Raw genomic sequence first — 55039 nt, 5'->3', positions numbered from 1 at the left:
GATGCGCACGCAGGCCTCGGTGCACACCTTGCCGATCTGCTCGCGCTGTTCGGCGCTGATGCCCGGCGCCGGGGCTTCCTCGACCACCTTCTGGTGGCGGCGCTGCATCGAGCAGTCGCGCTCACCCAGGTGGATGGCGTTGCCCTGGCCGTCGGCCAGCACCTGGATCTCCACGTGGCGCGGATTCTCCAGGAACTTCTCCATGTAGACCTCGCCATTGCCGAACGCGGCCTTGGCCTCGCTCTTGGTGGTTTCGATCGAGGTCTTCAGCGAGGCTTCGGCATGCACCACGCGCATGCCGCGGCCACCACCGCCACCGGCCGCCTTGATGATGACCGGGTAGCCGATCTCACGGGCGATCTTGGTGTTGGCGACGATATCGTCGCCCAGCGGGCCGCCCGAGCCGGGCACGCACGGCACGCCGGCGGCCTTCATCGCGCGGATGGCTTCGACCTTGTCGCCCATCATCCGGATGGTGTCGGCCTTGGGCCCGATGAAGATGAAACCGGACTCTTCCACGCGCTCGGCGAAGTCGGCGTTCTCCGACAGGAAGCCGTAGCCCGGGTGGATGGCCTGGGCGTCGGTGACTTCCGCCGCGGCGATCAGCGCCGGGATGTTGAGGTAGCTCTGCGGCGAAGGTGCCGGGCCGATGCAGACCGACTCGTCGGCCATGGCCACGTGCTTGAGGTTGCGGTCGACCGTGGAATGCACGGCCACCGTGCGGATGCCCAGGGTGTGGCACGCGCGCAGGATGCGCAGCGCGATTTCCCCCCGGTTGGCGATGACGACTTTGTCGAGCATGGCGTGCCCCTCAGCCGATCACGAACAGCGGCTGGTCGAACTCCACCGGCTGGCCGTTCTCGCCGAGGATGGCGACGATGGTGCCGGACGTGTCGGCTTCGATCGGGTTGAACATCTTCATCGCTTCGATGATGGCCAGGGTCTCGCCTTCCTTGACCTGCTGGCCCACGCTGACGAAGGCCGGCTTGTCCGGAGCCGACGAGGCGTAGAAGGTGCCGACCATCGGCGAGCGCAGCACGTGGCCTTCCGGCAGCGCCGGGCCCGGCTTGGCGGTGCCGCCGGTGGAGGCTTCGGTCGGCGACTGCATCGGCATCGCCTGCGGGGCGGGGGCGGCCGGGGCGGCGTACACCGGTGCCGGCGCCGGCGCGGCATAGCCGGCCACCGGAGCGCGCGACAGGCGCACCGACTCTTCGCCTTCCTTGATTTCGATTTCGGCCAGGTTCGACTCTTCCAGCAGGTCGATCAGCTTCTTGATTTTGCGGAGATCCATGGTGGCCTCTTTGCTCTTGATGTCAGTGTGGTGGGAAGCGCGTTGCGCTCGGGTCAACGAAGTTCGTAGAACTCGCGCAGCTGCCGGGTGCGGTCGCGCGTCTGGGTGATCAGGCAGTGCATCTTCGCGGGATTGCGCGAGGTGCCGTCCGCATTGAAGGCGTATACCGCCTCGCAGTCTGCATCGCGCAGGGTGATCCAGATGCGCTGCGCGTTGACCAGGTGCTGTCCGGCCGCCGCGCAGCGGCTGCAGCTGCCATCGGCCGCCTGCGCCTCGAGTTCGCCGCGCGCCTGCGCGTAGACGGCGTTCAGTTCGCTGTCGGCGTCATCCAGGCGATCGGAATCGCACATGTCGCGCTCATGGCCGCCGGTGGCCTGCGCACAGTCGATACCTGCGGCCGCGCGCTCGGCGGCGACGCTGGCGCCGCACACGCCGGCCCACAGCACGATGCTGGCAAGTACGCGCGGCAGCCTCATCAGGCACCCGCCGCCTGCAGGCGCGTCAGCGCCGCGTCCATCGCATAGCGATAGCTGTCGGCGCCGAAGCCGCAGACCACACCGACCGCCTTGTCGCTGAAATAGCTGTGCTGGCGGAACGGTTCGCGGGCATGCGGATTGGACAGGTGGATCTCGATGAATGGCAGCGCCACCGCGGCCAGCGCGTCACGCAGCGCGACCGAGGTATGGGTGAAGGCGGCAGGGTTGATCAGGATGAACGCAGTGCCGTCGCTGCGTGCCGCCTGCACCCGGTCCACCAGCACATGCTCGGCATTGGACTGCAGGCTCTCCACGGCGTGCCCGGCGGCCGATGCCTGCGCGGCCAGGGCCTGGTCGATGTCGGCCAGCGTGGTGTGGCCGTAGACCTCCGGCTCGCGGGTGCCGAGCAGGTTGAGGTTGGGGCCATGCAGGACCAGCAGCTTCGCCATGGGATCCGATTGACGGGAAAGGGCGGCAGTCTGGCGGAACCGGCGGATGCTGTCCAGTTCGGCGAAGTTTGCCGTGTTTCAATCGATTGTTTGAAATCTGCCAAAGTGCCTGCGGCCGTATGCGGGGCGGCGCATCACCGCGCGCTGAACGCGGTAGCGGCGGCGAATGCATGCACGTAGGCCGACGATGGCGGCAGAGGCGGCTGCCAGCGCCCGGCCCGACGGGCGGCGGGTGTCCCGCAAGCGCGCGCCCTGTGCTCACGGCCGCCGCGCCGCGCTTGAGACGCCGGGCACAGCGGGCTACGGTGAGCGATCCGGGTGGCCGCCCGCCTGCGCAGGACGACGTGATGCTCCCGCCCGATGCCGATGACATTCAATCCAGGCGTGCGCGCTTCCGCCAGTTGCATGCGCGCGGCTGTTTCGTGCTGCCCAATCCCTGGGACGTGGGCAGCGCCCGCTACCTGCAGCGGCAGGGCTTCCAGGCCCTGGCGACGACCAGTGCAGGCTGCGCCTGGAGTGAGGGACGCCCGGACGGGGCGGTCTCGCTGCAGGCGACGCTGGAACACCTGCGGCTGATGGTCGGCGCCACCACGCTGCCCCTGAACGCCGACTTCGGTGATGGCTTCGGTGATACGCCGGCGGACGTCGCGGTGGCGGTGACGGCGGCGCTGGAGACCGGCGTCGCCGCGTTGTCGATCGAAGATGCCAGTGGTGATCCCGGGGCGCCGCTGCGCCCGCTCGACGAGGCGGTGCAGCGACTGCGTGCGGCCCGAGAGGCCATCGACCGCAGCGGTGCCGATGTACTGCTGGTGGGGCGGGCCGAGAATTTCTTCGTCGGCGTGCCGGACCTGGACGACACCCTGCTGCGCCTGCGTGCCTATGCGCAGGCCGGTGCCGATGTGCTGTACGCACCGGGCATCAGCACGCGCGAGCAGATCCGTGCGGTGGTCGCAGTGGCGGGATCGAAGCCGGTGAATCTGCTGGTCGGCGGGCCGACGCCGCTGCGCCTGCAGGACATCGCCGCGCTCGGCGTGCGCCGTGTGAGCCTGGGCGGCGCGCTGGCCCGTGCGGCGTGGGGTGGCCTGATCCAGGCGACCCAGCCGATCGTGCAGGACGGATGCTTCGATGGCCTGCAGCAGGCGGCTTCAGGCGCCGCATTGAACGCGCTGTTCCAGTAGGCCCCACTCCCGGCGCGGGCGGATCAGCCGGCGCCTACAACGCTTCGATATGCCGCTTGGGCAGGGCGACACCCGGCTCGAGCGCGGGCAGCAGCTGGCGCAGCAGGCCCGGGTTGTCCTGCAGTCCGGAACCGTCCAGATAGGTCCAGCCCTGTTCGCCAACGCGGCGCACGGCCACCATGAAGGTGGTACTGCGGACTGCGGTGCCGCGCACCCGCATCAGTGACTGCCGCGGCACGAAACACACTTCCTCCTCGCCGGCGGCATAGGTCCGGCCGGGGATGCCGACATCTTCGCTGACGATCTCCACGCCGGTGCTGCGCAGCTGGGCCGTCGCATCCCCGACGATCCGCGCGAACGCTTCGTCGCCGCCCGCCAGCTGCTTCAGGCTGGGATGGGTGCGCGCGATGAGGAACGCCGCGTCGCCTCGGCTGAACGCCGCCACCATCGCGCGCACCTCCGCGCGCAGGGCGGCCGCATCATCGGCGCTGAGCTCTCCTGCGATGGCGGGCGCGCCCATGCACAGCAACGCGGCCAGCAACGGGGCAAACAGGCATCGGCGCATCGTCGAAGCTCTCCACGGGACCGGGCGCACTATACGGCGAACACAAAAACAGCGTCCTACCGATGGCGCTGGTGCCGCCGGAATCCATACTTACCATTGGTAGGTAATGATTCCTGGAGGCACACCCATGCACACCCTCATCGTCACCACCCATCCCGAACCCGGCTCGCTCACCCATGCCATCGCCAGGTGCATCGGCGATGCCATCATCGCAACGGATGCCACCCATACCGTGGCCCACGCCGACCTGGTGGCTGAGGGCTTCGATCCCCGCTTCAACCGGCAGGACCAGGCGCTGTTCCGGGGCACCGCCGCGGCGCCGGCCGACGTCGCCGCCGAGCAGGCGCGGCTGGATGCCGCCGACACGCTGGTGCTGGTCTACCCGCTGTACTGGTGGTCGTTCCCCGCGCTGCTGAAGGGATGGATCGATCGGGTGTTCACCCAGGGCTGGGCCTACCAGGACGGTACCGACGGCAAGGTGCAGAAAAAACTGCAGCGGTTGCGCGTGCACCTGGTCGGGATCGGCGGAGCGGGCGCGGACATGATCGAACGGCGCGGCTATGGCGCAGCAATGAAGACCCAGATCGACATGGGCATCTTCGACTACTGCGGCGCGCGCGTGCTGTCGTCGGACCTGCTGCTGGATGCCGATTCCGGTGCGGCCGAAGCGCATCTGCAGTCGGCCGGGAACATCGGCCGTAGAATCGGCACTTCGATGCACTGACCGCCGTACCCTGCCGATGCCTGACAACGCTGCTCCCACGCGCCGCCGGCTGACCCGCGAGCAACGCGCCCGCCAGTTGCTGGACGTGGCCTGGGCGCTGGTCGGGGCCGAAGGCACCGACGCGCTGACGCTGGGACGGCTGGCCGAGGCCGCGGGCGTGACCAAGCCGGTCGCCTACGATCACTTCGTGACCCGCAACGGGCTGCTGGCTGCGCTCTACGAAGACTACGACGGCCGCCAGACGGAGGTCTTCAACGAGCGCATCGGGCGCGCCAGGGCGCAGCTGGCCGATCGTGCGGCGGCCATCGCCTCCGGCTACATCGACTGCATCCTCAGCCAGGGCAGCGACGTGCAGGGCATCCTTGCCGCGCTGGTCGGCGCGCCGGAACTGCATGAGGTACGGCGGCGCTACCAGCAGGATTTCATCGACAACTGTGGCGTCTGGCTGGGCCCGTTCGCGGCCGACGGCATCGTGCCGCTGGCGGGCCGCTGGGCGATTCTCGGTGCGGCCGAAGCCCTGTCCGAAGCCGTGGCCGCGGGCGCACTCGACAAGGCCGGCGCCGAAGCCGAGCTGCAACGGTTGATCGTGGCGACGGTCAAGCGACGCTGAGCCCTTCAGGCATCGGCGGTGCTGTCGGCCAGTGCGGCGAAACCGGCGGCCAGCTGTCCGCGTACCCAGGCATCGCGTGCGTCGCGGCTGTCCGCGCCCAGCACCACGGTGATCAGCCGCACCGGATGCGCACGTCCCTGCACCGGCTGGCACGCGGTGGCCGCCAGGCAGAAGCCTGCGGCCTGGGTGTAGCCGGTCTTCAAGCCATCCACGCCGTCATCGCCGAGCAGGGCGTTCTGGTTGCTGCGGCTGAAGCTGCCATGCACGAACGCGCGCTGCGCGGTGATCGCCAGTATCTGCGGATGGTCATCCAGCAGGCGGGCAGCAAGCAGCGCCATGTCGCGCGCGCTGGAGGCATGGTCCGCGGTGGTGATGCCGGACACGCTGGTGAAGCCGCTGCTGTGCAGGCCGAGCTGGCGCGCATGCCGGTTCATGCGCTCCAGGAACGCCGCCTGTGATCCGTCCAGGTGGCGCGCGATCGCCAGCGCGGCATCATTGCCGGAGACGATCATCAAGCCTTCCAGCAGGCGGGCCAGGCGGACCGTTTCGCCGGGCACCAGACCCATGCGCGTTTCATCATCGGCCACCGCGTGCACATCGTCGGCGGCAATGGTGACCGCCTCGTCCCACGCGCCTGCGTTGTCCTTGAGGCATTCGTAAGCCGCATACGCGGTCATCAGCTTGGTCAGCGAGGCCGGCTGCCGCGCGATGTCCGCGTTGTGCTGGTGGATCACCGCGAAGGTTGCGGCGTCGAGGGTGATCGAGGACAGCGGCGCGCGTGCAGGGGCAGGAGACAGCATGGAGACGGCGAAGGCGGAGGAGGCCAGCAGGATAGTCCGCGGCGGCTGCATCAATCTGCAATAATGCAATGATATAACGTATCTTTATCGCGGGCGCCACTGGCCCGGGGGGATCACCGATGACTGCACGCATGCCACGCCGCTGGCTCCATTGCCCGTTGCTGCTCGCACTGGCCGCGCTGGCCGGGTGCCAGCCGAACCTGCGCGGCGACGCCGTCGCTTCCGGCGACGCGCGCCCGCACAACGTGATCGTGATGATCAACGACGGTGCCGGGTGGGGGACCTGGGATGCCGCCGCGTACTGGCAGTACGGCAGCCGCGAAGGGGCGCCGTACGCGGCCTTCCCGCAGCGCCTGGCGGTGACCACCTTCCCGTTGAACGCCAGCAGCCAGCCGACCCGCGACAACGCACAGACCCTGGGCTACGACCCGGCCAGGGCCTGGGACAGCGAGCCGGTGCCGGCGCCGGACCTGCCGTTCGCCGGCTACCAGTATCTGGCCGCGGTGGCGACCGACAGCGCTGCAGCGGGCACCGCATTGTCCTCGGGCATCAAGACCTACAACAACGCCATCAACGTCAACAACGATGGCCAGCCGGTCGAGTTCAACACGCTGCGCGCCAAGCGCCTGGGCATGGCCACCGGGGTGGTCACCTCGGTACCGTTCGCGCACGCCACGCCCGCTGCGTTCGCGGCGCAGAACGCCTCGCGCAACGACTACCACGCCATCGCGCACCAGATGCTGGCGCAGGGCCACCTGGACCTGGTGATGGGCACCGGCGGTCCTGGCTACAGCGTGGATGGACGCGCCTGTGGCCAGGGCACGGATGCCGCGCCGGCCGAAGGCTGCGCGAATCCGTGGCAGTGGGTCTCGCAGCAGGACTGGCAGCAGCTGGAAGCGGGCGGCACCCTCGGTGGCAATCCGGCCGGACCGTGGCGCCTGATCCGCAGCAAGGAGGACTTCCTCGCGCTGGCGCAGGGCCAGCTGCCCGCCGACCGGCCGCTGATCGGCGTGCCGCGCGTGGCCAACACGCTGCAGCAGGCGCGCCAGCTGCAGGTGCTGGGCAGGGACGCGGCAACGCCTTCCGGTGTGAGGAAGATCGACAGCGTGCCGGACCTTGCGACCATGACCCGCGGTGCGCTGTGGTTCCTGCAGCAGCGCTCGGCCCACGGCCTGTTCCTGATGGTGGAGGGCGGTGCCACCGACTGGGCCGCGCATACCAGCGCCTGCGCTACCGGATGGCAGTACGGTCCATGCAGCGACCAGCCGCAGTACGGCCGGCTGATCGAGGAGACCGTGGGGTTCAACGATGCGGTGGCGGCGGTGGTCGACTGGATCGAGCGCAACGGCGGGTGGGAACGCAACCTGCTGATCGTCACCACCGACCACGACAACAGCCTGCCGATGGGCCCGGATGCACAGCGCATCGCCTTCGAGCCGGTCCGCAACAACGGCCGCGGGCGCATGCCGGGCATGAGTTTCCGCCCCACCGGCAACCATTCCAATGCACTGGTGCCGTTGTGGGCCAAGGGTGCGGGATCGCAGTTGCTGGGCCAGCGCGTGCGGGGTGTCGATGCGGGCTACCGCCAGCATGTGCGCTGGAACGACGGCAGCTACATCGACAACACCGACGTGGCCGCGGCGGTGCAGGACGCGCTGCAGCGCCCGCGCTGACGCCCGCTTGCGCGGGGGCCGCCACCGAGGCAGCCTGCCTCCATGCAATCGGACATCCGCATCGATGGTCGGGTCTTCGCCTACGTCTTCCCCTGCGCGTGGGAAGACTACGCGAAGATCGGCTTCTCCCGTGATCCGCTCGGACGCATCAGCGCACTGCACCGGCGCTGGTTCGAGTTCTTCGATCTGGAGGCGGGCGCACTGGTGGAGGCGGAAAGCGAGCGCGATGCGCGTGACCTGGAACTGCAGCTGCGCGCGCCATTCAAGGCGCACCGCGCACCGGCACCGATGACGGTGCAGGACAAGGCCGGAGGGCGCACCGAATGGGTCCGTGGTGCCAACCAGGCGCTGGCGGTGGCGATCGACGGCCTGGGCGAACAGGGCTATCGCTGCTACCCGCTGAAGCCATGGCTGCGGGCCGCGCTGCAGCTGCGCATGGACCGGCTGCATGACTGGGCGGCGGCGCAGCTGCCGCAGGAAGAAGGCCTGCGGATGCCCGGTGGCCCCGGCGAGGTTGCCCTGCGCGACACCCTCGATGGCTATCGGGCGCTGGAGATCGATCCGTTGCCGTGGCTGCCCGACCATGTCCAGCGCTGGTATGCAGGTTGAGCCGCGCTCAGCGGGGCCGCGGTTGCTGGACCGGCACGGCCGGCTGCGGCGCGCACCGCGGCGGGGCCGGAGACGGGCTGGCCAGCTGCCGCGCCAGCTCGGCGCTGGCCACGTGGCCATGCAGGAACAGCAGTCCGCTGAAGATGTTCATGATCGTTGCTCCACTTGAGTGGATTGAACGATACGGGCAGCATGAGCGAGCAAAAAGCGACATTTCCGCAAGCGTGCCTTGAGAGGAATTCAAGCCTCATGTCCCGTCCACCGCTGCATGCCCTGCAGGGATTCGTTGCCGCCGCACGGCTGGGCAATCTGTCCCGTGCCGCCGCCCTGATGAATGTGACGGTCAGCGCGCTCAGCCACCAGGTGCGGCAGCTGGAGGAGCGCCTGGGCCAGCCGCTGCTGATCCGCCAGGCACGCGGCGTGGCCCTGACCCTGGAAGGGCAGCGCCTGCTGGACCGCGTGGGTCCGCACCTGGATGCGATCAGCGAAGCGTTCCAGCCGTACGCCGCGCGCCCCGAGCATGTACTCACCCTCAGTGCCGTGCCCTCGATGGCCAGTGCGTGGCTGGTGCCGCGGCTGGGCGACTTCGTGGCCGCGCACCCGCAGATCGAGATCAACCTGCAATCGAGCGAACGTCTGATCGACTTCGATCGGCAGCTGCAGTTCGATGCTGCGCTGCGGCTGGGCGCCGGGCAGTGGCCGGGACTGGTGGTGGAACCGCTGTTCGATGAATGGCTGCTGCCGATGGCCAGCCCCGCGCTGATCGAGCGGATGGGCGGCATCGACCGCGTGCCGCTGGTGCAGTGGCCGTTGCTGGGCGACCCGGACGGCGCATGGGGCGCGTGGTTCGCGCTGAGTGGACAACAACCGCCTTCGCGGTTCGTGGCGGTGCTGGACGACTCCGAGGCCCACCATCGCGCGGCCCTGGATGGCGTCGGCGTCGCGCTGGGACGGGTGACCCGGGCACGCCTGCTGCTCGATTCAGGCCAGCTGGTCGCCCTGTCGACGCAGCGCCTGAAGACCGCGTGGCCGCACTGGCTGGTCTATCCGCAGCGCTCTTCACGGCACCGTGGCTTCCTTGCGTTCCGCGACTGGCTGCACGCCCAGGCGGCCGAGCACGTGCGGCACACGGCGGCGCAGGGCGCGCCCGGCTAGACAGGTGCACGTGCCTGTCCGGGCGCTGTCATCAGGGCGTGGCCGGCCGCGGCGATGCTGGGCACCTCCGCTCAACGCCGCCCACCGCCATGCGCTACCGCCTCGCCGTTCTTGATATCGCTGGAACCACCGTTGCCGACCCGGGCCTGGTCGCCCATGCCTTCGCTGAAGCGATGGCTGCCGCGGGCCAGCCCATCGAGGTGGAGGATGTGCGCCCGTTGATGGGCTATCCCAAGCCGCAGGCGATTGCCCGCCTGTTGGGAGCGGCGCAGGAAGACCCGCGCGTGGCGCCGATCCACGCCGACTTCGTGGCGCGCATGCTCGCGTGCTACCGCCATGCGCCGGGCATCGCACAGTTGCCCGGTGCCGAGGCCCTGTTTGAAACGCTGCGCGCGCACGACATCCGCATCGGCCTGGATACCGGCTTCTCGCGTGACATTGCCGAGGTGATCATCGAACGGCTCGGCTGGCAGCACCGCATCGACGCGCTGGTGGCCAGCGACGAGGTGCCCGCCGGGCGCCCGGCCCCGTACATGATCCAGGCGCTGATGCAGCGCACCGGCGTGGATGATCCGGCCAGTGTGGTGAAGGTGGGCGACACCGAGGTCGACATCAACGAAGGCCGCAACGCCGGCGTCGGCCTGAACGTGGCCGTCACCACCGGCGCGTTCACCCGCGCCGAACTGCTGCCGCATGGCCCGGACCACATCATCGACCACCTGGATCGCCTGCCGGCGCTGCTCGGCCTGGCACGCGCCGGCACGGTCGCCGCTGCATGAGCCGGGCCCCGCTGCGGACACGCCTGCAGGGGCACCCGTGGGCGCTGACCGTGTTCGCCGGCAGTGCCGCGTTGTCCACCTATGCGTGCATGTATGCCTTCCGCAAGCCGTTCGCTGCCGCGTCCTTCGATGGCCAGCACCTGTTCGGTGCCGACTACAAGGTCTGGCTGGTGGTGGCGCAGGTGCTGGGCTACATGTGCAGCAAATTCATCGGCGTGCGGGTGATCGGCGAACTGCGCGCCGAGCGCCGCGCCAGCCTGCTGCTCGGCCTGATCGGCATCTCCTGGCTGGCCCTGCTTGGCTTCGCGCTGGTGCCGGCGCCCTGGAACATCCCGTTCCTGTTCCTCAACGGCCTGCCGCTGGGCATGGTCTGGGGCCTGGTGTTCAGCTACCTGGAAGGACGGCGCACCACCGAGGCGATGGGCGCGATCCTCGCGTCCAGTTTCATCATGGCCTCCGGCGTGGTGAAGTCGGTCGGCAAGTGGCTGCTGCTGCAGGGCGTGAGCGAGTTCTGGATGCCGTTCCTGTGCGGCCTGCTGTTCCTGCCGCTGCTTCTGGTGTCGGTGCGCATGCTGGAACGCCTTCCTGCGCCGGATGCCGCCGATCTGCGCGAGCGATCGCCGCGCCTGCCGATGGACCGCGCGCAGCGTCGTGCGTTCGTGCGCCGCTTCCTGCCAGGTCTGGCGCTGATGATCCTGTGCTACGTGTGCCTGACCGTGGTCCGCGATTTCCGCGACAGCTTCGAGGCCGAACTGTTCCGCGAGCTGGGTTATGGCGGCAGCGCCGGCGTGTTCGCCGCCATCGAAACGCCGGTGGCGTTCGCGGTGCTGGCGCTGACCGCCGGCCTGACCTGGTTCCGCAACAACCTCAACGGCCTGATCGCCCTGCACGCGCTGATGTTCATCGGCCTGGCCACCGCCGGGCTGAGCACGCTGGCGTTCCGCGAAGGCATGCTGCATCCGCTGGCGTGGCTGGGCCTGGTGGGTTTCGGCCTGTACCTGGCCTACGTGCCCTTCAACTGCGTGTTCTTCGAACGCCTGATCGCCACGTTCCGGGTGGCCGGCAATGTCGGCTTCGTCATGTACCTGGCCGATGCGTTCGGCTATCTCGGCAGTGTGCTGGTCCTGCTCGGCCATGAGTTCTCCGGCCTGCAGCTGTCCTGGGTGCGCTTCTTCTCCAGTGCGGTCATCCACCTGTCGCTGCTGGGCGGTGCCTGCCTGCTGTTGTCCCTGCTGTACTTCCACCACAAGGCGCTGCGCCTGGCCCGCGTGCCGGCACTTGCCTCCGTCTGAGTCCATCCCCCATGAACAACCCAACCGCCCTCGTGGTCGGTGCCGGCATCGTCGGCCTGGCCGTGGCCCGCGCGCTGGCCGTACGTGGCTGCAAGGTCACCGTGCTGGAGCGCCATGAGCGCGCTGTCGGCGCCTCCATCCGCAACTTCGGCATGGTCTGGCCGATCGGCGTGCCCAATGGTCCGCTGTACGAGCGTGCGCTGCGCTCGCGGCAGGTCTGGCAGGAACTGATCGACGTTGCCGGCCTCTGGCACGACCCCAGCGGCTCGCTGCACGTCGCCCATGCCGACGACGAATGGGCCGTGCTGCAGCAGTACGCGGCGGCCAACGCGCAGTTGCGCCCCTGCCACCTGCTGGACCGTGACGCCGCACTGGCGATGTCGCCGGCGCTGGTCGCGCGCGAGCTGCGCGGCGCGCTGTTCAATGCCGATGAGCTGGTGGTCGATCCGCGCCAGGCCATCCGTGCATTGCCGGATGTCCTGCGCGAGTGCCACGGTGTGCAGTTCCATTGGCGCACGCCGGTGACGGCCGTGGAAACGGGACGCGCGTGGTCGGGCAGCCGCCTGTTCGAGGCCGACCAGGTGTTCGTGTGCAGCGGCCCGGAGTTCGAGCAGCTGTATCCGGAACTGTACGCGGCCGCGCCGCTGACCCGCTGCAAGCTGCAGATGCTGCGCCTGGCCGCGCAGCCCTCCGGGTTCCGGCTGGGTGCTGCCCTGTGCGGTGGCCTGTCACTGGTGCACTACGCCGGCTTCCGTGAGGCCGCCGACGTCGCCCCGCTGCAGGCACGCTACCAGGCCGAGCACGCCGACCTGATCGAGCTCGGCATCCACGTGATGGCGGCGCAGAACGGCCTGGGTGAAGTCACCATCGGCGATTCGCATGCCTATGCACATACCCATGACCCGTTCGACGAGCACGCCATCAACCAGAAGGTGCTCGATTACCTGTCCCGCTTCATGCAGGTGCCCGACGCACGCATCGCGCAGACCTGGCACGGAATCTACCCCAAGCTGCTGGACGGCAGCAGCGAGTTCGTCGCCGAGCCGGCGCCGGGCGTGACCATCGTCAACGCCATCGGCGGTGGCGGGCTGGGCATGACGCTCAGTTTCGGCCTGGCCGAAGAACTGGTGGACGGTCGCTACACGGCGCTGCGCCGCGCGGCCTGAGGGCCGGCACGCGGCGGGTGCAATGCCCGCTGCGTGCCCGCTAGGGATCGCTGCTGACCATCAGCTGTACCCAGTCACCGGCAAAGCAGGTGATGCCGAACTGCACCGGCAGGCCCTGCGGATCGACATTCAGCGAATGCACGCACAGCACCGGCCGCCGCGTCGACTGCCCGAGCACGCGCGCGACCTCGGCATCCGGCAGCCGTGCCATCACCGTGGTGTGCCGGCGCAGGTAGTCGGTCACCCCGAACGCAGCGAGGGTGCGGGTCACCGACGGCGTGCGCGCGAACACCTCGCCCAGGCCCGGGAAGCGGGTGGCCGGGAAATAGGCTTCGCTGTGGTCCACCGTGCGGCCTTCCACCTGGCTGGAGTACACCACCCGGTGCACGCGCTCGCCTGCAACCAGGCCCAGCGCACGCGCCACCTGCCGGCTCGGCACCTGCACGCGGGCGTCGAGCAGGGTGTAGTGGCTTTCCACGCTCAGGTCATGCATGGCCCGGCCGAAGCGCGTGCGGCGGCTGATCGGGTAATGGTACGGATGCTCCTGCACGAAGCTGCCGCGGCCGGTCTCGGTGCGCACGTAGCCGCGGTCCTCCAGCGCCTCGATCGCGCGCCGCACGGTGTGGCGGTTGACGGCGAAGCGCTTGGCCAGCACCTGCGCCGAGGGCAGCTGGTCGCCTTCCACCAGCTGGCGTTCGCGGATCTGCCGCAGCAGCGCCTGTTCGATCTGCTGCCACAGCGGCAGCGCCGAATCGCGCGGCGTCGGCGCCGGATCGGTCATCGTCATCAAACCTCCATCTGCGGCTGCTGGACTAGACAGGTGCACTGCACGTGCTGGCATATCAACGCGTTGCGGTTGCAACGGCATGACACGGACGGCGGAATCGATGGGCGAACGCATTCTCGACAACCTGAAGCTGGTGCTGGCCGACGAGGTCGTGCAGGGCCACGTGGTGCTGCACGGGCCACGCATCCGCGCCGTGGGCCAGGGCCGGGTGGGCCTGCCGCGCGCGGAGGACTGCGGCGGCGACTGGTTGCTGCCGGGGTTTGTCGAACTGCATACCGACAATCTGGAGAAACATCTGGTGCCACGTCCCGGCGTTGCGTTCCCCGCGGCTGCGGCGGTACAGGCGCACGATGCCCAGCTGCTGGCGGCGGGCATCACCACCGCCTGCGATGCCCTGTCGGTGGGCGACGTGGAAGCCGACAGCGTGCGCGTGCGCACGCTGCAGGCGGCGCATGCGGCGCTGGCCGGGGCGCGCCAACAGGGCGGGCTGCGCAGCAATCACTACCTGCACCTGCGCGCCGAACTGCCCTATCCCGGCCTGTTGCCGTTGCTGGAGCCGCTGCTGGATGACCCGGCGGTGCGCCTGCTGTCGTTGACCGATCACACGCCGGGACAGCGCCAGTTCCGTGATCTGCGGCGCTATGCGGCCTACTACGGGCTGGCGCCTGCTGCCAACCGCGATTGGCTGGACGAGCTGCTGCAGGCGCGGCGCGAGCAGCAGGCGCGCCACCGCCCGGCGCACCTGGAGCAGGTGCTGCGCTGGGTGCGCGAGCGCGGCCTGTGCCTGGCCAGCCACGATGACACGGTGGCGGCCGACGTCGACGAAGCCGTGGCCTGCGGCGCGCGCATCTGCGAGTTCCCGACCACGCTCGAGGCCGCGGCGGTCGCACGCACGGCCGGCATGACGATCGTCGCCGGCGCGCCCAACCTGGTGCTGGGGGGCTCGCATTCCGGCAATGTCGCCGCGCTGGATCTGGCCCGCGCCGGCTGCCTCGACGTGCTCTCCTCCGACTATGTGCCGGCCAGCCTGCTGCCGGCGCTGGGCGTGCTGTGCACCCGCCTGGGCTGGGGCCTGCCACGCGCGGTGGCCACGGTCAGCCATGCGCCGGCACGGGCGCTGGGCCTGCACGATCGCGGCCGCATCGGCGAGGGCCTGCGCGCCGACCTGCTGCGGGTGTGTGGCGCCACGCCGGACTATGTGGCCGAGGTCTGGGTGGGCGGCCGCCGCCTGCTGGCCCAGTGACCGCGATCGCGCGAATACCTAGACAGCTGCCCCGACCTGCCTAGTGGATGCCGCCGGCGCTTCACCGCGCGGGTCGAAAGTGGCCGCCATCGCCGCTCCCGCTGGAGCGGTCCACTTTCCCTTGCCGCCGCCATCGCCATGTCCACTCTGCCTACGCGCCATCCGCTCACCCTGGGCCTGCTCGCCCTGCTGCATGCCCCGCTGGCCGCCCAGGCCGCGTCCCCGGTCGCGACCGATACCGCACCCACGCCCTCTGCCGTCGATCTGGATACCGTGACCGTGGTCGGCAGCATCGTCAGCGGCGAGAAACAGGCGCTGGATGCACAGCGCGAAGCCAGCCACCTGATGAACGTGGTCAGCGCCGATGGCATCGGCAAGCTGCCCGACCACAACGCGGCCGAAGCCGTGCAGCGGGTACCCGGGGTGTCGATCGAACGCGACCAGGGCGAAGGCCGTTTCGTCGCCGTGCGTGGCCTGCCCGCACAGTGGAACTCGACCACCCTCAACGGCGACCGCCTGCCGACCGCCGAGGAGGAAACCACCAGCCGTGCCACCGCATTCGATTTCTTCCCGACCGAGCTGATCGAGCGCATCGAAGTCAGCAAGACGCTGACGCCGGACCGCGAGGGCGATGCCATCGGCGGCCAGGTCAACTTCGTCACCCGCACGGCACCGACGCGCCGTACCTTCGCTGCCAGCGTGGCCGGCAACTACAACGACAAGGCAGTCGACACCGGTACCAGTGCCAACGTGCTGTACGGCGACCGCAGTGCCGATGGCCGCTTCGGCTTCCTGGTCAACGGCACCTACTGGAAGCGCCCGTGGGCGACCGACAACTTCGAGCCGCGCCGCAGTGCCGACAGCCTCGGCACCTACCGGCTGGAACTGCGTGACTACACGGGCGAGCGCACCACCCGCGGCGTCAACGGTGGCATCGAATTCCTGCCGGCCGACGGCCACCGTCTGTATGCACGTGGCCAGTACGGCGAGCTGAGCGACGATGAGACCCACTACAAGCACCGCTACCGGTTCGACAAGGACCGCGTCGAACTGCAGAACATCCACAACCAGCTGATCACCGAGTTCAAGACCTTCGAACTGGGAGGCCAGCACACCTTCGGTCGCGGCCAGGTGGACTGGAAGCTGGCCAGCGCCGAGAACGACTTCCGCTACGGCTGCATTCCCACCTGCGCCGACAACGCCTACTTCGTGGTCCAGTTCAACCAGGGCAGGGTGGGTTACCAGGGCCTGCAGGACCGCGGCGCAGGGCGCAATTCGTACAACATCGTCGATGGTGGCAGTGTCGCCGCCGATACCCCGGAGACCCATCTGCCGCCCGGCTTCTCGATGGACCCGCGGAAGATGTCGCTGAGCGCGGTGGAGCTGTACCGGGTGGCGGTCAACGAGAAGGACAAGGCGGTTGCGCAACTGGACTTCAGCTTCGATGCCAGCGACACGCTGACCTGGAAGACCGGCGCCAAGTACCGTGACAAGCAGCGCCGCGCGCGGTTCTCCGACGAGTTCTATGCCTGGAACACCGCCACCGGTGGCCCGGTGCCGACCCTGGCCGACTTCCCGTTGATGGACCAGCCCGGCCGCAGTGGCTATGACATCGGCAACGGCCGCGACTATGCAGGTGATTTCTCGCAGGTGGTGCCGATGCAGGCACTGGCCGAGTGGTACCGGCAGAACAGGCAGCACCTGGTGCTGGTGCCCGGCGATTCGGCGCTGGTGGCCAACGGCGCGGCGCTGGGCCGCAACTTCGACGTGGCCGAGAAGCAGTACGCGGCCTATGCGATGGCCACCTGGACGCCGGACGAACGCTGGGACGTGGTCGGCGGTGTGCGCCTGGAGCGGACCGCCACCGATGTGCGCGGGCTGGTGCTGGAGCGCGATGCCGATGGCAGCAGCGCGCTGGTGCCCAACCTGGGCCGCAAGCGCTACACCTCGGTGTTGCCGCAGCTCAACGTGCGCTTCTCGCCACGCAGCGATCTCAACCTGCGGCTGGGCCTGACCCGCAGTTTCGCCCGCCCGAACTTCGGTGACATCAACCCGGGTGGCTCGTTCATGGAAGCCGATGGCACCTTCACCTCCGGCAATGCCAATCTGGACCCGACCTATTCGGACAACCTGGACCTGATGGCCGAGTGGTATGCCGGTCCGCTGGGCCTGCTGTCCGGCGGCGTGTTCTACAAGAACATCAGCAATCCCGTATTCCAGAGCAGCAGCACCGGCAGCTTCAACGGCAATGCCAACGTCACCTTCTACCGGCCCGAGAACGGCGACGACGCCAAGCTGTGGGGCGCCGAGTTCGCTTTCGTACGCCGCTTCGATTTCCTGCCGGGCCTGTGGAGCAACTTCGGCATCAACGCCAACCTGACCGTGATGGACTCGCGCATGCACATCCCGGGACGCAGCGGCAGCGTGCCGATCACCGGGCAGGCCGACCGCCTGTACAACGTCACGCTGTATTACGACGATGGCGCGTTCGCCGCCCGGCTGGCGACCAATCACAAGGGCGCCTACATCGAATCGCACGGCGGCAGCAGCGTGACCGACGCCTGGTATGGCGCCAACACGTCGGTCGACTTCAGCGCGTCCTACACCTTCGATCGCTGGACGGTGTTCGCCGAGCTGAGCAATCTCACCGATGAGCCGCTGAAGTACTACCAGGGCAGCCCGCAGCGTCCGCTGCAGGTGGAGTACTACGGCCGGCGTGCGCAGATCGGCCTGAAGTACCTGTTCCAGTAGTCCGCACGGCAGGTGCCGGCACGCGTCGCGCCCGATCGGTGGCGGGCGGTCAACGCAGCAGCGTGACCGCCTGCCCGGCACGGGCAAGGGCGTCGCGCAGCAGCGGGCCGGCCTTGATCGCGTCCACCTCGGCGAACAGTGCCCGCAATGCCTCATCCGGGCGCGAGGCGGGTGCCGCCACCGCCTGCTGGATCGCGGTGAAGCGGTCAGCCAGCACACGGTGGCCGCGATGCGCCTGCGCCCAGGCCAGCAGCGGCTGGCGTACGCCGGCCGCCGCGTCCAGCCGCTGCTGGTCGAACAGTGCGATGGCGGCGGCCGAGGTCGGCGCGCGTTCGATGCTGGCCTGGCGCAGTTCCCGGCTCAGGAACAGGTCGTAGGCCGCGCCGCGTCCGACGGCGATGCGCAGGCCGGGCTGGTCCAGATCGGCAACCGATCGCGCCGGGCTGTCTTCGCGCACCAGATAGGTTCCTTCGATTTCAACGTAGGGCGCGCTGAAGGCAATGCGCTCGGCGCGCGCCGGATCGATCGCCAGGAATGCCAGATCCCAGGCATCGCTGGCCGCAGCGGCCACCACCGACGCAGCGCCATCGTGGCAGGTGAAGCGCGCCTGCACGCCCAGCCGCTGCGCCAGCGCGACGGCCAGCTCCACCGACGGACCACGCGGCGAGTGGGCATCGCCCTGTGCCAGTACCGGGTTGCCAAGATTGATCGCCACGCGCAGGAATCCCTGCGGTGCCAGTGCATTTCGATGATCGGCCAGGGACATCGCGGGCCTGCGCTGCGGGTGGGGGCTTCAGCATGCCACCGCCCGTGTGCTTTCATGTGACTCCGTGAAGGGGAGCAGAGGCAGGAATGGACAGGGCGCTGGCAGCAGACGGGTTCCACCCGGCAGCGGTTGCGCCGTAAATTCCGAGGCATCATGAATCCCATCCTGCACGTTGAAATTCCGGTCATCGATCTCGCCCGCGCCATCGCGTTCTACCAGCGCTGGTTGCGGTTGGAGGTCGACGAACCCATCGTGCTGCATGCCTGCACGATGGCCTACCTGCCGTTTGCCGATGCTGCCGCCGGCGCCAGCGTGGCGCTGGTCAGCGGCGCCGACTATCGGCCCAGCGAGCAGGGCGCGCGCGTCTACTTCGCTGTGGATGACCTTGACGCCAGCCTGGACCGCGCGCTGAAGGCCGGCGCGGTGCTGCGTTTCGGCCCGGCGCTGGCCGGCCAATGGCGCGTGGCCGAGATCCGTGACAGCGAAGGCAACCGCATCGCCCTGCAGGCCCTGGCGAACCGGTAGTGCCGCGCCAGGGCCGGCGCCCCCGGCCGCGCCAGGGCCGCCGAGCGTGGGGGCGGCGCTACGCGGTGCGCGAGCGCTGCAGCCAGTCGTCGATGGCCGGATCCAGGCGGGCGTCGTCCGGCAAGCGGATGCCGAACTGCTGCTGCAGCACCTCGCGCACGTCCTGTACATCGCGCAGCGGGCGGCGGATTGCTGCCTGGCCCGGCCGGTATTCGGTGTAGCGGCCGCTGCCGATGGTGCGTCGCCACGCAGGGCCGGTCAGTGACGCGCGCAGCTGGCCGGGAAAGCCCGACTGCGGATGCGTGCACACGTACCAGTTGCCGACCTCGTTGTCGATCGGCGCAGGCGGCTGCAGGTCGAAACGGTACAGCGGCCGCCACCCCTCGCCGCCGTCTGCCGCCAGCACGAAGTCACCGCCGTCCAGCTGCTGCACGCGGTAGCGTTCATGCGGTGTGTCCTGCGGTGCGCTGTGCAGCAGCCGCAGTGGCACGGTCGGGGTCAGGCTGCCGAAGCCGGTGTCGACCAGCCAGTCCTCGCCGTCCAGCTGCACGCGCACCAGCAGGTGGGTGCGCGCGGTCAGCTCGCCGTCGCCGGCCGACAGCAGTACCCGTGCGCTGAGTGGCTGTGCATCGAAGCCCAGCGCCCTGAGCAGCGCCAGGAAGGCGCCGTTGAGTTCGAAGCAGTAGCCGCCACGCTGCGCGTGCAGCAGTTTGTGCTGGACGCTGTCCAGGTCGATCGGCACCGCATCGCGGAGCAGGCAGGTGAGTGTCTCGAACGGCAGCACGGCGTTGTGGCGCTGCTGCAGCCGGCGCAGGCCGTCCAGCGTGGGCGCTGGCGGCGCATCCAGCTGCAGGCGCTGCAGGTAGCGCGGAACATCGATGGGCATGGCCGGTATCGCAGGCGGGGGGCTCCACTGTGCTACCGCAACCGGGGTTGAGGTCAAGCCCGGCCCGCCGGTGTCATCGCGCGGTCGCCTGGTGCCGGTACAACAGGGGCGTCCGCCAGGGGCCGGCGGTCGATCGCAGATCCGGCCTAAAGTTCATCGGCAGACGGCCGATAGAGGTGCGTCCTTCCGCCTGGAGTCTGTCATGTCGGCCGTCGTCCCCCACCTTCGGTCCCTGCGCGCCCGCCTTGCCGGGCTGCGCGTTGCTTCCCCCGGCCTGTTGCGCTGGCTGCTGCCGCACCGGCTCAGCGTGGCCGACAAGCTCAAGGCTACCCTGCTGGTATGTGGCCTGGGCCTGGTGGCCATTGCCGCGGTCCACGCCTGGACCAGCCATGCCAGCGCCCAGGCGGCCCGCGACCAGGCCCGCTACCAGCAGGGCAGTGACCGGGTCGCCGCGCTGGCGGCCCGCGTGGCCGAGGCCCGGCGCCTGCAGACCCAGTATGCCCGCAGTTTCGACGACGCCGACCGCAGCCAGCTGCTGGCATCGCAACAGGCCCTGCAGCACGACCTGCAGGCGCTGCGCGCGCTGCCGATGGAAGCGGGCCGGCGCAAGGTCCTGCAGACCTTGGCAGATGCGGTGGATGCGTTCTCGCAGGGCATCGCCGCGCTGTTCGAGCGGGTCGATGAAATGGGCCGCGGTGATGCGGCGCTGGCCTCACAGCTGCAGCACGCCGCCGATGCGCTGCAGGCGCAGGTGGATGGCCTGGAACGCCCGGTGCTCGCCCTGCACCTGCAGAAGATGCGACGGCAGGAAGCCCTGCTGCTGCTGGATGGTGATTCGGCCCATGCCGATCGTGCCAGTGAAGAGAAGCTGCCCTTCGATCTGGCATTGGCCGGTCTGCCGGCGGACGTGCAGGAGCAGCTGCGCACCCACATGGAGGCCTACCAGGCGGCCCTGCTGGGCTATACCGCCGCGCGCGTCGGCCTGGATGTCGAAGCACAGTCATTGCTGGATACCGCAGCCAACGTCGGCCCGGCGCTGAGCGCGTTCCAGCAGGCGCAGGCGCTGGCACTGGAGCAGGCACAGCTGCGCCAGCAGGCGGGGGCGCGGGCCGCCGGCGTGCTGTTCGTGGCGACCCTGCTGCTGGTGGCGGGTGTGCTGATCACCAGCCTGGTGCTGGTGCTGCGCGCCGTGCGCCGGCCGATCCAGGACACCCTGCGGTTTGCCAGCGACATCGCCGATGACCGGCTCGATACCACCCTGCGCGTGCACAACGCCAACGATGAAATCGGCCAGCTGGCACAGCGCCTGATCGACATGCAGCAGCGGCTGCGCACGCGCATCGGCAGCGAGCGCGCCATCGCCCGCGGCAACACCCGGGTACGGCAGGCGCTGGACAGCACACAGACCGGGCTGATGGTGGTCGATGCCGAAGGCCAGGTGGCCTATGCCAATCCGGCGCTGCTGCATCTGCTCGACCTGCCGGGTGATGCCTTGGTCGGTACCGATGCGGTGCGGCTGCACCCGGCACTGGCGGCGCTGATCGGCGTCCGCCAGCGCGAGGAGCGCGAGATCAGCCAGGCGGGTACCCGCTACCAGCTGATCGCCAACGCCATCATCGACGACGGTCATTTCCTCGGCGTGGCGGTGGAGTGGCGCAGCCGTGCGCTGGAAACCCTGCTGGAAACCGAGGTGGCAGCGCTGGTCGATGCCGCCGCGCATGGCGAGCTGCACGGCCGCATCGCGCTGGAGGGCAAGCAGGGCTTCGTGCGCACGCTGTCGACCAGCATCAATCGCCTGCTGGCCACGTTTGAAACCAACCTGGGCGATCTGCAGGCGCTGCTGGCAGCACTGGCACGCGGTGACCTGAGCGTGCGCATGGAAGGGGACCAGCAGGGGGTGTTCGCGCGCATGCGCGACGACGCCAACAGCACGGTCACCCAGCTTGGCCGGATCGTCACCCGCATCCAGCAGGCGACCGCGCGGCTGGACGTGGGCGTGGGTGAAATCGTCGCCGGCCACCATGACCTTTCCCAGCGCACCGAACAGCAGGCCGCCGGGCTGGAGGAAACCGCGGCATCGATGCATGAACTGACCGACACCGTGGGCCGCAACGCCGACGCTGCCGGGCGCGCCGATGGCCTGGTGCGCGAGGCGGCCGATGTGGCCCAGCGCGGAGGCACGGCGGTCGCTGAGGTGATGGCGACGATGCAGGGCATCAGTACCGCCTCCAGGCGCATCGGCGACATCATCCAGCTGATTGACGGCATTGCCTTCCAGACCAACATCCTGGCCCTCAATGCCGCCGTGGAAGCCGCACGGGCCGGCGAGCAGGGCCGCAGCTTCGCGGTGGTCGCCGCGGAAGTGCGGCTGCTGGCACAGCGCAGCGCGGATGCGGCCAAGCAGATCAAGGGGCTGATCGAGGATTCGGTGGCACGGGTCGGGCAGGGCAACGCACAGGTGCAGCGGGCAGGCATCACCATGGACGAGATCGTTGGCAGCGTGCAGCAGCTGGCCGGGTTGCTGGCCGGCATCCGCAGCGCGTCGCAGGAACAGCACGCCGGCATCGCCCAGGTGAACCAGACCATCGTGCAGATGGAGGCCAGCACGCAACGCAACGCCAGCCTGGTGGAAGAGGCCGGTGCATCGACCACGCAGATGCAGGCGCAGGTGCAGGCGCTGGCCGAAGCCGTGGCCGCGTTCCGCCTGCAGCCGGCGCGGCAGGCGGCACGCGCGGCGTGATCACGCAGGCCGGGCAGGGCCCGGCGCTGCCCGGTGCAGGGCAATGGGGTGGCGCCCGGCCCTGGCCGGGTCAGTACACGTCGCGCCGGTAGCGTCCGCTGTCCAGCAGTGCTTCCACCGCGTCGTCGCCCAGCGCATCGCGCAGCACCCGGTCCACGCCCTCGGCCATGCCGTGCAGCGAACCACAGACGTGGATCACCGCGCCGCGCGCCAGCCAGCGCTGCAGCTCGTCGACCGCCGCCAGCAGCCGGTGCTGTACATAGCCGCCCCCCTCCGCATCGCGCGAGAACGCCAGGTCGACCCGCAGCAGATGCGCGTCGGCCTGCCAGTGGGTGATCGCGTCCGCGAACAGGAAATCGTGCGCGCGCTGGCGCTCGCCGAACAGCAGCCAGTGACCGTGCTCGCCGTGCTGCGCCGCTTCGCGCAGCAGGCTGCGCAGGCCGGCGATGCCGGTGCCGTTGCCGATCAGGATCATCGGCGCGCCAGGCCGTCGATGGAATCCCGGATTGCGGTGCACGCGTGCGCTGATCGCCGCCGACAGCGGCGCATGCAGCGCCAGCCAGCCGGACCCCAGCCCCGGCCGTCCCGCCGCGTCGTGGACCAGGCGCACGATCAGTTCCACCTGGCCGTCGGCAGCGCACGACGCGATGGAGTACTCACGGCCAGGCAGTGCCGGCAGGCCCGACAGCCACAGGCAGGCATCCTGCACCGGCAGCGCGTTGCCCGGATCGGGCAGGGCACGCTCGGCGGCCAGCTCCGCCAGGGTCCGCGTGCCACCGTCGAGCAGCACCGGCTGCAGCGGATCCAGGCCATGCGCGCGCAGTACCGCGGCCACATGCTGCGGTGCATGGCGCGGTGCGATATGCAGGATGTCGCCGGCCTGCCAGCTGACCCCAGCGGGCGCTGCCAGGCGGATCAGCCAGATGTCACCGCCGATGCTGCCGCCATTGAGCAGGGTGCGGCCGAGCAGGCGCCAGTCATGCATCACCGTGGCTGCCGGCAGCACACTGTCATCGGTGTCGATGCCGGTCAGCTCACCCAGCCGCAGCTGCCACTGGCGCAATGCCGGCACCGAGGCCGCATCGACATCGATGCGTGCGAACAGCGGCTGCGCGCCCGAACGGGCCAGCCACGTATCGATCTGCATGCCGAAGCCGCAGAACCGTGGGTACTGATGATCGCCCAGTGCCAGCAGCCCGTAACGCAGGCGCGCAAGGTCCGGTGTCTGTGACAGCCACTGTCGCGCGCTGCGGCGCGCGCTGTCCGGCGGCTCGCCATCGCCGAACGTGCTGAGCACGAACAGTGCGCGGGTGGCCGCCTGCAGGTGGCCGACCGGCACCTGTGACATGGGCAGCACCTGCACCGGATGGCCTGCCGCCTGCAGCTGAGCGGCGGCGCGCCAGGCCAGCTGTTCTGCCAGGCCGCTCTGGCTGGCGTGCACCACCAGCCAGCCGGCAGCGGCATCGGCGGCTGCCGCCGGAACGGTCTGGCGCAGCGCGCGTGCTGCACGCTGGCTGCGCCGGCGGTCCAGATACAACAGCCAGCCGGTGATGAAGAACAGGCTCATGCCCAGGCTGCTGAGCATCACCACGATACGGCCGGGCATGCCGAAGAAGCTGCCCGAGTGCAGGGCGAACATGCTGGTGGCGAGCTGGCCCCCCGCACCCTGGCGATCATAGGGGCGTGCATCGAGGATCGCGCCGGTGCCGGGATCGAGCTGCAGCAGGTCGTGCGCGCGATCGTGATGGCCGCCGCGCAGCGCAGGGTCGCCGGACATCACCCGCACATTCAGCGCCTGCCCGGGCTTCTCCGGCAGGCGCAGGTCGATGAAGCCCTGGCGTACGCCGGGCAGCGCGTACAGCGTGGCCTCGATGCGCGCCAGGTCCAGCGCTGCATCGGCCGCGACCGCGTGCGTTGCCGGCGGCGCGACACCCAGCAGCCGGTTGAGCCCGTTGCGGTACCAGTCGAAGGACCACCACAGTCCGGTCAGCGCGCTCATCAGGTAGATCAGCAGCACCCAGGTGCCGATGACCGAATGCAGGCTCCACAGGAACCCCCGGCCGCGCCGTGACCACTCCACCACCAGCCAGCTGCGCCAGTGCCACCAGCGCCGGGGCCAGCGCAGGTACAGCCCGGACAGGGTGAAGAACAGCAGGGCGATCGCACAGCTGCCGGTGATCCACTTGCCGCGTTCGCCGGCCACCAGGTGGCGATGCAGCTCTTCGACGAAATCGAAGAAGGCCTGGCCGCGCAGCGCGCTGAAGCGCTCGCCGCTGTACGGATCGAAGTACACCCAGTGCTGCTTGCCACCGGCGAAACGCGCCACCGAGGGGCGCTGCCCGGTCGCATCCACGCGCAGCCGCTGCAGCGGACGTTCGCTGCCGGCCTGCAGCAGGGGTACCAGTTCGCTCAGGGGCAGCGGATGCTGGCCATCCTCATGGTGCTCGGCAATCTCGGCAAAGCCCGGGTTGGCCGCGCGCAGCAGCTCATCCTCGAAGGACAGCAGCGCCCCGCTCAGGCCCATCACGGCGAGGATGGCGCCCGCGCTGATGCCCAGCAGCCAGTGCAGTTGGAACAGGACGTTCTTGAACATCGGGATCGAGGGCCGTGGGGGCTGCCGCCCGCATCCTGCGCAACAGCAAATGAGAATTAATCTCGCAATTCTCCGGGTCCGGGGCGGCCACGGTCAAGGCGGTTCCGTGGCAGGGCGAATCCCTGCCAGACCCTCACTTCGCCCAGTCTTCGATCTCGCCGTGGGCGAACGGCCCAAGCTTCGCTTTCACCAGCCGCCCCTGCGCATCGAACAGCACGCTGTAGGGCAGCAGGCCCTGCGTATTGCCCAGCTGTACGCTGGCATCGCGTGGCCCCGGGGTCTCGATCACGATCGGGTAGCCCACCGGTACCCGCTGCACGAAGGCCTGCACGTCCTCCGGGGTATCCAGCGCCAACCCCAGCACCTGCACCCCCTGCGCACCCTGGCCTTCGGCGAAGCGCGCCAGTTCGGGCATCTCATCGATGCACGGGCCGCACCAGCTGGCCCATACATTCACCAGCAGCGGCCGCCCTGCGAAACGCTGGCGGACATCCAGCGCGTGGCCGTCGATACCGGGCAGCACCAGCGCCGGCAACGCGTCACCGGGACGCAGCACCGGCAGCGCCGGTGCTGCCGCCGGCGCGGGAGAGGACGGCGGCACCTCGGGCGCGGGCGTCAGCCGGTGGCCGGCCCACAGCCCGAGGCCGGCGGCCAGCACCGCTGTCCACAGCAACGCTGGCCGCTGCCATTTCATCGGGCCGTGCGCAGCAGCGCTTCTTCGACCACCGCCTGGGTCAGCAGGGTCGGCAGCACGGCCGGCGGTGCGCCGGGGCCGTACACCACGTACAGCGGCACGCCTACCGCCTTGTGCTCGTCCAGGAACGCGGTGATCTGCGGGTCGACATTGGTGTAGTCGCCGCGCATGTACACCGCGTTGGTGCGCTTGAGCAGTTCCTTGAACTCGGGGCGCGACAGGACCGCGCGCTCGTTGGCCTTGCAGCTCACGCACCAGTCGGCGGTCATGTTGACGAACACCACGCGGTTGTCGGCGCGCAGGCGGTCCAGCATCTGCGGCGAATAGTCGACCACGTTGTCGCTGGTCGCCTGCGCAGCGCGCGCCGGCGGCGCCAGCTGGGTCACCGCCCACACCGGCACCAGCGCGGCAAGCGCCAGCAGCACGCCCAGCAGGCCGGCCGCACGCTGGCTGCGCCAGCGGCTGCGCTCGAACAGCCACAGGCCGCCGGTGAGCAGCAGCAGGCCGCCCAGCGCCAGCGCCATGCCGTCCACGCCGCGCTGCTTGCCCAGCACCCACAGCAGCCACAGCGCGGCGGCGTACATCGGGAATGCCAGCACGTGCTTCAGGGTTTCCATCCAGGGGCCCGGCTTGGGCAGGCGCCGCGCCAGTGCCGGCACGAAACCGATCAGCAGGAATGGCAGCGCCAGGCCGAGGCCGAGGAACAGGAACACCAGCATGGCCGCGACCGGCGGAGCAACGAAGGCATAGGCCACGGCCGGGCCGAAGAACGGACCCACGCATGCACTGCCGACCACGCAGGCCAGCACGCCGGTGAAGAAGTCACCGGCCGGGCCACTGCGCCGCGCCAGCGACTGGCCGAAGTTGCCGATGCCGCCGCCCATGGTGAACACGCCGGACAGGCTCAGTCCCACCGCGAACATGATGTAGGCCAACGCCGCCACCACGCCCGGATGCTGCAGCTGGAAGCCGATGCCGACCGCGTTGCCGAGCATGCGCAGCCCGACCATCAGCGCGCCGATCACCGCGAACGCGACCAGCACGCCCAGCGTGTACCACATGGCATGGCTGCGGGCGCGCTCGGCGCTTTCGCCGCTCTGCGCAAGGCTCAGCACCTTCAGCGACAGGATCGGCAGCACGCACGGCATCAGGTTCAGGACCAGGCCGCCACCCAGCGCCAGCAGCAGCACCCACAGCAGCGACATGTCGGTCTTCGCCACGCTGGTCGGAGGCTTGGTGCGAAGTGCGTTGTCCTGCTGGGCATCGGCGGCGAAGCCCGCGCTGTCGCCGCTCGCCGGTGCCGCCAGTGCCGGTGCGGCATTGGGGACGGTCGGCAACAGGCGCAGCGGGGTCCCGTTGGCACCTTCGCGGGTACCCGTGCCGGCCGCGGCCGGCACGGTGCGGATGACATCGTCGCGCGGTGCCGGCGCGTCGGCGCTGGCGCTGACCTTGCCGGCCGGGATCGCCAGCTTCACCCGCCGGGTCATCGGCGGATAGCAGATGCCATCGGTCTGGCAGCCCTGGAAGGTCACCACCAGGGTGCTGTCGACCGCGTCGGCGCGGCTGCGGCGCAGCGGCACCGGCACTTCCACCTGCGAGAAGTACACCGAGACGTCACCGAAGTGTTCGTCGCGATGCGACTGCGCGGCGGGCCAGCGCGGCTTGTCGGCCAGCACGCCGGCGCCGCCCTCCAGCTTCAGCGAGGTGCGGTCGCGATACAGGTAGTAGCCCGGTGCCGGGCTGAAGCGCAGCAGCAGCGTATTGCCATCGCTGGCGATGGCGTCGAAGCCGAAGGCCTGTTCCGACGGCAGCGGCAGCGCCTGGCTGTTGCTGGCGCCAGGCAGGCGCAGCCCGCCGCTGCTGCCTGCGCCGGCCAGCGGGTTGTTGAAGGGGCTGGCCGCGCTCGCGCGCGCGGTCGGAACCGCCGCCGCCGCGCCGCCGCCGCCGGGCAGGGTGACCTGCACCACGCGCTTCTGCGGCGGGTAGCAGACACCGGCATCCGCGCAGCCCTGGTAGCGCACCTCCAGGCTGAGGGTGCCGGCCGCTTCGGTCGGCGCGCCCGGCAGGGTGGCCTGCAGGCGCTCGCGATAGGTCTCGACCTCGCCGAAGAAGTCGTCGTGGTGCTTCTTGCCGTTCGGCAACTGCAACGCACCGGCATTGAAGGCCGGGTCGGCCTTGACGCTGGTGCGATGGCGGTAAAGGTAATAGCCGGGCGCGATCTTGAACTGCAGCTGGATCTGGCCACGGTCGGGGGCGGTCGCGGTCAGCGCGAATGCCTGGTCCACCGGCAGCAGATCCTTCTCATCCAGCGCGAAGGCCGGCAGCGAAAGCCACAACAGGGCGCACAAGGCGGCGCCACGCGCAAACAGAGTCTTCAATCAGTGTCCTCCCGGGTCTGTGCCCGGATCCAATCCAGATACGCCGGCAGGCCGGCCCGGGTTTCGACCGCGATGCACTCCGGGAGTTCATACGGATGCAGTTCGACGATCCGGGCGATGGCTTCATCGACGCGGCGTGCGGTGGTTTTCACCAGCAGCTGCAGCTCGGCATCGGTGGTGACCTCGCCTTGCCAGCGGTAGGTCGACTGCGCGCCGTCCAGGCGGGTCACGCAGGCCGCCAGGCGCTCGGCGACCAGCGCGTGCGCGATGCGCTCGGCGCTGGCCCGCTCGGGGCAGGTGGTCAGCAGAAGCAGGACGGGATCGACGGTCGACATGACCGCCGAGTATAGGGCCGCCGCCGGGGCAAGGCCCGGCGGCGGCGGTGGACCGCAGCGTTGCGCGGTCAGTTGGCCAGCTGGCAGGTCGCCGGTTTGGCCGAAGTGAACAGGCCGGGGGTGGCCCACTCGGGGTGGTCGATGAACGGGTTGCGGTTGCCCTGGAACGAGTAGATCACGTCATTACGCGCACGTTCGGCGGCATCCGGCGGATCGGACAGGTGCCAGTCGATCAGGGTCGACAGCAGGCCCATGTAGGCCGGCGAACTGCTGGTCTTGACGATCCTGCTGCGGTCGTCGGTCAGCTCCAGGTCCGGTTCGGACTGGCCGGTGGCCGCATCCTTGCCGCCTTCGTAGCGGATGGCCATGTACATCACCGCACGCGCCATGTCGCCCTTGCGATGGCCCCACACCTCGAAGGTCCCGGTGTTGCCGTCCGGCGTGCGCACCCAGTTGGAATTGCCGGGGTAGCCGCCACTGCCGCCGCCCTGGCCGTTGTTGGCCTCGGTGGCACGCTCGCCGCAGTTGGCGTCGCACTTGCCGAACGGCTTGTTGCCGCGGTCTGCGTTCCACTGCGCGTCGGTCAGGTACAGCATGTGGGTGTCGGTGTACGGGGCGTACGGCAGGCCCTTGTCGCCGGTGGTGCTGGCAAAGCCCAGCGAGTTCGGCCAGGTGTGCTCGCGGTTGTACTTCAGGCCGCCGCCGCTGCCGGCGCGGTCGGTCACCTTGGTGTAGCTGCGGTTGCGGTAGGCATCCAGGATCCTGCCGCTGTTGTTGGGATCCTCGTCGGCGATCTCCAGGATGGTCCAGGTGCTGGTGCCCGAGCCGCTGTACGGGTAGGCGGTGTGCCCTTTGATGGTTTCATGCAGCGAGCAGCGCAGCTGGCTGGCGCTGGAGGTGTTGACCCTGGAGTAGTACCCGGCCGGGCCGCCCGGGTTGCCCGGGTCCGGATTGCCGGTCGTGGTGGCCACGGTGAAGGCGATGCGGCTGTCGGCCGCCGGGTGGGCGCCCTGCGCGTCGGTGATGCGTGCGGCGCGGATGTCGAAGCGGCACGCTTCGCCGGCCACCAGCGCGGTGTTGGTGGAGAGCTTCACGCTCTTGCCGCTTGCCGGCCAGGTCAGCGGGACGCTGCCCGAGCTGCCGCAGGTGAGCGCAAAGGCGCCGCTGGCCAGGCTGACAGTCTCGCTGAACACCACTTCCAGGTCGGCGGCGGCGGGGAAGGTGCTGCTGCCCTGCGCCGGGGTGGTGGTGGACACCGACGGAGGTGTGTTCGGGCCGGGGGTACCGCCGCCACTGAAGGTCTGGCCGTTGTTGCAGCTGCCGAAGGTCTGCTTCGCCGATTCGGCCCAGGTGAAGTGCGTGTACTGGCTGCCGCTGCCGGTCAGCTGCAGCGACGTGCCGGCTGCGGTGCTGTTGCTTTCGGCAACCGGGATGTTCTGGCTGGTCATGCCGGCGGCCGGGCCGCCGGAGGCGGTGATCGCGCCTTCATAGCTGAGGAACTGGATCACCTTGCCGCTCGCATCGACCAGCGCGATGCCGTCGTTGGCGCCGTTCTGCAGGCCGTTGGTCGGGTAGCTGACCACCGCCAGGGTGGCGCTGCCGCAGCCGGCCGCGGTGCCGGCGGGCACGGCGTTGTTGGCGTAGACGGTGGCGGCCGACGGGGTGCTGCCGTTGTACAGATAGAGCCGGTAGCCGGACAGGTCCTCGCCGGCGGTGGCGACCACTTCAATGGCTTCGCCGACATCGCCGGCGGCGGTGCTGTCGTCGTAGTGCAGTTCGTTGATGAAGACCTCGGCCTGGGCCGGCGCGGCGACCAGCGCCAGCAGGCAGGCGGCGGCGAGCGGGGACAGCAATCGCATCGACAACTCCTTGTGATTGGGAATGCCGGCCCACCGTAAGGCCGAACCCGTGACACTTTGTCGTAAATGAACGCCAGATATCTGACAGTGCGACGTGGGTCACCAAATTGACGTGAGCGGACACGCCGGTGTCGCACTGCGGCCCTGGAGGGGACATCGGCAGGACACGCTCGCCTGTCCTGGCCGGACCGGCAGGGAGCAGGGCGGCGGGCTGAAAATTTTTCCCGGGGCGGCCTTGAAAGGCCTGTGCGGGTCTCCATCTCTGTCCTGCTCCCGACCTGTCGGGCTTTTTCACGCGCGTTGCTGGCAGTCACCTGGTGTGAGTGCTAACATCGCCGGACTTTTTTAGACCAATCAATAACTTAAGAGGGTCTCACATGAGCATCAAGCCGCTGCACGACCGCGTTGTGGTCAAGCCGATCGAAGCCGACGAAATCTCCGCCGGTGGCATCGTGATCCCGGACTCGGCCAAGGAAAAGTCCACCAAGGGTGAAGTCGTGGCCGTGGGCCCGGGCAAGCCGCTGGACAACGGCACCGTGCGCGCCCCGTCGCTGAAGGTCGGTGACAAGGTCATCTACGGCCAGTACGCCGGCAGCTCGTACAAGAGCGAAGGCGTCGAATACAAGGTCCTGCGCGAAGACGACGTGCTCGCCGTCATCGGCTGAGCGTCGGCGCAACCTGCTTCCCAGTAAGACATCCCCTTTCGTCGCCGGGCCCGGCCCGGCGCAATCAACGAGGTAATCGCAATGGCTGCCAAGGATATTCGTTTCGGTGAAGACGCCCGTTCGCGCATGGTGCGCGGCGTCAACGTTCTCGCCAATGCCGTCAAGGCCACCCTGGGCCCGAAGGGCCGCAACGTCGTGCTCGAGAAGAGCTTCGGCGCTCCGACCATCACCAAGGACGGCGTCTCCGTCGCCAAGGAAATCGAACTGGCTGACAAGTTCGAGAACATGGGCGCGCAGATGGTGAAGGAAGTCGCTTCCCGCACCAACGACGACGCCGGCGACGGCACCACCACCGCCACCGTGCTGGCCCAGGCCCTGATCCGCGAAGGTGCCAAGGCCGTTGCCGCCGGCATGAACCCGATGGACCTCAAGCGCGGTATCGACAAGGCCGTCGTGGCCGCCGTCAACGAGCTGAAGAGCATCTCCAAGCCGACCGCCGACGACAAGGCGATCGCCCAGGTCGGCACCATCTCGGCCAACTCGGACGAGTCGATCGGCCAGATCATCGCCGATGCGATGAAGGAAGTCGGCAAGGAAGGCGTGATCACCGTTGAAGAAGGCTCGGGCCTGGACAACGAGCTGGACGTGGTCAAGGGCATGCAGTTCGACCGCGGCTACCTGTCCCCGTACTTCATCAACAACCAGCAGTCGCAGACCGCTGACCTGGATGACCCGTTCATCCTGCTGCACGACAAGAAGATCTCCAACGTCCGTGACCTGCTGCCGGTGCTGGAAGGCGTCGCCAAGGCCGGCAAGCCGCTGCTGATCGTGGCCGAGGAAGTCGAAGGCGAAGCGCTGGCGACCCTGGTGGTCAACACCATCCGTGGCATCGTCAAGGTCGTGGCCGTCAAGGCTCCGGGCTTCGGCGACCGTCGCAAGGCGATGCTGGAAGACATGGCCGTGCTGACCGGCGGCACCGTGATCTCCGAAGAAGTGGGCCTGTCGCTGGAGAAGGCCACCATCAAGGATCTGGGCCGCGCCAAGAAGGTGCAGGTCTCCAAGGAAAACACCACCATCATCGATGGCGTGGGTGACAAGGCTGCGGTCGATTCGCGCGTTGCGCAGATCAAGACCCAGATCCAGGACACCTCCTCGGATTACGACCGCGAGAAGCTGCAGGAACGCGTGGCCAAGCTGGCCGGCGGCGTTGCCGTGATCAAGGTCGGTGCCTCGACCGAAATCGAAATGAAGGAAAAGAAGGACCGCGTTGACGACGCCCTGCACGCGACCCGTGCGGCCGTTGAGGAAGGCGTGGTCCCGGGCGGCGGCGTGGCCCTGGTCCGTGCAGTGTCGGCGCTGGCTGGCCTGAAGGGTGCCAACGAAGACCAGAACCACGGCATCCAGATCGCCCTGCGCGCGATGGAAGCCCCGCTGCGCGAGATCGTCGCCAACGCCGGCGAAGAGCCGTCGGTCATCGTCAACAAGGTCAAGGAAGGCACCGGCAGCTTCGGCTACAACGCCGCCACCGGCGAGTTCGGTGACATGCTGCAGTTCGGCATCCTGGACCCGACCAAGGTGACCCGTTCGGCGCTGCAGAACGCAGCTTCGATCGCTGGCCTGATGATCACCACCGAAGCCATGGTTGCCGAAGCTCCGAAGAAGGACGAGCCGGCCATGGGTGGCGCCGGTGGCATGGGCGGCATGGGTGGCATGGGCGGCATGGACTTCTAAGTCCCCGCGTTCGCCCCGCAATGAAAAACCCCGCCGTATGGCGGGGTTTTTTTTGTCTGCCCGGCTGCCTGGATGCCGTCAGCGCACGAACACCTTCTTCGCCCCGTATTCCCACGGCCACGGCACGCCGGTCCGGCCCAGCACGAATGCCACCAGGGCCGGAAACGTGGCTTCCGCACGTACGTCATTGCCCAGAATCACCATGCAGCGCTGTCCCCGCTCGATGCACACCAGCGTATTGCCCACCGCATCATCGTGGCCGCCCTTGTAGAAGCCCGGGCCCTGAGGGCCGCGGAAGGCGACCACCCCCAGCGCTGCCGCCAGTTCCCGGTGCCGCTGCGCCACCGGCAGCGCCGGCTGCAGTGTCGGGAACTGGCTGGCGGTGGTGATCGGCAGCTGCGGACGCACCAGTTCCTGTCGCATGGCCGCTGAAAGGCCGTCGCCGCGCACATAGCCTGCAGCGAAGTTGGCCATGTCCGCGATGGTGGTATCCATCGAGCCGGCGGCCCGCACCCGGCTGCGCTCGTCATGCGGCTCGGGCGTGCCATCGGCGGTCCAGCCGTCGGCCAGGTTGGCGGCGAAATCCCCGCGCCACATCATGCTGGTACGCGGCATGCCGAAGCGGTCGAACACACGCTGCTGCATCAGCGCGCCGACGTCCTGGCCAGGGCGCCCGCGTTCGAGCACGAACTGCAGCAGGATCAGTCCTTCGCCGGAATACCCGTAGCGGCTTCCCGGATCGAAATGGAATTTCAGCCTGCCATCCGGTTCCAGAAACGCGAAGTTGGCGAAGCCGCTGCCATGATTGAGCAGCAGGCGCGGCGTGAGCTGGCGCCAGCGCGGGTCGCCGGCCAGTACGCTGTAATCGGCGTAGTGCTTCGTGTCGACCGGGTAGTCCGGCAGCGGCCTGTCCAGCAAGGTGGCGATGCTGGCATCCAGGTCGATCACTTTTTCCTGCGCCAGCTGCGCGACCAGATGGCCGAACGCCATCTTGGTCAGCGATGCCGCATACATCACCGTATCAGTGCGCAGCGGCTCGCCGGCGGCGTTGCGCTCGCCATAGGCGGCCACGTGCACCACCTGGCCACCGTCGATCACCGCCAGCGCCATGCCGCGTGCCTGCGCGGCCTGCATCAGGCGCTGCGCCTCGGCGTCGATACGGGCCGGTGTCGGCAGGGGCGGCGGTGCGGACAGCGCCACCATCGGCAACAGCGTCAGCAACAGCAGGACGACACGGCGCATGGCGTGGTACCCGGAGGGACGTGGCGCGATCCTACCGCGTCCCTGGCGCCGCCGTGCAATGGAACCCGCAGCGTGCCCGCGCGGGGGATGGCACATGCGGGTGTCATCGGTTCCGGGTAAAGATGGTGCTCGGCCGTATCCACCCGCAGGGAAGTCGATCATGCAGAGCAAGCTCCAGGTGACGCTGTACGGAACCCTTGGCGACAGCCCGGCGCTGCAGTTGCCGGGGCTGCAGGGGCCGTCGGTGGCCATTCTGGAAACAACCCTGCGGCAGCTGGTTTCCGATCTCTACACCGCCCGTTCGCTGCTCAACCCCGAGCAGCTGGACGAGGCCCGCAAGGAACTGGACCGCGTGGTCGAGCGCTGGGTCGACATCCACGAGGCGCTGCTGCTGGACGTGGAAGTGCACGGCAAGCGCTAGCGCATCGCCGGGCCCTGAACCGCGCCCGCAGTTGCGAATGAAACAGTTGGCACCCGCCAAAACCCTGTGTTATCAATACATCCCATGAACGCAGCCCACGCCAGCTTTTATTGGTATTACTTTCCGAAGCCTCTGGCGGAGGAAGGACTGCGCTCACCCTGAAGAAACCTTCAGACGCATTCCCGAAAGCCGCCAGCGAACCTGGCGGCTTTTTTCATGTCGCCACGCTGGGGACCCCCAACGTTCCGGAGAACCCCCGCAATGCCCCCGCACACCGACGACCTGCGTATCCGCACCATCGAACCGCTGACACCGCCTGCCCAGCTGCTGGCGATGCTGCCGTGCGATGACGAAGCCTCCGACACCGTCAGCGCCTCGCGCGCGGCCCTGCACGAAATCCTGCACGGCCGCGATGACCGCCTGGCGGTGGTGGTGGGCCCGTGCTCGATCCACGATCCGCACGCGGCCATCGAATACGCCCAGCGCCTGAAGCCCCTGCGCGACGCGCTGGCCGGCGAACTGGAAATCGTCATGCGCGTGTACTTCGAAAAGCCGCGTACAACGGTCGGCTGGAAGGGCCTGATCAACGACCCGGACCTGGATGGCAGCTTCAGGATCGACAAGGGCCTGCGCATTGCCCGCGGCCTGCTGCGCGACATCAACAAGCTCGGCCTGCCGGCCGGTGTCGAGTTCCTCGACGTGATCTCGCCGCAGTACATCGCCGATCTGGTGGCCTGGGGCGCGATCGGTGCGCGTACCACCGAGAGCCAGGTGCATCGCGAACTGGCCTCGGGCCTTTCCTGCCCGGTCGGCTTCAAGAACGGCACCGACGGCAACGTCAAGATCGCCGCCGATGCAGTGGGCGCAGCGTCCAACCCGCACCACTTCCTGTCGGTGACCAAGCAGGGCGGCACCGCCATCGTGTCCACCACCGGCAACCCGGATTGCCATGTGATCCTGCGCGGCGGCAAGCAGCCGAACTACGATGCCGCCAGCGTGGGCGAGGCCTGCCAGGCGCTGGCCAAGGCCAAGCTGCCGACGCGGCTGATGATCGATGCCAGCCACGCCAACAGCCTGAAGAATCCGGACAACCAGCCCAAGGTGATCGAGGACATCGCTACCCAGCTGGAAGAGGGCGAACAGCGCATCGTCGGCGTGATGGTGGAGAGCCATCTGGTCGGCGGCCGCCAGGAACTGGTCGAAGGCCAGCCGCTGGTCTACGGCCAGAGCATCACCGATGGCTGCATCGACTGGGATACCACGGTGACGGTGCTGGAGCGCCTGGCCGCTGCCGTGCGCGCCCGTCGTGAAGTAAAGGTGTCTGAAGCGGCTTGAGTGCGGCACGTGTGTGGATGGCGGCCAGCGCCTGCGGGGGTGCGGCCGCGATCAGGGTCGGTCGGAGTTGGAGGCCGGCCCGTCCGCACCGGCGATGCGCCTGGCGCTGCGCAAGTACGACAGCGCCAGGTCCATCGCCGGGGTGGTGATACCTTTTTTTGTAGAGTCGAGCCATGCTCGACTGACGCGATAGCCTTGCTCGACTGACGCAGTAGCCATGCTCGACTGACGCAGTAGCCATGCTCGACTGACGCAGTAGATCCACGCCACGCGTGGATGTGCGCCACAATGCGGCAACCTGTCCCGCGGCTGCCGCCATGAATGAACTGCTCATCCCTGACGCTGCACGACGCGACGAATCGTCCGTCGAGATGATCCGGGTGTGGATCGCCGAGCGCGGGCTGCATGCTTCGTTGAAGGTGGGGCGGTACGAGGATCGTCCCGACATCCAGGAAGAACGTGCCTGGGGCCGGATCCTCGCCGATGTTGCCCAGCACGTGGCCGACGCGCTGATGACCCGCCAGGGCATGAACCGGGACGCTGCCATCACGGCCATCAAAGCGGCATTCAATGAGGAGCTGCAGGCGCCCTCCAGCGGTCGGTCTGGCGGCTTCGTCGTGCGGCACTGACCGCCGATCCCAGTCGAGCATGGCTCGACGCTACAGGGTCTGTTTCGCCCGGATCCTCGCCAACGCCAGATACATCGCTGGGGTCGTGTACAGCGTCAGCCACTGGCTGACCAGCAATCCGCCCACGATCGCGATGCCCAGCGGCTGCCGCAGTTCCCAGCCCTCGCCATTGGCCAGCATCAGCGGCAGCGTGCCCAGCAGCGCCGCCAGCGAGGTCATCAGGATCGGCCGCAGGCGCAACCGCGCGGCTTCCATCACTGAATCCTGCGCGCTCAGCCCGCGCCGCTCGCCGGCCAGTGCGAAATCCACCAGCAGGATGGTGTTCTTCATCACCACCCCCACCAGCAGGAACAGGCCGAGCAGGGCGATCAGGTTCAGTTCGTTGCCGAACAGCCACAGCGCCAGCAGCGCGCCGACGCCGGCCGAGGGCAGCGTGGACAGGATCACCAGCGGCTGCAGGAAGCTCTCGTAGAGGATGCCCAGCACCAGGTAGACCGCCAGCGTCGCGCCCAGCACCAGCCACAGCTGGCGCGCGCGCAGGCTGTCCAGGCCACCGGCTTCACCGGACAGCTTTGCCTGCACCGTGCGCGGCAGCATCAGCTGTGCCATCGCTGCGTTGATGGCCTGCGTGGCCTGCTCCAGGCCCACGCCTGGCGCCAGCGCGAACTCGATCCAGATCGAGGCGAACTGCTCGCTGTGGTAGACGCGGTCCGGTGCCATGCCGTAGCGCCAGCTGGCGATGCTCGACAACGGAATGCGCTGGCCCGTGCCATCGACCACCTGCAGCCGCGACAGCGTGCCCGGGTCCTGGGTGTGCTTTGGATCCAGTTCCATCACCACGCGGTACTGGTTGAGGCTGTCGTACAGGGTGGCGACCTGGCGCTGGCTGAAGGAGTTGTTGAGCATGTTGGCGACCGTGCGCAGGTCCACGCCATGGCGGGCGGCCGCCTCGCGGTCGATGTCCAGCACCACCTGGCGCATGCCCGCTTCGCCCTGTGCTTCCACGTCCACCAGCTCGGGCAGCCCGCGCAGTGCGGCGGCCACCTTCGGCGCCCACTGGCGCAGCGGCGCGGTTTCGGCCGACAGCAGCTGGAACTCGTACTTGCCGCTGCTGCCCGCGCCTTCCAGGCGGATGTCCTGGTCCACCCACAGATAGAGATTGCCGCCGGGCAGCTTGGGCAGGCGCGCGCGCAGGCGGTCGATCACCTGCTGGCTGGAGACCCTGCGCTCGGCCAGCGGCTTCATCTTGATCATGATGAAGGCGTTGTTGACGCCGTTGCTGCCGCCGATGTACCCGATGATGTCCTCGATGGCCGGGTCGGACAGCAGGAGCCTGCGATAGGCGTCGATCTTCGGCTGCATCGCCTGGAAGGACAGGCCGTCGTCGCCGCGGGCGAAGCCGCGCAGCTGCGCGGTATCCTGCTGCGGCACGATGCCCTTGGGAACCTGCTGGAACAGCCAGGCATTGAGCGCGATCACCGCCGCGAAGGCCAGCAGCGGCCAACCAAGATGCCGCAGGCTGGCCTGCAGGGTGCGCAGGTAGGCACCGCGCACGCGTTCGAACAGTGCCGTGCTGCCGCGTTGCCAGCGCGACGGCCGTTGCGCATCGTCCACCAGCAGCCGTGCGCACAGCATCGGCACGAGGCTCAGCGCCACCAGTACCGATACCGCCATCGCGGCGATCAGGGTCAGAGAGAACTCGCGGAACAGCCGCTGCACGAAATCGTCCAGGAACAGGATCGAGACGAACACCACCGCCAGTGCCAGGTTCATCGACAGCAGGGTGGCGCCCACTTCCGAGGCACCGCGTACCGCTGCCTGCCAGCGGTCGGCGCCCCGTTCGCGGTGCCGTGCAATGTTCTCCAGCACCACGATGGCATCGTCCACCACCAGCACCGCGGCGACGATCAACGCCATCAGCGAGAGCGTGTTGAGAGAGAACCCCAGCAACGCGATCAACGCCAGCGTGCCGAACAGCACCACCGGGATCGCCACGCTGGGCACCAGCGCGGCGCGCCAGTGGCCGAGGAAGCCGAGTACCACCAGCACCACCAGTGCGATGGCCAGCAGCAGGGTGATCTCCGCCTCGTGCAGCGTGGCCCGGATCACCGGCGAACGGTCCATCACCAGGCGCATGTCGACGTTGGCCGGCAGCAGCGCATGCAGTTGCGGCAGCTGTGCCTGGATCGCGTCGACCGTGGCGATGATGTTGGCACCGGGCTGGCGGCTGACAATCAACAGCACCGCCGGGCGTTCATTGTGGAAGCCGCTGGCGTAACGGTCTTCCACACCATCGGCCACGGCAGCGACATCGCCCAGCCGCAGCATGTGATCGCCGCTGATCTTCAGCGCCAGCGCGCGGTACTGTGCGGCCTGGCGCAGCTGCAGCGGCGCCTCCAGCTGCCACTGCTGGCGGGCATCGCCGACCGCACCCAGGGGGCGCACCGCATTGGCACGGTCGATCGCCTGTGCCACATCCTCCAGCGCCAGCCCGGCGTGGTTCAACGCGTTGGGATCCAGTGACACGCGCACCGCGGGCAAGGCGCTGCCGCCCACCTGCACCTCACCGACGCCCGGCACCTGCGACAGCTTCTGCGCCAGCACGGTAGAACCCAGGTCGTACAGCTGGCCGGGCGACAGCGTATCCGAGGTCAGCGCCAGGGCCAGGATCGGTGCCTGCGAAGGATTCACCTTGCGGTAGTCCGGCATGCCCGGCATGCCGCTGGGCAACTGGCCGCGGGCCAGGTTGATCGCCGCCTGCACTTCACGCGCAGCCTCGTCGATATCGCGTCCGAGCACGAACTTCAGTTCGATCTCGGTCTGCCCCTGGGTGCTGGCCGAATCGATGCGCGAGATGCCGGGCAGGCTGCCCAGCGCGCGCTCCAGTGGCGTGGCGACCGTGGCCGCCATCGATTCAGGCGAGGCGCCGGGCAGGCTGGCGCTGACCTCGATGGCCGGATAGTCGACCTGCGGCAGCGGCGCCACCGGCAGCAGGCGCAGTGCCAGCAGGCCGGCCAGCACCAGTGCCACGGCCAGCAGCACGGTGGCTACCGGGCGCTGCACGCACGCCTGCACCACGCGGGCGACAGGGCTCACGCGCGTGCCTCGTCAGGCGCGGACGGCGCAGCGCCGCGGCGGCGCTGCAGGCGGTCGAACGCCAGGTAGATCACCGGCGTGGTGAACAGGGTCAGCACCTGGCTGACCAGCAGGCCACCGACCATCACCCAGCCCAGCGGCTGCCGCAGTTCAGCGCCGGAGCCGCTGGCGAGCATCAGCGGCACCGCGCCGAACAGCGCGGCCAGCGTGGTCATCAGGATCGGCCGGAAGCGCAGCAGTGCGGCCTGATGGATGGCCTCGCGTGGTGCCATGCCGCGGCTGCGCTGCGCATCCAGTGCGAAGTCGATCATCATGATCGCGTTCTTCTTCACCAGGCCGATCAGCAGCACGATGCCGATCACCGCGATCAGGTCCAGGCTGCGACCGCTGAGCCACACGGCGGCCAGCGCACCCACCGTGGCCGAGGGCAGGGTGGAGAGGATGGTGATGGGGTGGATGAAGCTCTCATAGAGCACGCCCAGCACGATGTACATCACCACCACCGCCGCCAGGATCAACCAGAGCGTGGACGACAGCGAGCTGCTGAACGCCGCCGCCGCGCCCTGCAGGCGCAGTTCGATGCTGTCGGGCAGGGCGACCTGCGTGCGCGCGGCCTGGACGGCGTCGATGGCTTCGCCCAGCGACGCGCCCGTTGCCAGATTGAACGACAGCGTGGCCGCCGGGAACTGGCCGACATGGTTGCGCAGCAGTGCCGCCGGTCCCAGTGTCACTCGCGCCACCGCGCCCAACGGCACGGTCTGTCCGGCGCTGCTGCGCACGCGCAGGCCGCTGATCGCATCAGGCCCCGGCTGCCGCGACGGATCGGCCTCCAGCACCACGCGGTACTGGCTGGCCTGGGTGAAGATGGTGGAGCTCTGCCGCTGACCGTAGGCGTCGTACAGCGCATCGGCCACGGCTTCCACGCTGACGCCCAGCCTTGCGGCCGCATCACGGTCGATGCTGACCCGCGCCTGCCGGCCCTGCATCTGCAGGTCGCTGGCCACATCGCGCAGCGCCGGCTGCTGGCGCAGGGCCTGCAACAGCTTCGGCGTCCAGGTTTCCAGCGTCTGCTGTTCCGGCGTGGTCAGGGTGAACTGGTACTGGGTGCGGCTGATGCGGTCTTCGATGCCCAGCTCCTGCACCGGCTGCAGGTACAGGGTGATGCCGGGAATCTTCGATACGCGCTGCTGCAACCGTTCCATCACCACGGCCGCGCCGTCGCGGTCGCCATGTGGCTTCAGCTCGATCAGCAGGCGGCCGGTGTTGAGGGTGGCGTTGTTGCCGTCCACGCCGATGTAGGACGACACGCTGGCCACCGCCTCGTCGGCTTCAATGGCCGCCGCCAGTGCCTGCTGGCGCTCGCGCATGGCCTGGAACGAGATCGCCTGCGGTGCTTCGCTGATGCCCTGCACCAGGCCGGCGTCCTGCACCGGGAAGAAGCCCTTGGGCACGGCGAGGTATAGCGCCACGGTCAGCGCCAGCGTGGCGACGGTGGCCAGCAGCATCAGCGGCTGGCGCTGCAGCACCCACTGCAGCTGGCGGTCGTAGACGGCGATGATGCGGTCGAAGACATCCGGCGCGTGCGCGGTCTTCGCATGCGGCTTCAGGAACCGCGCGCACAGCATCGGCGTCAACGTCAGCGACACCAGCAGCGAGATGCCGATGGCCACCGCCAGCGTCACCGCGAACTCATGGAACAGCGCCCCGACCAGGTCGGCCATGAACAGCAGCGGGATCAGCACCGCGATCAGTGACACGGTCAGCGATACCAGGGTGAAGCCGATCTCGCTGGCGCCTTTCAGCGCGGCGTCGCGCGGGGACTCGCCGTCTTCCAGGTGGCGGGCGATGTTCTCCAGCATCACGATGGCATCGTCCACCACGAAGCCGGTGGCGATGGTCAGCGCCATCAGCGTGAGATTGTTGAGCGAGTACCCCACCAGCAGCATCACCGCGAACGTACCGACCAATGACAGCGGCACGGCAACGCTGGGGATCAGCGTGGCCCGCAGGTTGCGCAGGAACACCCAGGTCACCAGCACCACCAGGCCGATGGCCAGCACCAGTTCCTTCTGCACGCCGCGCACCGAGGCGCGGATCGATTCGGTGCGGTCGCTCAGCACGGTCATCTGCACACCGGCCGGCAGCGTGGCCTGCAGCTGCGGCAGCAGCGCACGCACCTGTTCGACCACGGCGATCACATTGGCGCCGGGCTGGCGCTGGAGGTTCACCAGCACCGCTGGCGTGGTGCCGCTCCAGGCGGCCAGCTGGCGGTTCTCGGCGCCATCGGTGATGGTGGCCACGTCGCCCAGCCGCAGCGGAGCGCCGTCGCGCCAGGCCAGCACCAGGGCGCGGTACTCCTCCACGCTGCGCATCTGGTCATTGGCATCGAGCATCACCGCGCGGATCGGACCGTCGAAGCTGCCCTTGGGCAGATTGACGTTGGCCGCCGCGATCGCGGTGCGGATGTGGTCCATGCCCAGGTTGTTGGCAGCCAGTGCAGCCGGGTTCACCTGGATGCGCACGGCCGGGCGCTGGCCACCGGCCAGGCTGACCAGGCCGACGCCGGGCAACTGCGCCAGGCGCTGGGCGATGCGGGTGTCGACCAGGTTGTGCACCTGCGGCAGCGACAGGCCCTGCGAGGTCACCGCCAGGGTCAGGATCGGCGTGTCGGCTGGATTGACCTTCCGGTACACCGGCGGAACCGGCAGGTCGGCGGGAAGGAAGCTGCCGGCCGCGTTGATCGCCGCCTGCACGTCCTGCTCGGCCACGCCCAGCGACACGTCCAGGCCGAACTGCAGGGTGATCACCGAGGCCCCACCGGAACTGGTGGACGACAGCTGCTTCAGGCCGGGAATCTGCCCGAGCTGGCGTTCCAGCGGCGCGGTGATGGTGCGCGTGGTCAACTCCGGGCTGGCCCCCGGATACAGCGTGCTGATCTGGATGATCGGGTAGTCGACCTGTGGCAGTGCGGCCACCGGCAGCAGCCGGTACGCCAGTGCACCGGACAGCAGCAGCGCCACCATCAGGAGAGTCGTTGCGACCGGGCGCAGGATGAACGCGCGCGAGAGATTCATGCGCCAGCCCTGGTTGCGGCCTCCTCGGTGATGATCTCCACCGCGGTGCCGTCCTCCAGTCCGTCGATGCCTTCAATCACCACCTGGTCGCCCGCCTGCAGGCCGGAGCGCACGGCCACGCGTCCATCATCGGCAGGCCCCAGCACCACAGTGCGGCGCTGCGCCCTGTTGTCCTTGTCGACGATGTGCACGTAGTTGCCCTGGCTGCCGAACTGCACGGCGGCATCGGGAATCAGCAGTGCCGGTTGCTCGCCCAGTTGCAGGCGCACGTTGACGAACTGGTTCGGGAACAGTGCGCGGTCCGGGTTGTCGAACTGCGCGCGCAGCTTCAGCGTGCCGGTCGCGGTATCGATGCGGTTGTCGACGCTGGACAGCGTGCCCTGCGCCAGTGCACGGCCCTCACTGCGGTCCCAGGCTTGCACCGCCAGCCCCGGCTGCGCCTGCACGGCATCGAGCAGGGCCGGCAGGTCCGGTTCGGGCACGGTGAACAGCACGCTGATCGGCGCGGTCTGCGCCAGGGTCACCAGGCCTTCGGTATCGCTGGCGTGCACCAGGTTGCCGACATCGAGGCGGCGCAGGCCGACGCGGCCGCTGACCGGCGCGGTGATGCGGGTGTACTGCAGCTGCAGGCGCGCCTCGTCCACCGAGGCCTGGTCGCTGAGACGGCGGCCCTGCAGCTGGCGCACCTTGCTCTGCTGGTCGCTCAGCTCCTGTGCGGATACATAGTTCTGCTTCTGCAGTTCGCGATAGCGCTGCAGTTGACGCTCGGCGTTCTCCAGCTCGGCCAGGTTCTGCTGCTGGGTGCCCTGGGCCTGTGCCAGCTTCACTTCGTAGGGGCGCGGGTCGATCTGCGCGAGCAGGTCCCCGGCCTTGACCTGCTGGCCTTCCTGGAAGTGCAGGCGTAGCAGTTCGCCATCCACGCGGCTGCGCACCACCACGCTGTGCAGCGGGGTGACCGTGCCGACCGCCTTCAGCCGCAGCACCAGCGGCTCGGCGCTGGCCCGGGCGATGCGCACCGGCACCGTTCTGCCGCCCCCTTCCTCGTTGCTGGCTACCTCGGCGCGCGGCCACAGCCACGCGGCCAGGCCGGCAACAAGGGCGAGGCCGGCCATCGCCAGCAACGGGCGGGCGCGACGGAAGCGGGAATTTTCGGCGACAGACATGCGGCATCCTGCGCCCTGCACGGGCAGGGACATCGGGCCCGTCGGCACGGCGGTGCCACGGGCGGCGGGGGGGGGGGGGTGTCTGGCGGGGCCGCGGGCGCGGCGTGGCTGGATGCCGTCGCGCGTGCGACGGGGCGACAATGGTAGCCAATCACCCCGGCCACTGCCGCATGACCATGGTCATGTTCTGCAATGCGTCGAACGTGCTCGACCCGTTTTGTAGAGTCGAGCCATGCTCGACTGCGTCTGCCAGGAACAGTCGAGCATGGCTCGACGCTACGAAGCGGCTCAATGCACTTCGTCGTGGTACACGAACTTCGGCATTTCCCAACGGTAGTGGATGGCCAGCAGGCGCAGCGCGAAGCCGCCGCCCAGGCAGCACAGAATCGCCGTGGCATCGGCCACGCCCCAATGCAGCAACAGCAGATACACCGCGCCGGTCAGCAACGAGATGATCGCGTACAGCTCCTTCTGGAAGATCAGCGGTACCTCGTTGCAGAGGATGTCGCGCAGTACACCGCCGAACGCGCCGGTCAGCATGCCGGCGATCAGCACGATCGGCAGCGCGTGGCCAGCCTCGCGCGCGATCGAGCAGCCGATCAGGGTGAAGGCGATCAGGCCCAGCCCGTCCAGCACCAGGAAGGTACGGCGGAAGTGGTGCATCCAGCGTGCCACCCAGGTGGCGATCAGCGCGGCGCACACGGTGAAACCGAGGTATTCCGGATGCTTGACCCAGCCCAGCGGATAGTGGCCGAGCAGGATGTCGCGCAGCGAACCGCCGCCGAGGGCGGTGACGCAGGCGATCATGACCACGCCGAACAGGTCCATGCGGCGGCGGCCGGCGGACAGCGCGCCGGTCATGGCTTCGGCGGAAATGGCGATCAGGTAGATGATGGACAGCAGCATGGGACAGGCTCCGGGCGCGGTGGGGCCGGCCATGCGCGACTACCGCCACTGCCTGCGCACTGACGGGATGACGATGACCGGTGCCGCTCCCGCTGTCCTTTTGCCTGAGAGTTCAGCGGCGTAGGCCGCGTGCCCCTTCGGCGGATCGTCCCGGGCATGCCCGGTGACCTCTCTCCAGCTCGGCGAGTCGAATGCATGGTTGGTGGGATTCCAGCCCACCGGCCTGAGCGATCATGGGAGCCTGCGCCTTCGGCGGGCGCCAGCGCGGCGCCTCTCTCCTGCATTCGGGCGCCAGTATATCCGCTGCAGTGCAGCACGGCATAATCCGGGCATGGCCCCGTCCCTCCGCCCGTGGTTCCTGTACCTGCTCGAATGCCGGGACGGCAGCTATTACGCCGGCATCAGCACCGACGTGCAGGCCCGCTTTGCTGCCCATCAGGCCGGCAAGGGCGCGCGCTACACACGGGCCCGGCCGCCGCTGCGGGTGCTGGCCGTGCGTGAGTACCCGGACCGCGCGGCCGCCTCCCGTGCCGAGTGGCAGCTCAAGCAGCAGCCGCGCGAACGCAAGCTGGCCTGGCTGCAGGCCCCGGCCGAGGCCGTCCTGTAGACCCACGCCAGGCGTGGATGGGCACGCCTGCCATGCCATGATCGCCCCGTGCCCCGCGCAGGAGACCCTGATGTCCACGATTGCCCTGCTGTTCGCTCTCTCCGCATCAACAAGCCCCGCCGCCGACCCGGCCACGATCGCGGCCATCGAAGCCACTTGCCATGACTATGTGGATGGCCAGCTGGAGGCCGACCCGCAGCGCGTCGCCCGCTCCCTGCACCCGGATCTGGCCAAGCGCGCGGTGCTGGGCGATACGCCCGACGAGCGCCTGGGCCTGCGCCGCATGTCGAAGGAAGAGCTGGTGGCATTGACGAAGCAGGGGGCGTTGAAAACCCCCAAGGCGCAATGGGACCGCCGCTGCACGGTGCTGGACGTGACCGGCAACGCGGCCTCGGTGCGGCTGGAAACCCCGTGGTTCGTCGATTATTTCCACATGGGCCGATTCGACCAGCGCTGGGTCATCGTCAATGCGCTGTGGTACCCGAAGCCGAAGGCACCGTAGAGCGATGCGTGCCGCTGGCACAGCATGGATCTCCGTCGTCGTACTGGTCGCCGGTATCGCGCTGCTGCCGGGCCTGCTGTACCTGCTCGGGCTGGCGCTGGTGGAGGGCCGGCCGAAGCCCGCAGACCGTGCGCCCAGTGGTGTGGCTGCGTGCAGCAGTGAACCACGGCCGGGATACCCGCCGATGAATCCCTGGCGATTCGCCGCGCGGTTCTTCGACAAGGACGTGATGAAGAAGGTGCCTGACGTGGAACGGGAGGCCTTCTGGATTGCTCGACGCCACCTGTGGCGGCAACCGCAGCAGGGCATGCTGCGCTGGCATCTCAGCAGTACCGCATTGACGATCTGGATTACCCGACATTGGAGCGCGGCGCAGATTGCCGATACCGCGAGAAAGGAGGATTTCTGCCGCGCATGGTCGAAGCGGCGGGTGCCCGACGGCCCGATGAAGCAGTAGAGCCACGCCATGCGTGGCTGAGTTCCATGCGGCCTGCACAGACATTCATCCACGCATGGCGTGGATCTGCTCCCAGAGAGATAACCCGTGTCCGTCTTCGGCCCTAGCGTCCCGGCCGTCGGTCTTCCTGGTCGTCACCGAAGATGATGCGCGCGCTGCGCTGGTAGCTCCAGTACGCCACCGCCCAGTTCAGCAGCACCACGATGCGGTTGCGGAAGCCGATCAGGAAGAACACGTGCGCGGCCAGCCAGAACCACCAGGCCAGGATGCCCGACAGCTGCAGCCGGCCCAGGTGCACGATCGCGGCCATGCGGCCGATGGTGGCCAGGTTGCCGTAGTCGGCGTACCTGAAAGGGCCGGGGGCAGGCTTGCCGCGCAGGCGCGCGCGGATCACCTCGGCCACGTACTTGCCCATCTGCTTGGCCGCAGGCGCCACACCGGGCACCGGCTTGCCGTTGGCCTGGTTCAATGCGGCCAGATCGCCGGCCACGAACAGCTCCGGGTGATCGGGCAGGGTCAGGTCGGGTTGCACCTGCACGCGGCCGGCGCGATCCAGCGGCACCTGCAGCGTGCGCGCCAGCGGCGAAGCCGCCACGCCGGCGGCCCAGACCACGGTACGCGCCGCCACGAACTGGTTGCCCAGCTGGAACCCCTGGCCGTCGATGTGGCTTACCGGCGTACCGGTCAGCACTTCCACACCCAGCTTCTCCAGCTGCCGGCGTGCCTTCAGCGAGAGCACCTCGGGGAAGGTCGACAGCACGCGCGGGCCGGCTTCCACTAGGCGCACCTTGGCGCTGGCCGGATCGATGTGACGGAACTCGTTGCGCAGGGTGTGCCGTGCGATCTCGGCCAAGGTGCCGGCCAGCTCCACACCGGTGGGGCCGCCGCCGACCACGGCGAAGCTCAGCCATGCGGCCTTCTTCGCTGGATCCGGTTCGGCCTCGGCACGCTCGAAGGCCAGCAGCAGCTTGCGGCGCAGGGCGATGGCATCGTCCAGCGTCTTCAGGCCGGGCGCATCGTCGGCCCATTCGTCATGGCCGAAATAGGCATGGGTGGCGCCGGTGGCCAGCAGCAGCGTGTCGTAGTCCAGTGCACTGCCATCGGCCATGCGTACCTGCCGGGCCTGCTTGTCGATCGCCACCACCTCGCCCAGGCGCACTTCCACGTTGCGCTGGTGGCCAAGGATGTGCCGCAGTGGCGCGGCGATGTCCGGCGCCGACAGGCCGGCGGTGGCCACCTGGTACAGCAGCGGCTGGAACAGGTGATGGTTGCGGCGGTCGACCAGGGTAATGCGTATGCGCTCGCGGGCCAGGGCGCGGGTGGCCCAGAGGCCGGCGAAACCGCCGCCGACGATGACCAGGTGGGGAACGCGATCGCGACTCATCGACTCACTCCAGGGGGGCGTGGGGAACCGTTTCGCATCTTCGCACGCCAGCACCTTGTCACGTCAGCGCCGGTGCCGATGGGAGATACTCGGGTTCAGCCTATCGCCCGCGAGGAACCCATGAGCGAACCGGAAAAGCGCATCGCCCTGCTGATCGACGCCGACAATGCGCCGGCCTCGAAGATCGATGAAGTGCTGGCAGAGGTGGCGCGCTACGGCGTGGCCAATGTCCGCCGCGCCTATGGCAACTGGAAGAGCCCGCGCCTGAAAGGCTGGGAAGCGGTGCTGCACGAGTATGCGATCCGCCCGATCCAGCAGTTCGCCTACAGCAAGGGCAAGAACGCCTCGGACATGGCGATGGTGATCGATGCGATGGACCTGCTGTACGCGCGCAACCTGGACGGCTTCGCGATCGTGTCCAGCGATGCCGACTTTACGCCGATGGTGATGCGCCTGCTGACCGATGGCGTGAAGGTGTATGGCTTCGGCGAAAAGAAGACGCCCGAGCCGTTCGTCAACGCCTGTTCCAAGTTCACCTACCTGGAAGCGCTGGGGCAGACCCACGCCAGCGTGCCGGATGTCGAGCAGGCATCGAGCGAGCAGGCGTCGAACGAGCCCGTTGCCAGCGACGATGCCCGCCCGCGCAAGAGCGGCGCGGAAATGCGCAGCGATACGCGGCTGGTGAAGATGCTGCGACGTGCGGTGTCATCGGCCGAAGGCGAGGATGGCTGGTCGCACCTGGGGCCGGTCGGCAGCCAGATCGGCAACCAGGCCTCGTTCGATCCGCGCAACTATGGCTACGGCAAGCTCAGCGACCTGCTGGCGGCGATCGGCCTGTTCGAACTGAAGAAGGACGGCAAGTCGTCCTACGTGCGCGCGCTGCCGAAGAAGAACCGGTAGTGCCGGGCCATGCCCGGCGAATCCATGCCGCCGGTCAGATCTCCCGCGCAGTGGAATGTGCGTAGCCGTCGGCAAAGCCGGCGGCGAAATCCTCCACGCCATTGAAGGCCAGCAGCAACAGGCCGGCGCACAGCAGCAGGTTGCGGCTGGATCGCCGGTAGCCCACCACCAGCATCACCAGGCCTGCTGCCAGCAGAACGTAGTTCACGGCATCCCATGCAGTCACGTCGTCTCTCCCTGTGGATGAGCGTATCGTAGCGTCTCCGCGCCGGCGTGGCGCACCGCTGCAGGCAAGGAACTCCGCATGTTGAAGATCTGGGGCCGTCGCAATTCCAGCAACGTCCGCAAGGTGCTGTGGTGCGCCGAAGAGATCGGGCTGCCGTACGAATCCATTGAAGTCGGGGGCAGCCACGGCGGCACGCAGTCGCCGGAGTACGTGGCGATGAACCCGAACGGGCTGGTGCCGGTGATCGAGGACCACGGCCTGCCGCTGTGGGAATCGAACACCATCGTGCGCTACCTGAGCGCGCGCTACGCGCTTGGCACGCTGTATGCCGAGGATCCGATGGAACGCGCCCAGGCCGAGAAGTGGATGGACTGGAGCACCTCGCGGATGGCGCCGCTGTACTCCGAACTGATCTGGGGCATCATGCGCACCGCGCCGGCCGACCGCGATGAGGCGCGCATCAATGCGGCCATCGTCCGTGCCGGCGATTTCCTCGCCCTGCCCGATGCGACCCTGGCCACCCAGCCCTGGTTGTCGGGCAAGCAGTTCGCGATGGGCGACATCGCACTGGGGTCGCTGATCTACGCCTGGTTCGAACTGCCGATACAGCGGCCCGATCTGCCGCACCTGGCCGACTGGTATGCGCGCCTGCGCGAGCGCCCGGCGTACCAGCGCGGCGTGATGTCCCCGATGACGTAAGCGTTGGGGCCGGGGATGGCGTGGAGCACGCCCGACACGACCCAACGGTGTCCACGAAGGTAGCGCCGGGCCATGCCCGGCGGATGTGGCAGCACCCTCAATACAGATCCGTCGGGTCCACATCCAGCGACCAGCGCACCTTGCGGGCTTCCGGCAGCGCGTACAGCGGCGGCACCAGCTGCGCCAGCACGCCATGCAGTGGCGGCCGCTGGGCCGCCGACAGCAGCAGCTGCGTGCGCTGGTAACCGGCACGGCGTGGCATCGGTGCCGGCATCGGTCCGTAGGCCTCCACTCCGGTCTGTTCGCCGATCAGGCGCCGCGCTGCCAGCAGAAACGCATTGGCATGTTCGACCTGCTGCGCCTCGGCGCGCATCAGTGCCAGATGCGCGAAGGGAGGGAAGCCGGCGGCCTGGCGCTGGTTGAGTTCAGCCTGCGCGAACGGGTGGTAGCCACCGTTCACCAGCGTTTCCAGCAGCGGATGGCCCGGGTGGTGGGTCTGCAGCCAGACCTCGCCGGGATCGCGTGCGCGGCCGGCACGCCCGGCCACCTGGATCAGCTGCTGCGCCAGTTTCTCGCTGGCACGGAAGTCGGCCGAAAACAGCCCTTCGTCGATCCCGACCACCACCACCAGGGTCAGCTTGGGCAGGTCGTGGCCCTTGGCCAGGATCTGCGTGCCGACCAGGATGCCGGGCTGGTCGCCGAGCTTGGCGAGCTGTTGCTCCAGCGCGTCCCGGCGTGAGGTGGTGCCGCGGTCGATGCGCACCACCGGGTAATCGGCGAAGGCGCTGACCAGGTGTTCCTCCAGGCGTTCGGTACCGATGCCCTGCGGCTGCAATGCCAGGCTGCCGCAGGCCGGGCAGGCCAGCGGCGCCGGCTGCCGCGCGCCACAGTGGTGGCACTGCAGGCGACGCCCTCCACCGTGCACGGTCATCGGCGCATCGCACCGATGGCACGGTGCGGTCCAGCCGCAGTCGTGGCACAGCAGCACCGGCGCATAGCCGCGGCGGTTCTTGAACACCAGCACCTGCTGGCCACGCTGCAGGTGTTCGCCGATACCGGCCAGCACATCGGCCGAGAGGCCATCGTGCAGCGGCCGCTTGCGCACATCGAGGATGCGCACCCGCGGTGGCCGTGCCTCGCCGGCGCGCTGCTTCAGGCGCAGGTGGCTGTAGCGGCCGGCATGGGCGTTGTGCAGGGTTTCCAGCGACGGTGTGGCACTGCCCAGCAGCACCGGGATGCCCAGCGCCTTGGCCCGCACCAGCGCGAAGTCGCGCGCGTGGTAGCGGATGCCGTCCTGCTGCTTGTAGCTGCCGTCGTGCTCCTCGTCGACGATCAGCAGGCCGGCCTGCGGCAGCGGGGTGAATACCGCCGAGCGGGTGCCGACGATCACCCGCGCTTCGCCGCGCGAGGCCGCAGCCCAGACGCGCGCGCGTTCGTTGTCGTTCAGGCCCGAATGCAGTGCATGCACCGCGATGCCGAGGCGGCCACGGAAGCGCGCCAGGGTCTGCGGGGTCAGGCCGATTTCCGGCACCAGCACAAGCGCCTGCCGGCCCTGCGCCAGACAGTGGATGATGGCCTGCAGGTAGACCTCGGTCTTGCCGCTGCCGGTCACGCCGTCCAGCAGGAAGGCATGGAAGCCGTCGGCGGCGGTGATCGCGGCCACGGCCTCGGCCTGTTCCGCGTTGAGGGTGGGGCCGGGCAGCGGCTGCGCATGCTGCGGCGCCACGCTCAGGGCTACGCGCTCGGCCAGCCCGCGCTTGGCCAGGCTGCGGGCGGCGGTGCGCCAGTCCTCCATGCGCGCGCCCAGCACGTCTTCGTCGACCACGGCCTCGCCCAGCAGCTCGGCCAGTTGCCGCGGGCGGGTGCCCGCGCGCAGCGTTGCGCGCTGGGCCTGTCCGGCGGCGGTCAGCTGCCAGCCCCAGTGATGGGTGTCGAGCAGGGCCTCGCCGTGCCGCAGCGGGCCGGGCAGGGCGGTGTTCACCACTTCACCCAGCGGTGAATGGGTGTAGCGGGCCAGCCACTGCAGGCTCTGCCAGAGCTCGCCCTGCAGCAGCGGCGCCGGGTCGCACCATGCCAGGGCCTGGCGTAGGCCGGGGCTGGCGTCGGCCTGGCCATGGGCGGCGACCAGGCCGATCAGTTCGCGGTTGCCGAACGGCACCTTCAGCCGGCAGCCGACCGCCTCGGCCGGCGCGATCCCGTCCGGCGGCAGGTAGTCGAACAGGCGTGGCAGCGGCACGGGCAGGGCAACCTGCAGGGTCGGGACGGGGCCGGAGTCGGGGGCGAGCATCGGGTCAGTGTAACGGCCCATGCGCGGGCGGATGGCCGCCTGCACCGGCGTGCATGCGCCGTCCGCGAATCATAAATGTCACCTAAATATCGGTGTCTATTGGAGATTCAGTCTTATCCACATCTTCTGTGGATAAGTCTGTGCGTTAGCGGGTCATGGCGCCGCATGAGGCCGATGGCGACGGCCTCACACTCGGGTTGGTCAAAAAATAGCCGCACTTCAAAAGCATTCAAAATCAACAACTTGGATGTGAAACATTGCTGAAACAGGGTGAATTCAGCGCTTTCCGCGGGAAGCCGCCGGTACCCGCGTGATGCTGTGCACAACCTGCAGCACGAAGTGCCCTGCACCGCAAGTCCTGCCGGGCACCAATGGCCTGCCGCTATCATGCCGGCAGACCTTTGGAGTGACCGATGACGGCTGTGCCCGCCCCTGTTTCCTCGACCGCGGCCGGCGCGCTGTCGGCATTCCTGCGCGGTGTCGAGCGCCGTGCCCTGGTGGTGGCCGAACTGCAGTGCGGCGACCCTGCCCGGGCCGAGCAGACCCTGGTGGCGGTGATGCGGGCGTTCGCTGCGGTGGCCAGCGATCTGCCGATGGCGCAGTGGCCCACCCGCTTCTGGACCCTGCTTGGCCAGCGCCAGGCGCTGCGCGAGCCTTCGGCCGGGCAATGGCCGCCGGCGCTGGCAGCGCTGGGCGGGATGCCGCCGCTGCCGCGGCTGGCGCTGCTGCTGCGGGTCGGCGGCAGCCTGGAAGAGGGCATCGCCACGCGCGTGCTGGACATCGATGAAGGCGGCTACCAGCAGCTGCTGGCCACCGCGTGCCCGCGTGATGCGCACGGCCAGCCCGATGCGGGCGCCTGGCGCGCGCTGGCCGAGCAGGTGCAGGCGCGGATCCGCGATCTGCCGGCCAAGCGCCTGCAGCAGCTGCAGCAGCCGGCGGCGCCGACCGCCAGCACGCAGCCGGCCGCCTCCACCTGGCGCGCCCCGCAGGACCCCCGCGCCCCTGCCCCTGGCAAGCGCCGTCGGCCCCACGCCGCACCGCGCTGGCGCGGCCCGGCGATCCTGCTGGCAACCGTGGCGGTTCTGCTGGTTGCAGCACTGGGCTGGCGCTACTGGCAGGGCCGGCCGAGCGGCGCTGATGCGCCGTTGCCGGAAGGCGTGGTGGGCGAAGCCGGGCCGGTGACGGTCGAGGCCCTGCCGGCCAGCGACGTCCGCGCCGCGCCCGACGCCACGGCGCAGGCTGCCGAGGACGCAGCCATGCTGGCCGATCATGACTATCCCTTGCTGGCCGATGCCGACCTGTATGCCTGGAGCGCGGCCGGTGGCCCCTTGCCGGTGGATGAATCACAACCCAAGCCGACCCACCCGGAACCGGTCGGCGCAGCGCTGGAGACCTCGGCTGCCGATGAATAAGACGCTCCTGCCCTGTCTGCTGCTGCTGGTGCCGCTGTCGTTGGCTGCTGCGCCGCGCCCGGCGAACGTACCGCTGCCACCGGCATCGCCGTCGACCGCCGCTGCGCCGGCACCGACCGCCGCCACTGCCTTTGCCGAGCTCGATCCCGGTGAACAGCGCCAGCGTCGCAGCGACTACGCCGCGTGGCGCGCGCTGCCGGAAGGCGAGCGCGAACGGGTCCGCCAGGCCGCCGCCCGCTTTGCCGCCTTGCCGCCCGAACAGCAGGCACGCCTGCGCAACCAGTTCCTGGCGCAGGACCAGGCGTTCCGCGAAGGCTGGCGACTGGGACCGCAGCTCGGTGCCGAGTTCCCCAAGCTGCACGGCCTGTTCGGTTTCGTGCCGCCGCAACAGCGCGATGCGGCGCTGGCGCTGCTGCGCCAGCTCAGCCCGTCGCAGCTGGCGCAGCTGGCGCTGGTGGCCCAGCGCACACCGCCGCAGCAACGCGACAGCGTCCGCAGCGCGTTGCTGGCCGTACCCGCGGCCGAGCGCGATGCCTGGCTCAAGCGGCAGGCCGGCCAGTAGCTCCAGCCCTGGCCAGCCGGGGCAGCGTGGACCGATGATCGGCGCTGGCGGCTGCCTTTTAGGTGGCAGTCATGGGAATGCCCGGCGCGCGCGCGTAAGATGACCGGCCGCAACCCGGTGCCTGTGCCCTTCGCGCGCAACCGCAGTTCGCGTCCTGCACCCCATGTCTACCGCAACCTCCACGCCGCGCTTCAGCAAGGAAGTCGGCGCTACCGGTCTGCTTGCCCTGCCGCTCGTGCTCGGGCATGTCTCCACCGGCCTGATCTCCTTCGTCGACAACGTGATTGCCGGCCACCACGCCACCGCCACGCTGGCGGCGGTCACCATCGGCACGGCGCTGCTGTGGCTGCCGATGCTGATCCCGATCGGCACGCTGATCTCGTTGACCGCCTCGGTGTCGCAGCTGCACGGCGCTGGCCGTGAGCGCGAGATCGGTCCGCTGTTCCGGCAGGCCTTGTGGCTGGCGCTGGGCCTGGGCCTGATCATGTTCACCTTCCTCACCGTGGTGCCGCCGCTGTTGCCGGCGTTCGGCATCGCACCGGACATCGTGCCTGGCGCCACCGCGTTCCTGCATGCGGTGCGTTGGGGCGGCCCGGCGCTGACCCTGTACTTCTGCATGCGCTACCTCAGCGAAGGCATGCACTGGACGCTGCCGACCATGCTGCTCGGCTTCGGTGGCCTGCTGGTGCTGGCACCGATGGGCTACGTGCTGGCCAACGGCAAGCTGGGGTTCCCGGAAATGGGCGCCGAAGGCCTGGGCATCGCTTCGGCGGTGATGATGTGGCTGCAGGCCATCGCGTTCGCCACGTATCTGTGGTTCACCAAGCGCTTTGCCCACCTGCAGCTGTTCTCGCATTTCGAAGGCCCGCGCTGGGGCGCGATCTGGGACCTGCTGCGTACCGGCCTGCCGATCGGCATCACCGTGCTGATGGAAGGGGGCCTGTTCATCGTCACCGCGTTGCTGATCGGCCGACTGGGCGCCAACGAAGCGGCAGCGCATCAGATTGCGATCAACGTGGCGCAGCTGTGCTTCATGATCCCGATGGGCGTGGCCGAAGCGACCACCGTGCGGGTGGGCCATGCGGTCGGCCGCGGTGATGGTTTCGGCGTGCGCCGTGCCGCCTGGGCCGGCTACGCGATCATCATGGGGACGCAGACGCTGTCCGCCGCCGTCCTGCTGTTCGGCCACGACGCCATCGTCGGCGTCTACACCAACGACCTGGCGGTGGCCGGGCTGGCCTCGACCCTGCTGCTGTACGCGGCCACGTTCCAGTTCCCCGATGGCATCCAGGTGCTGTCGGCCGGTGCCCTGCGTGGCCTGAAGGACACCCGCGTGCCGATGTTCATCGCCATGTTCGCCTACTGGGGGCTGGGCATGCCGCTTGGCGCCGGGCTCGGCCTGGGGCTGGGCATGGGC

General features: G+C 69.0%; 49 protein-coding genes and 2 riboswitches (2 of these 51 cut by a window edge). Of the genes, 26 read left to right on the top strand and 23 right to left on the bottom strand.

What is annotated here, in order from left to right; genetic code table 11:
- The 4 genes in view from accC to aroQ are tightly spaced (at most 53 nt apart) and all read right to left on the bottom strand, a layout consistent with a single transcriptional unit that may run on beyond the window.
- Positions 1 to 801, bottom strand: the 5' portion of a protein-coding gene (accC, locus tag Q5Z10_RS19270; protein ID WP_286070117.1) for an acetyl-CoA carboxylase biotin carboxylase subunit. The gene continues 567 nt to the left of window position 1, outside the view; 801 of the gene's 1368 nt are visible here — the first part of the coding sequence; the start codon lies at positions 799 to 801; its stop codon lies beyond the left edge, outside the window.
- Positions 802 to 811: 10 nt separating this feature from the next.
- Positions 812 to 1291 carry an acetyl-CoA carboxylase biotin carboxyl carrier protein gene (gene accB, locus Q5Z10_RS19265; RefSeq protein ID WP_303636956.1) on the bottom strand — a complete coding sequence of 160 codons (480 nt, stop codon included), beginning with the start codon at positions 1289 to 1291 and terminating at the stop codon, positions 812 to 814.
- Between the two features lie 53 nt (positions 1292 to 1344).
- Positions 1345 to 1767 (bottom strand): lysozyme inhibitor LprI family protein, encoded by a 423-nt coding sequence (locus Q5Z10_RS19260; protein ID WP_303636955.1) that lies wholly within the window; start codon positions 1765 to 1767, stop codon positions 1345 to 1347.
- A complete protein-coding gene (gene aroQ, locus Q5Z10_RS19255) occupies positions 1767 to 2216 on the bottom strand; it encodes a type II 3-dehydroquinate dehydratase (RefSeq protein WP_303636954.1) in 450 nt (149 codons plus the stop codon). Before aroQ ends, Q5Z10_RS19260 begins: the two co-directional genes overlap by 1 nt.
- A 347-nt stretch (positions 2217 to 2563) precedes the next feature.
- Here aroQ and Q5Z10_RS19250 point away from each other — a divergent pair, with 347 nt between their 5' ends.
- A complete protein-coding gene (locus Q5Z10_RS19250; protein ID WP_303636953.1) occupies positions 2564 to 3394 on the top strand; it encodes an isocitrate lyase/PEP mutase family protein in 831 nt (276 codons plus the stop codon).
- Positions 3395 to 3428: 34 nt separating this feature from the next.
- Here Q5Z10_RS19250 and Q5Z10_RS19245 read toward each other — a convergent pair whose 3' ends face one another.
- Positions 3429 to 3959: a hypothetical protein gene (locus Q5Z10_RS19245; protein ID WP_303636952.1), complete on the bottom strand. Its 531-nt coding sequence runs from the start codon at positions 3957 to 3959 to the stop codon at positions 3429 to 3431.
- A 127-nt stretch (positions 3960 to 4086) separates the two neighbouring features.
- On the opposite strand from Q5Z10_RS19245, the gene Q5Z10_RS19240 reads away from it, so the two are divergent.
- Positions 4087 to 4683, top strand: a complete 597-nt coding sequence (locus Q5Z10_RS19240) for an NAD(P)H-dependent oxidoreductase (protein ID WP_303636951.1) — start codon at positions 4087 to 4089, stop codon at positions 4681 to 4683.
- A gap of 16 nt (positions 4684 to 4699) precedes the next feature.
- Complete coding sequence (locus Q5Z10_RS19235; protein ID WP_303636950.1) at positions 4700 to 5293, top strand: TetR/AcrR family transcriptional regulator; 594 nt, start codon at positions 4700 to 4702, stop codon at positions 5291 to 5293.
- Between the two features lie 5 nt (positions 5294 to 5298).
- On the opposite strand, the gene Q5Z10_RS19230 is transcribed toward Q5Z10_RS19235, so the two are convergent.
- The gene (locus Q5Z10_RS19230; protein WP_303636949.1) at positions 5299 to 6093 is read right to left on the bottom strand and encodes a D-alanyl-D-alanine carboxypeptidase family protein; all 795 of its coding nucleotides are present in this window, start codon (positions 6091 to 6093) and stop codon (positions 5299 to 5301) included.
- A gap of 119 nt (positions 6094 to 6212) precedes the next feature.
- On the opposite strand from Q5Z10_RS19230, the gene Q5Z10_RS19225 reads away from it, so the two are divergent.
- Both Q5Z10_RS19225 and Q5Z10_RS19220 read left to right on the top strand, forming a co-directional pair.
- Positions 6213 to 7766, top strand: coding sequence for an alkaline phosphatase (locus Q5Z10_RS19225; RefSeq protein WP_303636948.1), 1554 nt, complete (start codon positions 6213 to 6215; stop codon positions 7764 to 7766).
- 42 nt (positions 7767 to 7808) lie between these two features.
- The gene (locus Q5Z10_RS19220; protein WP_303636947.1) at positions 7809 to 8375 is read left to right on the top strand and encodes a GIY-YIG nuclease family protein; all 567 of its coding nucleotides are present in this window, start codon (positions 7809 to 7811) and stop codon (positions 8373 to 8375) included.
- Positions 8376 to 8382: 7 nt separating this feature from the next.
- On the opposite strand, the gene Q5Z10_RS19215 is transcribed toward Q5Z10_RS19220, so the two are convergent.
- On the bottom strand, positions 8383 to 8526 hold the full coding sequence (locus Q5Z10_RS19215; RefSeq protein WP_303636946.1) for a hypothetical protein: 144 nt from the start codon (positions 8524 to 8526) through the stop codon (positions 8383 to 8385).
- Positions 8527 to 8624: 98 nt separating this feature from the next.
- Here Q5Z10_RS19215 and Q5Z10_RS19210 point away from each other — a divergent pair, with 98 nt between their 5' ends.
- The 4 genes from Q5Z10_RS19210 (at position 8625) to Q5Z10_RS19195 (ending at position 12767) form a co-directional block, all read left to right on the top strand.
- Positions 8625 to 9530 (top strand): LysR substrate-binding domain-containing protein, encoded by a 906-nt coding sequence (locus tag Q5Z10_RS19210; protein ID WP_303636945.1) that lies wholly within the window; start codon positions 8625 to 8627, stop codon positions 9528 to 9530.
- Positions 9531 to 9619: 89 nt separating this feature from the next.
- The gene (locus Q5Z10_RS19205) at positions 9620 to 10309 is read left to right on the top strand and encodes an HAD family hydrolase (protein ID WP_303636944.1); all 690 of its coding nucleotides are present in this window, start codon (positions 9620 to 9622) and stop codon (positions 10307 to 10309) included.
- Complete coding sequence (locus Q5Z10_RS19200; RefSeq protein WP_303636943.1) at positions 10306 to 11601, top strand: DUF5690 family protein; 1296 nt, start codon at positions 10306 to 10308, stop codon at positions 11599 to 11601. The genes Q5Z10_RS19205 and Q5Z10_RS19200 overlap by 4 nt, the downstream gene beginning before the upstream one ends.
- 11 nt (positions 11602 to 11612) lie before the next feature.
- On the top strand, positions 11613 to 12767 hold the full coding sequence (locus Q5Z10_RS19195) for a TIGR03364 family FAD-dependent oxidoreductase (RefSeq protein WP_303636942.1): 1155 nt from the start codon (positions 11613 to 11615) through the stop codon (positions 12765 to 12767).
- Between the two features lie 40 nt (positions 12768 to 12807).
- On the opposite strand, the gene phnF is transcribed toward Q5Z10_RS19195, so the two are convergent.
- Positions 12808 to 13554 carry a phosphonate metabolism transcriptional regulator PhnF gene (gene phnF / locus Q5Z10_RS19190; RefSeq protein WP_303636941.1) on the bottom strand — a complete coding sequence of 249 codons (747 nt, stop codon included), beginning with the start codon at positions 13552 to 13554 and terminating at the stop codon, positions 12808 to 12810.
- 79 nt (positions 13555 to 13633) lie between these two features.
- Here phnF and Q5Z10_RS19185 point away from each other — a divergent pair, with 79 nt between their 5' ends.
- Positions 13634 to 14797 carry an alpha-D-ribose 1-methylphosphonate 5-triphosphate diphosphatase gene (locus Q5Z10_RS19185; RefSeq protein WP_303636940.1) on the top strand — a complete coding sequence of 388 codons (1164 nt, stop codon included), beginning with the start codon at positions 13634 to 13636 and terminating at the stop codon, positions 14795 to 14797.
- 138 nt (positions 14798 to 14935) lie between these two features.
- The gene (locus tag Q5Z10_RS19180) at positions 14936 to 17548 is read left to right on the top strand and encodes a TonB-dependent receptor (protein WP_303636939.1); all 2613 of its coding nucleotides are present in this window, start codon (positions 14936 to 14938) and stop codon (positions 17546 to 17548) included.
- 49 nt (positions 17549 to 17597) lie between these two features.
- Here Q5Z10_RS19180 and Q5Z10_RS19175 read toward each other — a convergent pair whose 3' ends face one another.
- Entirely contained in the window at positions 17598 to 18314 is a 717-nt protein-coding gene (locus tag Q5Z10_RS19175; protein ID WP_303636938.1) for a transporter substrate-binding domain-containing protein, read from the bottom strand.
- A 153-nt stretch (positions 18315 to 18467) separates the two neighbouring features.
- Here Q5Z10_RS19175 and Q5Z10_RS19170 point away from each other — a divergent pair, with 153 nt between their 5' ends.
- Entirely contained in the window at positions 18468 to 18839 is a 372-nt protein-coding gene (locus tag Q5Z10_RS19170; protein WP_303636937.1) for a VOC family protein, read from the top strand.
- 58 nt (positions 18840 to 18897) lie between these two features.
- Here Q5Z10_RS19170 and Q5Z10_RS19165 read toward each other — a convergent pair whose 3' ends face one another.
- Entirely contained in the window at positions 18898 to 19725 is an 828-nt protein-coding gene (locus tag Q5Z10_RS19165) for an arylamine N-acetyltransferase family protein (RefSeq protein ID WP_303636936.1), read from the bottom strand.
- 202 nt (positions 19726 to 19927) lie between these two features.
- Between Q5Z10_RS19165 and Q5Z10_RS19160 the strand changes: the two genes are divergently transcribed.
- Complete coding sequence (locus tag Q5Z10_RS19160) at positions 19928 to 22465, top strand: methyl-accepting chemotaxis protein (protein WP_303636935.1); 2538 nt, start codon at positions 19928 to 19930, stop codon at positions 22463 to 22465.
- A gap of 70 nt (positions 22466 to 22535) precedes the next feature.
- Here Q5Z10_RS19160 and Q5Z10_RS19155 read toward each other — a convergent pair whose 3' ends face one another.
- The 5 genes from Q5Z10_RS19155 to Q5Z10_RS19135 all read right to left on the bottom strand — a co-directional run bounded on the left by Q5Z10_RS19155 (position 22536) and on the right by Q5Z10_RS19135 (position 30324).
- Positions 22536 to 25058 (bottom strand): PepSY domain-containing protein, encoded by a 2523-nt coding sequence (locus tag Q5Z10_RS19155; protein WP_303636934.1) that lies wholly within the window; start codon positions 25056 to 25058, stop codon positions 22536 to 22538.
- A gap of 133 nt (positions 25059 to 25191) precedes the next feature.
- Positions 25192 to 25752, bottom strand: a complete 561-nt coding sequence (locus Q5Z10_RS19150; protein WP_303636933.1) for a TlpA family protein disulfide reductase — start codon at positions 25750 to 25752, stop codon at positions 25192 to 25194.
- Entirely contained in the window at positions 25749 to 28130 is a 2382-nt protein-coding gene (locus tag Q5Z10_RS19145) for a protein-disulfide reductase DsbD family protein (protein WP_303636932.1), read from the bottom strand. The genes Q5Z10_RS19150 and Q5Z10_RS19145 overlap by 4 nt, the downstream gene beginning before the upstream one ends.
- Positions 28127 to 28465: a divalent-cation tolerance protein CutA gene (gene cutA / locus Q5Z10_RS19140; RefSeq protein WP_303636931.1), complete on the bottom strand. Its 339-nt coding sequence runs from the start codon at positions 28463 to 28465 to the stop codon at positions 28127 to 28129. Before cutA ends, Q5Z10_RS19145 begins: the two co-directional genes overlap by 4 nt.
- Before the next feature lie 68 nt (positions 28466 to 28533).
- Entirely contained in the window at positions 28534 to 30324 is a 1791-nt protein-coding gene (locus Q5Z10_RS19135; protein ID WP_303636930.1) for an endonuclease, read from the bottom strand.
- Positions 30325 to 30701: 377 nt separating this feature from the next.
- Between Q5Z10_RS19135 and Q5Z10_RS19130 the strand changes: the two genes are divergently transcribed.
- Together Q5Z10_RS19130 and groL are read left to right on the top strand one after the other, a co-directional pair.
- Positions 30702 to 30989, top strand: coding sequence for a co-chaperone GroES (locus tag Q5Z10_RS19130; protein WP_303636929.1), 288 nt, complete (start codon positions 30702 to 30704; stop codon positions 30987 to 30989).
- Between the two features lie 81 nt (positions 30990 to 31070).
- Positions 31071 to 32720 carry a chaperonin GroEL gene (gene groL, locus Q5Z10_RS19125; RefSeq protein WP_012512251.1) on the top strand — a complete coding sequence of 550 codons (1650 nt, stop codon included), beginning with the start codon at positions 31071 to 31073 and terminating at the stop codon, positions 32718 to 32720.
- Between the two features lie 78 nt (positions 32721 to 32798).
- On the opposite strand, the gene Q5Z10_RS19120 is transcribed toward groL, so the two are convergent.
- Positions 32799 to 33962, bottom strand: coding sequence for a serine hydrolase domain-containing protein (locus Q5Z10_RS19120; protein ID WP_303636928.1), 1164 nt, complete (start codon positions 33960 to 33962; stop codon positions 32799 to 32801).
- A gap of 160 nt (positions 33963 to 34122) precedes the next feature.
- On the opposite strand from Q5Z10_RS19120, the gene Q5Z10_RS19115 reads away from it, so the two are divergent.
- From Q5Z10_RS19115 to Q5Z10_RS19105, 3 genes are all read left to right on the top strand, one after another.
- Complete coding sequence (locus Q5Z10_RS19115) at positions 34123 to 34383, top strand: hypothetical protein (protein WP_303636927.1); 261 nt, start codon at positions 34123 to 34125, stop codon at positions 34381 to 34383.
- A 261-nt stretch (positions 34384 to 34644) separates the two neighbouring features.
- A complete protein-coding gene (locus Q5Z10_RS19110; RefSeq protein ID WP_303636926.1) occupies positions 34645 to 35718 on the top strand; it encodes a 3-deoxy-7-phosphoheptulonate synthase in 1074 nt (357 codons plus the stop codon).
- 317 nt (positions 35719 to 36035) lie between these two features.
- Positions 36036 to 36347 carry a DUF5076 domain-containing protein gene (locus tag Q5Z10_RS19105; RefSeq protein ID WP_303636925.1) on the top strand — a complete coding sequence of 104 codons (312 nt, stop codon included), beginning with the start codon at positions 36036 to 36038 and terminating at the stop codon, positions 36345 to 36347.
- A 30-nt stretch (positions 36348 to 36377) separates the two neighbouring features.
- On the opposite strand, the gene Q5Z10_RS19100 is transcribed toward Q5Z10_RS19105, so the two are convergent.
- The 4 genes from Q5Z10_RS19100 to Q5Z10_RS19085 all read right to left on the bottom strand — a co-directional run bounded on the left by Q5Z10_RS19100 (position 36378) and on the right by Q5Z10_RS19085 (position 44586).
- A complete protein-coding gene (locus Q5Z10_RS19100) occupies positions 36378 to 39443 on the bottom strand; it encodes an efflux RND transporter permease subunit (RefSeq protein WP_303636924.1) in 3066 nt (1021 codons plus the stop codon).
- Entirely contained in the window at positions 39440 to 42517 is a 3078-nt protein-coding gene (locus Q5Z10_RS19095; protein ID WP_303636923.1) for a multidrug efflux RND transporter permease subunit, read from the bottom strand. The genes Q5Z10_RS19100 and Q5Z10_RS19095 overlap by 4 nt, the downstream gene beginning before the upstream one ends.
- Positions 42514 to 43680, bottom strand: a complete 1167-nt coding sequence (locus Q5Z10_RS19090; protein ID WP_303636922.1) for an MdtA/MuxA family multidrug efflux RND transporter periplasmic adaptor subunit — start codon at positions 43678 to 43680, stop codon at positions 42514 to 42516. The genes Q5Z10_RS19095 and Q5Z10_RS19090 overlap by 4 nt, the downstream gene beginning before the upstream one ends.
- A gap of 288 nt (positions 43681 to 43968) precedes the next feature.
- Positions 43969 to 44586 carry a trimeric intracellular cation channel family protein gene (locus tag Q5Z10_RS19085; protein WP_191077352.1) on the bottom strand — a complete coding sequence of 206 codons (618 nt, stop codon included), beginning with the start codon at positions 44584 to 44586 and terminating at the stop codon, positions 43969 to 43971.
- Positions 44587 to 44668: 82 nt separating this feature from the next.
- Positions 44669 to 44774: riboswitch (glycine riboswitch) on the bottom strand.
- A gap of 13 nt (positions 44775 to 44787) precedes the next feature.
- Positions 44788 to 44877: riboswitch (glycine riboswitch) on the bottom strand.
- A gap of 40 nt (positions 44878 to 44917) precedes the next feature.
- On the opposite strand from Q5Z10_RS19085, the gene Q5Z10_RS19080 reads away from it, so the two are divergent.
- The 3 genes from Q5Z10_RS19080 to Q5Z10_RS19070 all read left to right on the top strand — a co-directional run bounded on the left by Q5Z10_RS19080 (position 44918) and on the right by Q5Z10_RS19070 (position 46152).
- Positions 44918 to 45193: a GIY-YIG nuclease family protein gene (locus Q5Z10_RS19080; RefSeq protein WP_303636921.1), complete on the top strand. Its 276-nt coding sequence runs from the start codon at positions 44918 to 44920 to the stop codon at positions 45191 to 45193.
- A gap of 70 nt (positions 45194 to 45263) precedes the next feature.
- Positions 45264 to 45695, top strand: coding sequence for a nuclear transport factor 2 family protein (locus Q5Z10_RS19075; RefSeq protein WP_303636920.1), 432 nt, complete (start codon positions 45264 to 45266; stop codon positions 45693 to 45695).
- A 4-nt stretch (positions 45696 to 45699) separates the two neighbouring features.
- Positions 45700 to 46152 carry a hypothetical protein gene (locus tag Q5Z10_RS19070; protein ID WP_303636919.1) on the top strand — a complete coding sequence of 151 codons (453 nt, stop codon included), beginning with the start codon at positions 45700 to 45702 and terminating at the stop codon, positions 46150 to 46152.
- 103 nt (positions 46153 to 46255) lie between these two features.
- Here Q5Z10_RS19070 and Q5Z10_RS19065 read toward each other — a convergent pair whose 3' ends face one another.
- On the bottom strand, positions 46256 to 47536 hold the full coding sequence (locus Q5Z10_RS19065) for an NAD(P)/FAD-dependent oxidoreductase (RefSeq protein WP_303636918.1): 1281 nt from the start codon (positions 47534 to 47536) through the stop codon (positions 46256 to 46258).
- A 120-nt stretch (positions 47537 to 47656) separates the two neighbouring features.
- On the opposite strand from Q5Z10_RS19065, the gene Q5Z10_RS19060 reads away from it, so the two are divergent.
- Positions 47657 to 48436 carry an NYN domain-containing protein gene (locus tag Q5Z10_RS19060; RefSeq protein WP_303636917.1) on the top strand — a complete coding sequence of 260 codons (780 nt, stop codon included), beginning with the start codon at positions 47657 to 47659 and terminating at the stop codon, positions 48434 to 48436.
- Positions 48437 to 48470: 34 nt separating this feature from the next.
- On the opposite strand, the gene Q5Z10_RS19055 is transcribed toward Q5Z10_RS19060, so the two are convergent.
- A complete protein-coding gene (locus Q5Z10_RS19055) occupies positions 48471 to 48644 on the bottom strand; it encodes a hypothetical protein (RefSeq protein WP_303636916.1) in 174 nt (57 codons plus the stop codon).
- Between the two features lie 96 nt (positions 48645 to 48740).
- On the opposite strand from Q5Z10_RS19055, the gene Q5Z10_RS19050 reads away from it, so the two are divergent.
- The gene (locus tag Q5Z10_RS19050; protein WP_303636915.1) at positions 48741 to 49361 is read left to right on the top strand and encodes a glutathione S-transferase family protein; all 621 of its coding nucleotides are present in this window, start codon (positions 48741 to 48743) and stop codon (positions 49359 to 49361) included.
- A gap of 97 nt (positions 49362 to 49458) precedes the next feature.
- Here Q5Z10_RS19050 and Q5Z10_RS19045 read toward each other — a convergent pair whose 3' ends face one another.
- Positions 49459 to 51648 (bottom strand): primosomal protein N', encoded by a 2190-nt coding sequence (locus tag Q5Z10_RS19045; protein ID WP_303639229.1) that lies wholly within the window; start codon positions 51646 to 51648, stop codon positions 49459 to 49461.
- A 413-nt stretch (positions 51649 to 52061) separates the two neighbouring features.
- Between Q5Z10_RS19045 and Q5Z10_RS19040 the strand changes: the two genes are divergently transcribed.
- From Q5Z10_RS19040 to Q5Z10_RS19030, 3 genes are all read left to right on the top strand, one after another.
- Entirely contained in the window at positions 52062 to 53060 is a 999-nt protein-coding gene (locus tag Q5Z10_RS19040) for a hypothetical protein (protein WP_303636914.1), read from the top strand.
- Positions 53053 to 53622, top strand: coding sequence for a DUF3106 domain-containing protein (locus tag Q5Z10_RS19035; RefSeq protein WP_303636913.1), 570 nt, complete (start codon positions 53053 to 53055; stop codon positions 53620 to 53622). Before Q5Z10_RS19040 ends, Q5Z10_RS19035 begins: the two co-directional genes overlap by 8 nt.
- Before the next feature lie 163 nt (positions 53623 to 53785).
- Positions 53786 to 55039: the 5' portion of an MATE family efflux transporter gene (locus Q5Z10_RS19030; protein WP_303636912.1), read on the top strand. 111 nt of this gene lie beyond the right edge of the window; the window shows 1254 of its 1365 coding nt (coding positions 1-1254); the start codon lies at positions 53786 to 53788; the stop codon falls past the right edge of the window.

The sequence above is a fragment of the Stenotrophomonas sp. 704A1 genome (assembly GCF_030549525.1).
Taxonomy (GTDB): Bacteria; Pseudomonadota; Gammaproteobacteria; order Xanthomonadales; family Xanthomonadaceae; genus Stenotrophomonas; species Stenotrophomonas tuberculopleuritidis.
This window is presented reverse-complemented; position numbering and strand designations above follow the sequence as displayed.

Excerpts from the sequence above, each read along its gene's own strand:
- Q5Z10_RS19215 (WP_303636946.1), bottom strand. The coding sequence starts at position 8,526 with ATGAACATCTTCAGCGGACTGCTGTTCCTGCATGGCCACGTGGCCAGC.
- Q5Z10_RS19150 (WP_303636933.1), bottom strand. The coding sequence starts at position 25,752 with ATGAAATGGCAGCGGCCAGCGTTGCTGTGGACAGCGGTGCTGGCCGCC.
- Q5Z10_RS19160 (WP_303636935.1), top strand. The coding sequence starts at position 19,928 with ATGTCGGCCGTCGTCCCCCACCTTCGGTCCCTGCGCGCCCGCCTTGCC.
- aroQ (WP_303636954.1), bottom strand. The coding sequence starts at position 2,216 with ATGGCGAAGCTGCTGGTCCTGCATGGCCCCAACCTCAACCTGCTCGGC.
- Q5Z10_RS19195 (WP_303636942.1), top strand. The coding sequence starts at position 11,613 with ATGAACAACCCAACCGCCCTCGTGGTCGGTGCCGGCATCGTCGGCCTG.
- Q5Z10_RS19095 (WP_303636923.1), bottom strand. The coding sequence starts at position 42,517 with ATGAATCTCTCGCGCGCGTTCATCCTGCGCCCGGTCGCAACGACTCTC.
- Q5Z10_RS19035 (WP_303636913.1), top strand. The coding sequence starts at position 53,053 with ATGAATAAGACGCTCCTGCCCTGTCTGCTGCTGCTGGTGCCGCTGTCG.
- accB (WP_303636956.1), bottom strand. The coding sequence starts at position 1,291 with ATGGATCTCCGCAAAATCAAGAAGCTGATCGACCTGCTGGAAGAGTCG.
- Q5Z10_RS19210 (WP_303636945.1), top strand. The coding sequence starts at position 8,625 with ATGTCCCGTCCACCGCTGCATGCCCTGCAGGGATTCGTTGCCGCCGCA.
- Q5Z10_RS19245 (WP_303636952.1), bottom strand. The coding sequence starts at position 3,959 with ATGCGCCGATGCCTGTTTGCCCCGTTGCTGGCCGCGTTGCTGTGCATG.
- Q5Z10_RS19230 (WP_303636949.1), bottom strand. The coding sequence starts at position 6,093 with ATGCTGTCTCCTGCCCCTGCACGCGCGCCGCTGTCCTCGATCACCCTC.
- Q5Z10_RS19080 (WP_303636921.1), top strand. The coding sequence starts at position 44,918 with ATGGCCCCGTCCCTCCGCCCGTGGTTCCTGTACCTGCTCGAATGCCGG.
- Q5Z10_RS19070 (WP_303636919.1), top strand. The coding sequence starts at position 45,700 with ATGCGTGCCGCTGGCACAGCATGGATCTCCGTCGTCGTACTGGTCGCC.
- Q5Z10_RS19110 (WP_303636926.1), top strand. The coding sequence starts at position 34,645 with ATGCCCCCGCACACCGACGACCTGCGTATCCGCACCATCGAACCGCTG.
- Q5Z10_RS19240 (WP_303636951.1), top strand. The coding sequence starts at position 4,087 with ATGCACACCCTCATCGTCACCACCCATCCCGAACCCGGCTCGCTCACC.
- Q5Z10_RS19090 (WP_303636922.1), bottom strand. The coding sequence starts at position 43,680 with ATGTCTGTCGCCGAAAATTCCCGCTTCCGTCGCGCCCGCCCGTTGCTG.
- Q5Z10_RS19180 (WP_303636939.1), top strand. The coding sequence starts at position 14,936 with ATGTCCACTCTGCCTACGCGCCATCCGCTCACCCTGGGCCTGCTCGCC.
- Q5Z10_RS19170 (WP_303636937.1), top strand. The coding sequence starts at position 18,468 with ATGAATCCCATCCTGCACGTTGAAATTCCGGTCATCGATCTCGCCCGC.
- Q5Z10_RS19225 (WP_303636948.1), top strand. The coding sequence starts at position 6,213 with ATGACTGCACGCATGCCACGCCGCTGGCTCCATTGCCCGTTGCTGCTC.
- phnF (WP_303636941.1), bottom strand. The coding sequence starts at position 13,554 with ATGACGATGACCGATCCGGCGCCGACGCCGCGCGATTCGGCGCTGCCG.
- Q5Z10_RS19235 (WP_303636950.1), top strand. The coding sequence starts at position 4,700 with ATGCCTGACAACGCTGCTCCCACGCGCCGCCGGCTGACCCGCGAGCAA.
- Q5Z10_RS19250 (WP_303636953.1), top strand. The coding sequence starts at position 2,564 with ATGCTCCCGCCCGATGCCGATGACATTCAATCCAGGCGTGCGCGCTTC.
- groL (WP_012512251.1), top strand. The coding sequence starts at position 31,071 with ATGGCTGCCAAGGATATTCGTTTCGGTGAAGACGCCCGTTCGCGCATG.
- Q5Z10_RS19205 (WP_303636944.1), top strand. The coding sequence starts at position 9,620 with ATGCGCTACCGCCTCGCCGTTCTTGATATCGCTGGAACCACCGTTGCC.
- Q5Z10_RS19060 (WP_303636917.1), top strand. The coding sequence starts at position 47,657 with ATGAGCGAACCGGAAAAGCGCATCGCCCTGCTGATCGACGCCGACAAT.
- Q5Z10_RS19200 (WP_303636943.1), top strand. The coding sequence starts at position 10,306 with ATGAGCCGGGCCCCGCTGCGGACACGCCTGCAGGGGCACCCGTGGGCG.
- Q5Z10_RS19050 (WP_303636915.1), top strand. The coding sequence starts at position 48,741 with ATGTTGAAGATCTGGGGCCGTCGCAATTCCAGCAACGTCCGCAAGGTG.
- Q5Z10_RS19045 (WP_303639229.1), bottom strand. The coding sequence starts at position 51,648 with ATGCTCGCCCCCGACTCCGGCCCCGTCCCGACCCTGCAGGTTGCCCTG.
- cutA (WP_303636931.1), bottom strand. The coding sequence starts at position 28,465 with ATGTCGACCGTCGATCCCGTCCTGCTTCTGCTGACCACCTGCCCCGAG.
- Q5Z10_RS19085 (WP_191077352.1), bottom strand. The coding sequence starts at position 44,586 with ATGCTGCTGTCCATCATCTACCTGATCGCCATTTCCGCCGAAGCCATG.
- Q5Z10_RS19075 (WP_303636920.1), top strand. The coding sequence starts at position 45,264 with ATGTCCACGATTGCCCTGCTGTTCGCTCTCTCCGCATCAACAAGCCCC.
- Q5Z10_RS19120 (WP_303636928.1), bottom strand. The coding sequence starts at position 33,962 with ATGCGCCGTGTCGTCCTGCTGTTGCTGACGCTGTTGCCGATGGTGGCG.
- Q5Z10_RS19260 (WP_303636955.1), bottom strand. The coding sequence starts at position 1,767 with ATGAGGCTGCCGCGCGTACTTGCCAGCATCGTGCTGTGGGCCGGCGTG.
- Q5Z10_RS19135 (WP_303636930.1), bottom strand. The coding sequence starts at position 30,324 with ATGCGATTGCTGTCCCCGCTCGCCGCCGCCTGCCTGCTGGCGCTGGTC.
- Q5Z10_RS19165 (WP_303636936.1), bottom strand. The coding sequence starts at position 19,725 with ATGCCCATCGATGTTCCGCGCTACCTGCAGCGCCTGCAGCTGGATGCG.
- Q5Z10_RS19065 (WP_303636918.1), bottom strand. The coding sequence starts at position 47,536 with ATGAGTCGCGATCGCGTTCCCCACCTGGTCATCGTCGGCGGCGGTTTC.
- Q5Z10_RS19220 (WP_303636947.1), top strand. The coding sequence starts at position 7,809 with ATGCAATCGGACATCCGCATCGATGGTCGGGTCTTCGCCTACGTCTTC.
- Q5Z10_RS19175 (WP_303636938.1), bottom strand. The coding sequence starts at position 18,314 with ATGTCCCTGGCCGATCATCGAAATGCACTGGCACCGCAGGGATTCCTG.
- Q5Z10_RS19105 (WP_303636925.1), top strand. The coding sequence starts at position 36,036 with ATGAATGAACTGCTCATCCCTGACGCTGCACGACGCGACGAATCGTCC.
- Q5Z10_RS19040 (WP_303636914.1), top strand. The coding sequence starts at position 52,062 with ATGACGGCTGTGCCCGCCCCTGTTTCCTCGACCGCGGCCGGCGCGCTG.
- Q5Z10_RS19130 (WP_303636929.1), top strand. The coding sequence starts at position 30,702 with ATGAGCATCAAGCCGCTGCACGACCGCGTTGTGGTCAAGCCGATCGAA.
- Q5Z10_RS19155 (WP_303636934.1), bottom strand. The coding sequence starts at position 25,058 with ATGTTCAAGAACGTCCTGTTCCAACTGCACTGGCTGCTGGGCATCAGC.
- Q5Z10_RS19185 (WP_303636940.1), top strand. The coding sequence starts at position 13,634 with ATGACACGGACGGCGGAATCGATGGGCGAACGCATTCTCGACAACCTG.
- Q5Z10_RS19115 (WP_303636927.1), top strand. The coding sequence starts at position 34,123 with ATGCAGAGCAAGCTCCAGGTGACGCTGTACGGAACCCTTGGCGACAGC.